This window comes from Chelatococcus sp. KU-N122 (genome assembly GCF_055391085.1).
Genome location: NZ_AP043981.1, coordinates 4,601,259 through 4,657,763, shown reverse-complemented (window position 1 = coordinate 4,657,763; position 56,505 = coordinate 4,601,259). Strand labels below are relative to the sequence as shown.

Genomic DNA, 56,505 nt, shown 5'->3' with positions numbered 1-56,505 from the left:
GAGCTGCTCGTATTGCATGAACACGAGGTTCCAGATCTCGATGAACCGGTCGCCATCCTCGTCGGGGCTGCCCGGCGGGCCGCCCGGGATGTGGTCACCGTGATCGTAGAAGATCTCCGAGCAGGGCCCGCACGGCCCGGTGTCGCCCATCATCCAGAAATTATCGGACGTCGGGATGCGGATGATCTTGCTTTCGGGCAGGCCGGCGATCTTGCGCCACAGATCATAGGCTTCGTCGTCTTCGGAAAAGACGGTGACGAGCAATCTGTCCTTCGGCAGCCCGAACTCGCCCGTCACCAGCTGCCAGGCCAGCTCGATGGCGCGGTCCTTGAAATAGTCGCCGAACGAAAAATTCCCCAGCATCTCGAAGAAGGTGTGATGCCGGGCGGTATAGCCCACGTTGTCGAGGTCGTTGTGCTTGCCACCGGCGCGCACGCACTTCTGGGACGAGGTGGCGCGCACGTAGGGACGCTTCTCCGCCCCCGTGAACACGTTCTTGAACTGGACCATGCCCGCGTTGGTGAACATCAGCGTCGGGTCGTTGCGCGGCACCAACGAGCTCGACGGCACGACCTCGTGGCCGTGCTTCCGGAAGTAGTCGAGAAAAGTCGATCGGATCTCGTTGACGCCGCTCATCGGGGACACGCACTCGCAACATCAGGGACGGCCCGCGGCCGTCCCACATCGAAGCGCGTTTCTAGAGATCCCATCGACACTTGTCGAGGATACTCGGATCGAGCCACATCAAGTCCCGGCCGCGCCTGCCTCCAGGCAGCGCAGAAGATCGACGCGTCCCGCGCCGTCTGCCGCAATCGTCGACCTGGAGCGGCATCGGATCGTCCCCAAACCGGCGTCCGCTTTCGGATCCGATGCTCCAGTGCCCAAAATTCAGGCCGATCCTTCGTCCAGGTCGTCCGCCGACGGCTCGACGTTGTCGAGGATCCGTTCGGCCAGAAGGCCGGCATTCTGGCGGATCGACGCCTCGATCCGGTTCGCCACGTCGGGATTCTCGCGCAGGAAGGTTTTGGCGTTCTCGCGGCCCTGCCCCAGCCTCTGGCTGTCGAACGAGAACCAGGCGCCCGACTTCTCGACGATGCCGCCTTTGACGCCGAGATCGATGAGCTCGCCCACCTTGGACACGCCCTCACCGTACATGATGTCGAACTCGACCTGCTTGAACGGCGGCGCAACCTTGTTCTTCACCACCTTGACCCGCGTCGTGTTGCCGGTGACCTCGTCCCGATCCTTGATCGAGCCGACACGGCGGATGTCGAGGCGCACCGAGGCGTAGAACTTCAGCGCGTTGCCGCCCGTGGTCGTCTCCGGCGAGCCGTACATGACGCCGATCTTCATCCGGATCTGGTTGATGAAGATGACCATCGTGTTGGAGCGCGAGATGGAGGCCGTCAGCTTGCGCAGCGCCTGGCTCATCAGCCGCGCCTGCAGGCCCGGCTGCACGTCGCCCATCTCGCCCTCGATCTCCGCCCGCGGCGTGAGCGCGGCCACGGAGTCGACGACGAGCACGTCGATCGCGCCCGAGCGGACCAGCGTGTCGGTGATCTCCAACGCCTGCTCGCCGGTGTCGGGCTGGGAGATCAGGAGATCGTCGAGCTTGACGCCGAGCTTGCGGGCGTAGACCGGATCGAGCGCGTGCTCGGCGTCGATGAAGCCGCAGACGCCACCCTTCTTCTGCGCCTCGGCGATCGTGTGCAGCGCGAGCGTGGTCTTGCCGGACGATTCGGGCCCGAAGATCTCGACGACGCGGCCCCTCGGCAAGCCGCCGACGCCCAAGGCGATGTCGAGCCCGATCGAGCCGGTGGAGATGGTTTCGATCTCGATCGCCTTCTCGCTCTTGCCGAGACGCATGATCGAGCCCTTGCCGAAGGCGCGCTCGATCTGGGAGAGCGCAGCGTCGAGCGCCTTGGTCTTGTCCATGGAGGAACCTTCAACGAGCCGCAGAGTCGATTGGGACATGTTTGGGTCCTTATGGCACGGGGCGCGGACGAGTCTCAACGCTCTGGTTGTACCCTTTTTGTTCTAGCCCGCAAGTTCTTTTTTTGTTCGCCTCGGTGGCAGGCGCACGCTCACCCGCGCCCGGCCTGCCGGCGCCCTTTCGGCGCCAACGCGTAGGCCAGCGCGATAGCCAGGGAGACCCCGATGAGGATGCCGGCGAGCCGCTCCACGACGGCGATGATGTCGGTCGGATAGCCGGCGCCGGTGACGAGCGCGATGATGTAGGCGATGCCGGCCTGGGTGCCGACGTAAGCGTGCGCGCCGCCGCCGAGATGGAGGCTCGAGAAGAAGAAGATGCCGGCGCCCAGCGCCCAGGCCCAGAACAGCAACGAAGCGGGGCCGAAGCCGACCACCACGAGGCCGCTCGCGGCGCCGAGCAGGCAGCCGCCGATGCGCTGCTGCGCCCGCACGCGGCTGGTGCCCAGGTCGCGATCGATGATGATGTAGCTGGTGATGGCGATCTGGGTGGCGGATTGCATGGCCAGGGCTTCCCAGACGACGGCGATGACCACGCCGATGAGGCCACCGATGGCCGCCACGCGATCGAGGTTGAAGTCGTAGTCACCGCCGCTCGCCGGCGGCGCGGCCGCGGGCGCCGGCCCTTCGCCGCTCACGCCCAGCACCAGCCCGGCGACCAGCGCGGCGATGACGCCGCAGACGATCTCCAGGGCGCGTGCCACGGCAAACTCGAAGAGGCCGTCGCGCTGATTGAGGCCCACCAGCAGCAGCATCATGGAGGTGATGGCGAACAGCACCCAGGCATAGGCGTAGGCGCTGGTGAAGCGGCCCCGCATGCCGAGAGAGCCGCAGACGAAGATCGCCGCCAGGATGAGGAGGGGCTGCCCGCCCAGCAGCATGCTCAGGCCGTAGCCGAAGGCGCAGCCGGCCAGGGTGCCGATGATTCGCAGGATGCTCTTGGGCAGGATGGCGCGCCGATCCGGGTTGGCGACCATCCAGGCGGTGATGGCCGCCCACCACGGATCCGGCAGTTCCGCGGCCAGCGCCATCAGCACCGCCAGAACCACGCCCGCAGCCGTCGTCAGGCCGTGGCGCGGCGCCCAGCCCATGGCTCAGAACCACACCAGGACGCGCGCGTCGGATCCCTGAAACAGCGGCTGTTGCCGCGGCAGCTCGCCCAGATCGATCTCGACGGGAAAACGGCGCGGCAGCCGGATCCAGTCCGTGGTGGTCTCCACGTAGGGAAGCACCTTGATCGCGCCCGGCGTGCGAGACACGCCATTGGCGACCGACCGGACCCGACCGGTATAGACCTGCCACGGCCGCGAGCCGATCGTCAGCCAAACAGCCTGTCCAGGGGCGAGGCGGCGCAAGTGCCGTTCGGTCAGGTTGGCGACGACGCGCCAATTGTTGTCCGTCACGATCGCCAGCACCGGCTCGGATACGGTGCGGTAGTCGCCGACGCGGGCGAGGAAGGGTGCCACACGCCCCGCCGCCGGCGCCGAGACTGTCGTCTGCCCGAGCTCGTAGCGGGCCCGGTCGAGTGCGCGCACCGCCACGGCCCGCTCCGCCCCGCGGATCACCACGCCCTGCCGCGCGGCCGTCAGGCGCGCCTTGGCCGCCAGGAACAGGGCGTTGGCGATGCGCGCATCGCGGGTCGCGTCATCGAGCTGCTGCTGCGACACCACGTCGTTGCCGCGCAGCGCCCGGTAGCGGCTCTCGGTGACCTGCGCGTCGGCCAGGGTGGCTTGACGCTGACTGACCTCGTCGGCGGCGGCGCTGACCTCGTCGTTGGCCTGGACCAGATTGGCGTCGGCCAGCTTGAGCTTGGCCTCATCCTCCGCAACGGTCAGCTCGTAGGGCCGGGAATCGATGCGGAACAGGACATCGCCGGCCTTCACCACGTCGTTGTCCTTGACCGCCAGCATGCTGATCGGCCCGGCGACCGTCGGTGCGACGGCGACGCTGTCGCCGGCGACGTAAGCATCGCCGGTGTAGGCGAAGAACACGGCGCTGAGCTCGTAGGCGGCATAGGCGAGCACGCCGAAGGCGAGGACGGCGGCGGCGGCGTGCCGCACCAGCCACGGCCCGATCTCCGCGACGAAGCGGCGTCGCGACGGCGCAGCCGGCTCGAGCTCGGCTTCATCGTTGCGCTCGGTCACGTCCGACAGCGGAGCCTCCCCAAATGCCGACACACCACGACGCCGCCGCCGGTTACGCCGCGGCATGGCGAAGCTCATGGCAAAGCTCCCCACGCGGCTGGCGTGGGCTGTCCGCCGCCGCCCCGAGGCCTCAGCCCATCTGCGATTTCACCGCCTCGATCAGCTGCTTGAGGCTGAACGGCTTGGGCAGGAAGACGAAGCTCTCGCCGTCGGGCAGGTTCTTCTTGAAGGCGTCCTCGGCATAGCCGGAGACGAAGACCACCTTGGCGTTGACGTTGCGCGCCCGCAGCTCCCGCAGCAGCGAGGGACCGTCCATCTCCGGCATGACCACGTCCGAGACGATCAGATCGACCGGCTCGCCGCGCTGCTCCAGCAGGGTCACCGCCTCGCGGCCGGAGGTCGCCTCCAGGACGGTGTAGCCGCGCGTGGCGAGCGCGCGGGCGGCGAAGGCGCGCACCGCCTCCTCGTCCTCGACCAGCAGGATCGTGCCGTGGCCGGTCAGGTCCATGGCCGGCTTCTTGGCCTTGGCCACGTCTTCCACCGCCGGCTCCTCGGGCTCGGCCTGGTGGCGCGGCAGGAAGATGCGGAAGGCCGTGCCGCGCCCCACCTCGCTCTCGCAGAGGATGAAGCCGCCGGTCTGCTTGACGATGCCGTAGACGGTGGAGAGGCCGAGCCCGGTGCCCTTGCCCACCTCCTTGGTGGTGAAGAACGGCTCGAAGATCTGGGCCAGCACCTCGGGCGGCATGCCAGTGCCGGTGTCCTGGGCCTCGATCATCACATAATCGGCCGCCGGCATCGCCTCGTCGTAGCGTTGCGCCTGACTTGCCGGCACGTTCTGGGTGCGGATGGACAGCCGGCCGCCGCCGGGCATGGCGTCGCGCGCGTTGACGGCCAGATTGACGATGACCTGCTCGAACTGGTTGATGTCCGCCTTCACCGGCCACAGGTCGCGGCCGTGGTGCACGTCGAGCTCCACCCGCTCGCCGAGCAGCCGCTTCAGCAGCAGCGACAGGTCGGACAGGATGTCGCCGATCTGCACGACCTGCGGGCGCAGGGTCTGCCGGCGCGAGAAGGCGAGCAGTTGCCGCACCAGGCTCGCGGCCCGGTTGGCATTCTGCTTGATCTGCATGATGTCCTGGAACGACGGATCGGTCGGCCGGTGCTTGCCGAGCAGCAGATCGCTGTAGCCGATGATCGCCTGCAGCACGTTGTTGAAATCGTGGGCGACGCCGCCCGCCAACTGGCCGACGGCGTTCATCTTCTGCGCCTGGGCGAATTGCGCCTCCAGCGTCCGCTGCTCGGTGGTGTCGAGCGCGTAGATGATGGCGGCCTCGCCGTCGCTGTCGACGTCGTCGACGCCGCTGACGTAGAAGCGCGCCGAGCGCCCGCCGTCGCCGGCGATCAGGGCATCGAAGGGCACGACGTCCTCGCCTGCCGCGGCCGCCTTGACTGCCGCGGTCAGTTGCTCGCTGTCGCGTTCGGCGATGATCGAGCCCACCCAGGGCGCCTCCCCGTCGCGGCGGGCGGGCGTGCCGAACAGGCGCGAGAAGGAGGCGTTCGAGCGCGCGATGGCGCCGTCGCGCGTCACCGTCGCGATGGCGACGGGCGTGTTGTTGAAGAACCGGGCAAAACGGACCTCTGCCTGGCGGAGCCCTTCAGCAACGTCCTCACCGGGAGACCGGTTGAGCACCAGCGTCCGCGACGGGCCGCGGCGGCCTTCCGCGTCGAAGCCGATCCGGTGGAACAGGCGCACCGGCAGCATCTGGCCGCCGCGCCGGCGAAAATCGAGATCCAGGATATCCGTCCTGATCTCGCCCGGCGCGCCGGATACGCCGTTCAGCAGGGCCGCGGCGTTCGTCGAGACGACATCGGTCAACGTCAGGCCGCCGGTGCCGACGCTGGCAAGATCGTGATCGAGCCAGCTCGCGAGGGTCGCGTTCATGTAGACGATGCTGCCGTCGCGCTCGAGCGACAAGAATCCCGCCGGCGCCTGGTCGAGGTAATCGATGGCGTGCTGAAGCTCCTGGAAGACGTTCTCCTGCCGGTCGCGATCGGCCGTGATGTCGGCGATGCTCCACAGCACCGGATCGGCATCGGCGCGGCCCAGCGGGCGCACCGCCACGCGGTACCAGCCGGCGTGCCCGCTGCCGGCCAACGGCGGGGACAGCCGCAATTCCTCCCCCCGCGCCAGCCCGGCCCGAGCCGACTGGACCAGACGGTACAGGGCCTCCGACACGGCCGGCGCGCCCTTGAGGAGCAGCTCCGGCGGCACCAGGTCGGCGCTCGCCGCCGCACCGGTCAGCTGCCGATAGGCCGCGTTGGCATAGACGACGGCGCCGTCGGCCGCGACGGCGATCAAGCCCTCGGCGGCGGTATCGGCGATGGATCGGGTCAGGTCGTCGCCCGCGGCGCGCGTGCCGAGGCGGACGAGGCCGAAGGCGAGCGCAAACAGCGCAAAGACGCCGGCGATGGCCAGAACGGCGAGGAGCGCAAGCACCAGCGGCCGGTCGCCTTCGCTCGCCTGCAGCGAGAAAACGACGGCGGCGCCGACGACGGCGAGAGCGAAGACGGCGAGCCACCCCGCCCGGGCGGGACGATCGGTCCGGTTGAGCGCAGTGTTGGCGGTCGTCTCGCTCATGAATGCTCTGGGAGCCCGTTCAAGTTGCTCAAGGCCCTCGTCTGCCTTTATGCGCCAGCTCGGGTGGGGGCAAGCGCAACAATGCCCGCCGGCGCGTTATTCACCCAAAGTTCGCAGGGCCTTCGTCCCCTTCGGCAGCGCCTCGGGCCCCACCGGAACGGCAAGGCCGGCCACACATTGCCGCGATCGGACCCGATGATCATCGGGTCCGGCGATCGATGCCGATGACATACCTGTGCGGAAGAACTATTGCCGCTGGATCAACGGTCGATTAACCATGAATATGAAAGAGTGCCGCCAGGTAGCCTAATTGTCGCGCGACTTGGCTTTCGTAGCCGCGGCAGTGAAAAAGCCGAGTGATCGATGTTCGGAATTGAGATGTCGCCCGCCGTCCAATATCTCGTCGCTTTCGTCATCATCTTCGCGTTGCTGACGGTCTTCGCGCTCGTGCTTCGCCGTATCACGGGGGGGCGCAAAAAATTCGGCGCGCAGGTATCCCGCGCGCGCCAGCCGCGTCTCGGCGTGGTCGATATTTTCGATCTCGACCAGCAGCGCCAGCTGGTCTTGCTTCGCCGCGACCACGTCGAGCATCTGGTGATGATCGGCGGGGCGTCGGATGTCGTCATCGAGGCCGGCATCTTGCGCGGGCACGCCAGCCGGCAGCCGTCGGCGACGCAGGGCGCGGCCGAGGCGAGCGAGGGCGCCGACCGCAAGGGCGAGCCGACGCTGGGCCGGCCGGGCCAGGACGGCGCCCCGGAGGGGCCCGAGCCTACCACCCTGCCGCCGGCGCCGCCCCGCCCGGACGTGCGCCCCCTGCCCGCCGCGCCACCGCCGGCACGTCCGGTGCCGGAGCCCCGGCCGGCAGCGGCCGAGGCGGCCCAGTCGGTCGACGCCCGTACCGCCGCCGATCGGCCGGAGCCCGCCCTGCGGCCCGAGCGCCGGTTCGAGCCTCGGCCGCCGACACGGCCGGAGGCGGTGCCGCCGACGCCTGCACCAACCCCACCGCAACGGCCGGCGCCCGTGGCCGTGCCGTCGGACCAGACCAGGCAGGCTCCCGCGCCCGCGCCGGCTGCCGCAGGAGAACGCGGCGAGCGGCGCCTGACCGACATGGCAAGGCAGTTGGAAGAGGCGCTCAAGAAGCCTTTCGCGGCCGTCCGCCCGTCTTCTCCTCCGGACGCCCCGCCGCCGCAGCCCCCCCTGCAACAATCGCAGCCGCCGTCGCCACAGCCGCAGCGGCCGGTGCCCCCCGCGCCCAACCGCCCCGTCCCCCTGGCCGACCCGCCGCGGACCGGCGATCGCCCGGGCGCGGGTCCGGCGCCAGCATCGCAGCCGCCCAGGCCGGAAGGGCCCGCGGCGCCCGCACTGCGCCCCCTGGACCTGCCGGGGCTCCGGCGCCCCACGGCGCCGCCCGCACCGCGCCCGCCGCAGCCCCCCGCCGAGGCGCCGGCGCCGGCGGCCAGCCGCCCGAGCAACCAGCGCGTCGATCTGCCCGACCTGAACTTCGACTTGCCGGCACCGACGGCTCAGCCGGGCCCGACAGCTCCAGCCCGTCCGCAGCCGCCCGCGCCGGCGGCGCCGCGCCCGCCGGAGCCGTCACAGCGGCCGGCTGCGGCGGCGCCTCCCGCAGCGCCCGAGCCGCCCCCGGCACCGCCGTCCGAGCCGGCGCCGGCTGCTCCGCCCGATCCGTTCTCGCCCGAGGCCATCGAGGCCGAGTTCGCCCGGCTGCTCAGATCCCCCAGCCCCAAGACCTGATCGCCGGGGCTGGCGACCGGCCGCGGGCGGGCGACTCGGGTCCCCCGCGGCGACTTCTCTCCTATCGCGGATACGCGTGGCCTCGGGGCCCTTGCTGCGGGCGCTGCGGCAAACGCAGCCGCTCCGCCCAGTGCTCGGATCAGCCTTCGCACAGGGCAACGCCAGGCGGCCGGGGGCCGAGACCTGCTAAGTAAAGCTCCACCGTCCCCCAACGTAGCGGGGACGACGATCGCCGGGGCAGCCCAGCCTTTTTACGCTATGGGAATCGGAGGTACGGCAGCCTGACGGGTCGTCGGGCCGTCGCGATCCACACGTCGCCCCACGCCGTCAGACGCATGCTCGACAGGGTACGACCGACAGGCGCGATACGCCGTTCAATCGTCGCGGTAGACGCGCTCGTTGCGCTCGTGCCGCTCCTGCGCCTCGAGCGACAAGGTCGCGATCGGCCGAGCCTCCAGGCGCTTGAGAGAGATCGGATCACCGGTCTCCTCGCAATAGCCGTAGGTGCCGTCCTCGATCCGCTGCAGCGCGTCGTCGATCTTCGAAATCAGCTTGCGCTGGCGATCGCGCGCCCGCAGCTCGATGGCGCGATCGGTCTCGGACGAGGCACGGTCGGCGAGATCGGGATGATTTTCGTTCTCGTTCTGCAGCGTGGCCAGCGTATCCCTGCTCTCCCTGAGGATCTCGTCCTTCCACTTCAGCAGCTTGCGCCGAAAATATTCGCGCTGCCGCTCACTCATGAACGGCTCGTCTTCCGAGGGTCGGTAGCCTTCGCCGATCGTGACATTCGACATCGCGGCTTCTTCTCTCGTCAACCCGGACGCTGGCATTTGCAGAGGGCGCTCCACGCAGTTAACCGCGCTAGGCGGTCGCTATATAGCCGCACGTATCGGCGCCGACAACGCACCATGTAAGCGCACATGTCACGTCCCTGCACGACGGGGCGCGGTCGTGGGCTGCCCGGCGCCGCGCAGCCTCCCGGAAACTCAGGGCTTGGCTGGCATCAGCGCCGCCAGCCGTTGGCCGATGGCGTCGGCGAACTGCTGTCCGAGCGCCCGGCGGTAATGCGTGCGGTCGAAGAAATTGGCCTCGTCGCGGCTCTCGGGCCGGTCGCCCGACCAGTCGAGCACCGCGCCTCGGGGATGCGAGAGGGCCAGGCGCTGCGCCGATTCGCGGCAGGCGCGCCAGGTCACGTCGGCCGGGCTGCCCGGCACCGGCCGATAGCTCTCGTGGACAGGGCTCCAGGTGAGCAGAATCGGCGTGGCCGGCGGCACCTGGCGCAGCACCTCGGCAAGCTGGGCGAGGCCCGGGAAGCTGTTGCCCGGATTGTCCGATTCGGTCGGCCGCGGCGCCGACAGGCGCTGATGATGCAGCACCGGCTCGGTCGCGCCGATGGCCAGGTAGTCCTGCTCGTAGTCCCAGAAGCCGTCGGGCCGCGCCCGAGCCGCCGATCCGGCGAGATAGGCGAGACGCCGCGATACCTGCTCCAGCGCCTCGTAGCGCAGCAGGCCCCTGATATAGCCGAGGGTCGTTTCGGCATAGAGCCAGAACGGAAACGGCTTGTCGGCCTTGATCGACGGCAGGCACCACCATTCGTCGAGGCCGATCACCAGCGCCTCGGGACGGGGATGGTTGCGCAGGAACCACCGCAATAGCACCAGTTGCTCCTCGGGCCGGATCGCCGGCACCATCAGCGTCACGAACTTCAGCCCCGTCGCAGCGTCGATTCGCGACGGCTCGACCATCTGCACGCGCGAATTGCCGATGAGCGCCGCGTTGAAGGCGGGATCGCGGCCCCGGCTCGCGTTGGCGATGCGCGGACCGGTCTCCGGGATGCCATGCTTCTGGATCAGCCCCAGGCGCCCGGTGTCGTAGGGATCGAGGGCCACGACCGTTGCCAGAAGGCCGACCAGGAGCGCGGCCGCGGTGACGACGAACGTCGTCGACACCGCGCGCCATCGGGCGCCGGGGTCAGAACTGGAAGTAGATGAACTCGTAGTTCGCATCGTCGCCGATCTTGAACAGGACCACTACGAACACGACCGCCGCGACGACCGCCAGCAGGCGGGAAGGCGGCGCCCGATGCACGGCCGCCCAGGCCGTCGGGCCGATCAGCGCCACCAGGGCGGCGAGCAGGATGGTCCGCCATTTGAAGCCGTGCCCGATCGACGTGAGGCCGAGCATGCCCTCGTAGATCCTGAGCGCCGCCTCGAACGTCTGCGCCCGGAACAGCACCCAGGTGAACAGGACGAACAGGAACGTCAGGGCCCAGCCCACGAGCGGCGGGATGGTGCGGCCCGTCCGGCGCCAGAGCAGGCCGGCGCACAGCCCGAGCCCGTGTGCCGCGCCCCACGCCACGAAGGTCAGGCCGGCGCCGTGCCACAGGCCGCCGAGCGCCATGGTGGCGAACAGCGCCAGCACCTGGCGCGACAGGCCGTGGCGATTGCCACCGAGCGGGATATAGAGGTAGTCGCGCAGGAAGCGCGACAGGGTCATGTGCCAGCGCCGCCAGAAATCCTGCAGCGACAGCGCCCGGTACGGCACCTCGAAATTCTGCGGCAGCACGATGCCGAACATGAGCGCGATGCCGAGCGCCATGTCGGTATAGCCGGAGAAGTCGAAATAGATCTGGAAGGCGAAGGCGAGCGTGCCCTGCCAGGCCTCGGCCATGGACACGGCGGTGCCCTTGGCCGCCGCCTCGTAGACCGGGTTCACATAGGCCGACAGCGGATCGCCGATGAAGACCTTCTTGATCAGGCCGGCCACCAGCAGCAGCAGGCCGCGCGCGAACCGCTCGGCCGCGTCGGCGCGGGCGTAGGGGCGCTGGTCGAACTGGTGCATGACCTCGCTCCAGCGCACCAGCGGACCGGCGAGGACCTGCGGAAAGAAGGCGATGTAGAGGCCGTACTTGACGAGGCCGAAGTTGGGCGCGCGTCCGGCCTTGAGGTCCACCAGGTACATCACGTGGTGGAAGGTGAAGAACGAGATGCCGAGCGGCAGCGCAGCGCCGCTGCCGAAGACGTCGACGCCGGTGAGCGCGAGGCCGGGCAGCAGGCCGGCGAAGAAGCCCGCGTACTTGAATACGCCGAGCACGGCCAGGTTGACGGCGATGGCGAGGGTGATCAGCCAGCCCAGCCGGGCGCGGACGAACGCTTGCGCCAGCAGCCAGTTGACGACGATGGACAGCGCCAGCAGCGGCACGAAGCGCCAGTCCCAATAGCCGTAGAAGACCACCGACAGCGCCAGCAGCAGAGGCAGACGCAGCTGCGGCCGCGCGCGCTCGACCAGCCAGTGCAAAAGCAGGGCCGCCGGTAGGAAGACGAGGAGGAAAGCGAACGAGTTGAAGAGCATTGCGGCCTAGAGGATGTCCCGATCGGACGGGGCGTCCGGTCGGAGAGACATGCTCCAACTCCTCCCTGAATCTGGAGCGCTGCCCTCGCGCAGGTGGAGGCCACCTGATCGCAAGGAAAGCGCTCTCTGGTTCAGGACCTCGCAGCCGTCAAGTCGACGCCTGCGATCGGGCCGCCTCAGCGGCTGTCGCGCTTGGCCGGCGGCTTCGCCTGCACGGCCGTCTCCAGGCGCGCAATCTTGTCCTCGATCTTGTCGAGCTTGGTCAGGATCTGCACCAGGAGGTCGGGCATGACGGCGATGTTCTCCGCCGTCGTGCGCGCCGACTTGGCCGTCGCTTTGGCCGCCTCGATCAGCTCACGGGTGTCGGCGTCGGACGACGGCTGCGACGGCGCCGGCTTCGCTGCCGGCGGATCGCCGGCCTGGGCCAGTGCGGGTGCCGCGGCGGCCAGCACGGCCGCCGTCACGAGCCAGGCGAGGAAAGCTGTGCCGCGCATCGAGGATGCCCCTGATTCGGACCGATCGTCGTCAGGCGCATCCCTGCACCCACAGCCCGCGCATCGCAACCCGCGAGCCGGCCGCCGGCTCAGGGTGTCAGCACGGCGCGGCCGACGATGCGGCCGCCGCGCAGATCCTCGAGGGTCTGGGCCACCTCGGCGAGCGGACGCCGGATCAGCGGCACCGCCGGTACGGCGCCGGCGCGCACGAGCCCCATGAGCTCGTGGAACTCCGCCAGGCTGCCGACGAACGATCCCTGCACCGTGGCCGCCTTGATCGGGAACATCGGCAGCGCAAAGGCGGCCGATCCGCCGAACAGGCCGACGATGACCAGCTTGCCGCCCTTGCCGAGAGCGTCGAACCCGACCGAGCTTGATTGGGTGTTGCCGACGAGGTCGACCACGCCGCGCAGCCCGCCGCCGGCCGCCGTCGTCGCCTGCTTCACGGCGTCGGGTGCCGCGCCGTCGACCGCCGCGATGGCGCCGGCCGCAAGCGCCGCCTCGCGCTTCTTGGCGTCGATGTCCACGACAACGGCGCCCTTGCCGCCCAGCGCCTTCAGCAGCGTGAGCGCCATCAGGCCGAGACCGCCGGCGCCGATGATCATGATCGGCTCGTCCTTGAAGACGTGCTCGAGCTTCTTGAGCGCGCTGAAGGTGGTGAGGCCCGAGCAGGCGTAGGGGGCGGCCACCGCCGGATCGACGCCGTCGATATCCAACAGGTAGCGCGGATGCGGCACCACGATATGATCCGCATAGCCGCCGTCGCAGACGACGCCGAGCGCGCGCGGGCGGTTGCACAGGTGCTCGTCGCCGGCCTGGCACAGGGCGCATTTGCCGCAACCGATCCACGGAAAGACGACGCGCACGTCGCCGGCCTTGACGCCGTCGGCCTCCGGCCCCACGGCGACGACCTCGCCCACCGTCTCGTGGCCCATGGTCAAGGGCAGCGGAATGCCTCGCATCGGCATCTTGCGGCCGCCACCGAGGTCGTAGCTGCCCTCCCAGATGTGGATATCACTATGGCAGACGCCCGCCGCCTTGACGCGCAGCAGCACTTGCGTTCCCTCGGGCGTCGGCGTGTCTTCGTCGACGGTCTCGAGGGGCTGCTCGAATTCCTTGAGGCGATAGCTGCGCATGTTCCGTCTCCTCCCCGGCGGCTCGTGCCATACTCGGCAGCCGGCATTCATGCTGTCGAACAAGCGATTGGGCAAGACCGCATTCGACGGGCGACGGACACGGACAACGGGACTTCGTTCGCCGATTGTGCGCGAACACCCCGCATTCGCTGCGGCCGTGACCATAAATGACGCGCGGCTGTGATATAGCTCGACTAAGGATCGTTCCATGCTTCGGCTCATGCTCCTGCGCCACGCAAAATCGGATTGGCCCGACGGCGTGGCTGATCACGAACGCCCGCTCGCCCGGCGTGGCCAGGAGGCTGCGCCGGCGGTGGGCTCCTACATGGCCGCCGAGCAGCTCGTGCCGGATCTCGCCGTCGTGTCCACCGCGCGCCGCACGCGCCAAACCTGGGATCTGGCAGCCGCGGCCTTCCGCGAGGATGTGCCGGTCCGTTTCGAGGGGCGGATCTACGAGGCGAGCCCCGAGGATATCCTGGCGGTCATTCACGCCACGCCCGACACGGTGCGCACGCTTGTCGTCGTCGGCCACAATCCGGGCTTCGAAGAGCTCGCCGGCCGCCTCGTCGGCCACGGCGACCGCTACGCCTTCGCACGCATGCTGCAGAAGTTCCCGACGGCGGCGCTCGCCGTGATCGATTTTGCCGTCGAGCGCTGGGATGCGGTGACCGACCGTGGCGGCCGCCTGGACCGTTTCATTACGCCGCGGATGATCGGCGGCGTCGAGGAGTAGGCGCAGGTGACGAACCTCACGCGACCAACTATGCAGACCCGGTGAGCCCGCCCGTCCTCTCCGACACGCTCGACGCCCTTAGAAACCTGGCCGATTTCGCCATGGGGACGGTGCAGCCCACCGTGCGGCTCGGCGTCACCGGGCTGTCCCGCTCGGGCAAGACGGTGTTTACCACGGCCATGGTGCACCACCTGCTCGAGGTCACCCCGATGCCGGTGTTCCGCGCCGCCGCGGAGGGGCGGATCAGGCGCGCCCGTCTGGCTCACCAGCCCGACGACGACGTGCCGCGGCTTCCGTTCGAAGACCATCTGGAAGCGTTGACCGGCCCCGAACGGCGCTGGCCCGGCTCGACGACACAGATCGCCGAGCTCAGGGTCGCCATCGACTTCGAACGGGCGGCCGGCTGGGTCAAGGGGCCGTCGACGCTCTTCGTCGACATCGTCGATTACCCGGGCGAATGGCTGACCGACCTTGCCCTGCTCGATGAAAGCTATGCCTCCTGGTCCCGCGATACGGTCAACGCGAGCCGCCGTCCCGACCGGGTCGGTCTCGCAGGCCCTTGGCATGCGGTGCTCGCCGAGATGGACCCGGCCGGGCCGGCCAACGAGGCCAAGGCAGCGACGGCCAGCGACGCCTTCAAGGCCTACCTGCTCGCCCTGCGTGCCGGGCCCGAAGCCGTGGCGACGACCCCGCCCGGTCGCTTTCTCATGCCCGGCGATCTCGCCGGCTCGCCTGCCCTCACCTTCGCGCCGCTCGACCTGCGCGGCGCGACCCCCGAGCGGGGCACCCTGGGCGGCCTCATGGAACGCCGCTTCGAGGCCTACAAGTCGCGGGTGGTGCAGCCGTTCTTTCGCGAGCATTTCGCCCGGCTCGACCGCCAGATCGTGCTGGTCGATGTGCTCGCCGCGCTGGATCACGGGCCAGGCGCGCTGGCCGAGCTCGAAGCGGCGCTCGATCGCGTCCTGGGCGCCTTTCGGGCCGGTCGCAATTCGCTGACGTCGATGCTGTTTGCGCCCCGCATCGAGAAGGTGCTGTTCGCCGCGACCAAGGCCGACCATCTGCACCAGTCGGGCCATGCCCGCCTCGAGGCGATCCTGCGCGTGCTGGTCGAGCGCGCCATCCGCCGGAGCGAGGGAGCCGGCGCCAAGGTGGGGACGGTCGCGCTCGCCTCGGTCCGAGCCACCAAGGAGGCGATGGTGCGCGAGGGCGCGCTACGCCTGCCGGCAATCACCGGGACGCCCGAGGCCGGCGAGATCGTCGGCGGCGAGACGTTCGACGGCCAGACGGAGGCGGCGATCTTCCCCGGCGAGCTGCCGGACCGGCCGCAGGCCGTGTTCGAAGGGGCGGTGGCACCCGGCTCGCTTCGGTTTCCGCGCTTCCGGCCGCCGAAGTCGTCGAGCGATGCGGCCGGTCGCAATCATAGCCTGCCGTACATACGTCTCGACCGGGCGCTTGAATTCCTCCTCGCCGACAAGCTGGCCTGACCCATGACGACGCCTCCGCGCGCCTTCCGGCTCGATGACCCCGACGTCCTCGCCGTCCCCGCCGGCAAGGCTCCGACCGGCTCGGCGCCCGTCGTGGTGGCGGCGGAGGACGGGGAGATCGTCGATCCGGCCGCCGAGCCGGAAGCGCCGCGCCGCCGCTCCTCGTGGGGCGGCCTGTTCCTGTCCGCCATCGGCGGGCTTGCCCTGCTGGGCCTCGGGCTCTGGGTCGAGAGCCTCATCACGCAATTGCTGACGCTGGCCCCGGTGCTCGGCTACATCGCCATGGCGCTGGCCGCGCTCGCCGTCCTGGCCTTCCTCGTGCTGCTGGTGCGAGAGGCGGCCGGCGTGCTGCGCGAGCGCCGCATCGAACGGCTGCGCCGCGCCGCCATAGACGCCTATGCCGAGGCGAGCGACGACAAGGCCCGCGCCGTGGTGCGCGACCTGGCGACGCTCTACGCGGCCCGTGCGGACACGGCGCGGGCGCGGGCCGCCCTCGACGGGCTCGGCGACGCCATCATCGACCCGCGCGACCGCCTCATGGTCGCCGAGCGCGAGCTGATGACGGCCCTCGACCTGTCGGCCCGGCGCGCGGTGGCGCGGGCAGCGCGCCAGGTCTCGCTGGTGACGACGATCAGCCCGCGCGCCATCGTCGACGTCGGCTTCGTGCTCTACTCGTCGTTCCGGCTGATCCGGCAACTGGCCACGATCTACGGCGGCCGGCCCGGGTTCCTCGGCTTCCTGCGGCTGGCGCGCAACGTCCTCACCCATCTGGCGGTCACCGGCGGCATGGCGGCGGGCGACAGCCTGATCCAGCAGGTCATGGGCCTCGGCGTGGCCGCCCGCGTCTCGGCGAAGCTCGGCGAGGGCGTGCTGAACGGCATGCTGACGGCACGCGTGGGCCTGGCCGCGATCGACGTCTGCCGCCCCATGCCCTTCGAGGCGTTGCCGGCGCCGACCTTCACCGAGGTCGCAGGCCACCTGCTCGAGAGCAAGGCGGAGTAGCTCAAGGCGGCGCCCCAGGCTCGTCCGGGCGAAACTCCAGCAGATCGCCCGGCTGGCAGCCGAGCACCTCGCAAATCCGCGCCAGGGTGTCGAAGCGGATGCCTTTCACCTTCCCCGACTTCAACAGGGAGAGGTTCTGCTCGGTGATGCCGATGCGCTGGGCGAGCTCCTTCGAGCGCATCTTGCGGCGCGCCAGCATGACGTCGAGATTGACGACGATAGCCATCACGCGCCTCAGATGAACTCGCCGTTCTCGCGGGCCAGCCGCACCGCCTCACCGAACACCCGGGCGAAGGCGACGAGCGCCAGGCCGACGATGAGAGCGAACAGATCGGCGCTGCCGAAATTGAGCGCCAGCGCCTTCTGCCCCGGCGGGTTGTCCAGCGTCAGCACCACGCTGGTCGCCGCGCGCGTCAGCGGGCCGACGAGCACGGCAGCAAGCGCCGCCAGGCCGATCCGCCGCAACCGGCCGGCATTCTGCTCCTCGAACACGTCGCCGTCGGCGAAGGCACCGAAGAGCCGCGCCACCTCGAGCATGGCGTAGGCGAACAGCCCAAAGGGCAGCAGGGCCACCAGGAAGCCCCGGAAGCGAGCGGCGTCGCTCACCGTAACCGGTTGGCCGACGAGGCCCGCTTCCGGCACGACGAAGCGCCGGATCAAGTCCGCGTCCGACCAGACGATGAGCGTGCCGAGCCCTCCGAGCAGGATGCCGCCGACGGCGAGCGCTGCGACGGCACGGCCCAGGCGGCGGATGGAAAGAGACGGCTGAGCGTCGGACCGGGCGGCGGGACGGATCATATCAAAATCTCCCTTGACGACCATAAATTATCGTAGAACATGAATTTATCAACCCATCTCGTGAAGGAACCTCCCTTGCTTTTTGCTCTGGGGCGCCCTGCGGCGCCGCTCATGATCCTCTGCGCTCTGCTCCTCGGCGGCTGCGGACACATGCCACTGGGCAGCATGGTGGCCCTCAACAAGATCGATTTCGCCACCACCGACCCTGCCGCGATGCGAGCGGCGATCAAGCTGCCGCGCGGTCTTCGGCCGGTCGAGCCCATGCTCACGATCGTCGTGGCGGGCAAGGACGGCAGCCGCCATGAGCGCTCGGTGCCGCTGCTGCCGATCGACGACGAAGCGGCCGAAGACGTCGCCGACGTCACCGCGGCGCAGCGCCTCTTCACGTTCCGCTTCTCGGCCCAGGACGCAGCCAAGATCGCCGCGTTCCGCACCGAAATGCTCGGCAACAAGCAGGGTGGCGGCTCGCTGACGCTGAACATCGGTGCCAAGGCCTGCAACGAGGCGCCGACGCCATGGTCCGGCCCGGTCGTCACCTCGAGCTACCTCAGGACCAGCGAGACCGGCCGCTACGTGGTGCTGGCGAAGGATGTCGATCTGCGCAAGGCAGCCCGGGAGGCAGGCGTCGCGCCCGAGACGGCCGATGCCCCACTTGCGCCCTGCGCATGATGTTTGAAACGGTCTGTTAACCCCGAGCCGCTCTGGTCGCGCCCGTGTCGCAGGAATCGGCCAGGAATGCTTGGCGAGCGACTGGGTGCGCGCCCACCCTCCCGGCCGGGGGCGGCCCCGCACAGAAGGAGACTCCGACCATGAAGAAGTACATCCTGATCGCGACGCTTGCCCTGGGCGGCATGGGCGGCATGTTTGCGCCGGCAACGGCCGAGGCGGCGGTCGCCTGCGGCCCGCGCGGATGCGTTGCTGGCCGGCCCTATTATCGTCCGGCGCCGCGCGTCTATGTCCGCCCCGCCCCGCGGGTCTACGTCGCTCCGCGGCGGGTCGCCCACTGCTATTGGCGCGCGGGCGTCCGCGTCTGCCGCTGAACGCATCGGCACGATAAAACGACGCCGGCCCGGATCGTCCGGGCCGGCGCGATACTTGACCGGTAGGCGCGTAGCGCTCGGCCCCGCGATGCGCTCAGCGCTGCTCGCGGCGGGCCATGAACGCCAGCTTCTCGAACAGGGTCACGTCCTGCTCGTTCTTGAGCAGCGCGCCGTGCAGCGGCGGGATGACCTTGCGCGTGTCGCGCTCGCGCAGGATCTCGGGCCCGATGTCCTCCGCCATGAGCAGCTTGAGCCAGTCGAGCAGCTCCGACGTCGACGGCTTCTTCTTGAGGCCGGGCACGTCGCGCACTTCGAAGAACAGCTTCAGGGCCTCCTCGACCAACCGCCGCTGGATTCCGGGATAGTGCACCTCGATGATGGCCTTCATGGTCTCTTCATCGGGGAAGCGGATGTAGTGGAAGAAACAGCGGCGCAGAAACGCGTCCGGCAGTTCTTTCTCGTTGTTGGAGGTGATCACGACGATCGGGCGCAGGTTGGCGCGGATCGTCTCGCCGGTCTCGTACACATGGAACTCCATGCGGTCGAGCTCCAGCAGCAGGTCGTTCGGGAACTCGATGTCGGCCTTGTCGATCTCGTCGATCAGCAGCACCGGGCGCTTGTCGCTCTGGAAGGCTTCCCAGAGCTTGCCCTGCTTGATGTAGTTCTTGATGTCCGTGACGCGGCTGTCGCCGAGTTGGCTGTCGCGCAGACGGCTGACGGCGTCATACTCATAGAGGCCCTGCTGCGCCTTGGTGGTCGACTTGACGTGCCAGGTCAGCATCGGCGCGCCGAGCGCCTTGGAAATCTCCTCCGCCAGCACGGTCTTGCCCGTTCCGGGCTCGCCCTTCACGAGCAGCGGACGCTCCAGAACGATCGCCGCGTTGACGGCGACCTTCAAGTCCTCGGTCGCGACGTAGGACTCGGTTCCATGAAACTTCATACCGGCTTCCATTTCGTATCACAGTTGCGGCGACACTAGGCGCAACGCCCATTGTCAAGCAAGTGCTTGATTGGCAATGGCCTGGGCGAGCCGCGGGCGCTCAATCGAGGATGGCGGAGTCGACCTCCCGGCCACGGCCGTAGGAGCGGATCGCCTCGGCGAGCTCGGGACGCACCTTGACCTGGTGCCCGTAGAGGCGGCGCAGCGCCGCGTTGAGCCGCCCGCCCCGGCCGAGGAGCTCGTCGGCAAAGGCGATCATGCGGGAATTGGGCCACATCTGCGGCCGAACACGCAGGATCCGGGCCAGAATGGTGCCTTCGTCCGCCTGCGGATGGTCCTGCAGCAGCAGCGTCGTCATCGCCGCCGTGGAGCGCGAGACGCCCATATGGCAGTGCACCAGGAGATGGTCGGACTTCTCCGGCACGAGATCGATGCTCTCGCCGAAGGTGAGCAGCGCTTCCACATCCTTGCGCTGCGGCAACACCATGTCCGGGGTAGGGTCGATGATGTCGTGGAAACGCAGGGTCAGCCGCCGATGCTGCCCGTAGTCGGCAAAGGCATCGGGATCGTCACGCTCGGGATCGAGGATCGAAAGCACGTGCGTCACCGACCTGCCACGGAAATCGGGCAACTCGTCGATGCCGCAGACGACGAACTTGTCCTTGATGCTTTCCCGCATACCTCACCTCCGATCCGTGGCGCCGGGGTTAAGCGATCGAAGCCGGTGTGTCGACCGCCAAAAATACGGCGCCCGCCGATGAACCCGCCGCGCGCCGGCGCAGCGGATCGTCACCGGCCGTTAACCATGGCGCATCATTACGCATCCTTAATTTGAAACCCCGGGCGCCCGGCCACATGCTTTTCTCACCTCGACAGGAGGACTTAAGGATCATGAAACGCACCCTTGCAGCTTTGACTATGACCGCCGCTCTCGCCGTCGCGGGCGCAGCATCGGCTCAGCAGCAACAGAACGCTCAGGGGCCGGACGCCGGTTCCGCAGGCCGGGCGCGGCCGCAGATGACCGAAGCCGACCGCAGCGCGTTCGTCGATGCTCGCATCGCCGGCATCAAGGCAGGCCTCAAGCTGACGCCGGAGCAGGAGAAGCTCTGGCCGCAGACCGAGCAGGCGATCCGCGACGCGGCCAAGGCCCGCGCCGAGCGCTTCGCGCAGTGGCGTGAGCAGCGCCGCGAGGCCCGCGCCAACCCCGAGGAGCGCCCGAACCTGATCGAACGCATGCGTGGCGGCGCCGAGCGCATGACCGACAGCGCGGCGACGGTGCGCAAGCTCGCCGATGGCATCGAGCCGCTCTACAAGACCTTGGACGACGCCCAGAAGCGCCGGCTCTCCGTGCTGATCCGCGCCGGCATGCAGCATCGCAAGTTCGCCGCCTACGGTGGGCACTGGCGTCAGGCGGCCGAGTAGGCGCCCCGGCCGACCCGCGCTCTCCAGCTTTCGAAACCCCTCCGGCCGAGCCTCGTGCTCGGCCGTTTTTCGTTGTCCCGGCCCCGCCGGGCCGCCGGCTGCTTCCGGTCGGCGCCTGGAGTTGTTATCCTCACCGTCGAAACGGTGCGAACCGCCCGACCTACAGGCAAGAGAACGCCATGTTCCTGAACTTCTTCACCGAGCTCCGCAGCGCCAAGGTGCCGGTCAGCCTGCGCGAATACCTGACCCTGCTCGAAGGGCTGGAGCAGGACCTGGCGGAGAAGAAGGTCGAGGATTTCTACTACCTCTCGCGCGCCTGCCTGGTGAAGGACGAGCGCAACCTCGACAAGTTCGACAAGGTCTTCGGCCACGTCTTCAAGGGCCTGGAGACCATGGGCGAGGCCGTCGAGGCCGCGGAAATTCCGGAGGAATGGCTGCGCAAGCTGGCCGAGCGCTACCTCAGCGAGGACGAGAAGAAGGAGATCGAGGCGCTCGGCTGGGACAAGCTCTGGGAAACGCTCAAGGAGCGCATGAAGGAGCAGAAGGGCCGGCACCAGGGCGGCAACAAGTGGATCGGCACGGCCGGCACCTCGCCCTACGGCGCCTACGGCTACAATCCCGAGGGCATCCGCATCGGCCAGGACAAGAACCGCAACTTCTCGGCCGTCAAGGTGTGGGACAAGCGCGAGTTCAAGGATCTCGACGACAACGTCGAGCTCGGCACCCGCAACATCAAGGTCGCGCTGCGCCGCCTGCGCAAGTTCGCTCGCACGGGCGCCGCCGACGAGCTCGACCTCGACGGCACCATCCACGAGACCGCCCACAAGGGCTATCTCGACGTGCAACTGCGGCCCGAGCGGCGCAATGCCATCAAGGTGCTGCTGTTCCTCGACGTCGGCGGCTCGATGGATTGGCACGTGGAGAAGGCGGAGGAGCTGTTTTCCGCCGCCAGGACCGAGTTCAAGCACTTCGAGCACTATTATTTCCACAATTGCCTCTACGAGCGCGTGTGGAAGGAAAACCGGCGCCGTTTCCAGGAGGTGACGCCGACGCTCGACGTGATCCGCACCTTCCCGTCGGACTACCGGGTGGTGTTCGTCGGCGACGCCTCGATGAGCCCCTACGAGGTCGCCATGCCGGGCGGCTCGGTGGAGCACTGGAACGAGGAGCCGGGGCAGGCGTGGCTGAAGCGCATGCTTGACCACTTCCCGAAGGCCATCTGGCTCAACCCGGTGGCGGAGCAGCACTGGAGCTATACCCAGTCGATCTCCCTGATCCGGGACATCTTCGGCCAGCGCATGTTCCCGCTGACCCTCGAAGGCCTCGACAAGGCGATGCGGGAGCTGTCACGCTGACAGCCTGGCTCACCCCTGGCGAACGGGGGTGTGAATGATAAGACCGTCGAGCTCGGGCTTGACGGTGATCTGGCAGGACAGGCGCGAGTGCTCGCGGACGTCGAAGGCGAAGTCGAGCATGTCCTTCTCCATGTCCGACGGCTCGCCCACGGCCTCGACCCAGGCGTCGTCGACGTAGACATGGCAGGTGGCGCACGCGCACGCCCCACCGCATTCACCGACGATGCCGGGCACGTCGTGCTTGACCGCGGTCTCCATCACGGTGCTGCCGGCCGGCGAGTCCACCGTCCGGGTGGCGCCCTGAGCATCGATGAAGTTGACTGTCGGCATGGCGGCTCCTCGTTGATCACGACCGTTCGTCCGGTGCAGGCAAAAATGGGTTCGCGCCGGCTCTCATAAAGCACAAGCGGCGGTGAGCGATACGCCCGCATGTGCCGATCGGCCGGAAATGCCTCCCGCGGCGCTTCGCAAGGGTTGCCGGCGAAAGACATGGCAACCGGCAGCGCGACGCCGACAGCGTAAAAAACTCGTTAACGACGTTCTGAGGTGGGCGAAGAGCTTGGGTTTCCAACGCATTGCCGCGGCACTAAACTCCGCATGTCGGATAGTGGGCGGCGACCGTATGGCCGCGCCCGGCTCCGCGATCCGGGCGGTGAACCGAGCGTAGCGTAAACGAGGCGGCAGTATGTCCAAGGACAAGAGGCTTACCGATACCGCAGAGGCCGCGCTGTCTGCACTCGAGCGGGAACTGATGGGTCCCGATGCCGCTGCGTTTGCCGCTGTCACCCCCGCGGCCGACCCCAAGGTGAACGTGGATCCCGCGCCCGCCGCGGAGGCGGAAGCCATCGCCGCGGCGGAACGCGTCGCCGACGACGAGGCCGACGCCGTCGCAGCCGAAGTGCGGCCGAGCCTGTTCGACGAGCAGTCGTTGGCGGCCTTCGCCGCGGCGCTGGAGCCGAACGCCGCAAGCGCTCCGGCAGCCGACGAGGAGAGCCGCCAGGAGACGGAGGGGTCCGCAGCGCCTGCACACCAGGGAGCGCCGGAGGGCGACGCTCCGGAGGTCCGTCCGGAGCCGCGTCTGCCGCGCGCGACGAACGGACCGGCGCTGGGCGGCGTGTACGACAGACCCGCGCGCCGCGATCGATCCTCCGACCGGGCCGCCGGCTTCGTGGCTCCGGTCGCGCCGCAGCGGGGCGGCCGCCGCGCGGCGGCGGCAGCGGCCGCCGCCGTCGCCGACCCCGTTCCGGAGCAGACCCAAACCGCTTTACCCGCTGATCAAATCCAAGCGAGCGAGACCGTGGCAGACGCCGAGCCAGCCGAACTCTTTCACAGGACGCCCGAGCGCGCACGTCCGGAGCTGCATCGCCCCGTCGTCGCCCCCGACACGACCCGCGTCGCCAACGACGACCTGGCCGCCGCAAGCGCCTTGGTGCAGCAGACCGAACGGCAGCGCCAGTCGCGCCTGCCCTATGCCCTCGCCGCGCTGCTCTCGCTGGTGTGGATCGTCGGCGGGGCGGCGGTGATGGCCGAGCACTACGGCGTCACCGACCAGGGTCTGAGCGCCTTCGGCCAGCTCGGCCTGGTGCGGCTGCTGCTCATCGCCATCGCGCTGCTGGGCCCGACCGCGTTCCTGTTCGTGATCGCCGGATTCTATCTCCGGTCCAAGGAAATGCACCTGGTGTCGCGGACCCTCCTTGGCGCCGCCGGTCGCATGGCGCAGCCGGAGACGCTGGCGGCCGACTCCATCGTCAGCCTGTCCCAGGCGGTGCGCCGGGAGATGGCGGCGATGGGCGACGGCGTCGAACGGGCACTCGCCCGGGCCGGCGAGCTGGAGACGCTGGTCCGCAGCGAGATCGCCACGCTGGAGCGCTCCTACGCCGACAACGAGGTCCGCATCCGCTCGTTGGTCGAGGAGCTGGCAGCCCAGCGCGAGGCCATCATCACCAACGCCGACCGCGTGCGCACGTCGATCGAGGGGGCGCATCAGAACATCACGACCGACCTGTTGACGGCGAGCCGCAGCATCGCCGAGGCGGTGGCCGCGGCCGGCGGCCAGGTCACCGACTCGCTCGCGACCCGCGGCGAACAGATCACCGCCGCGCTGGGCCGCGCCGGCGAGCGCATGGTGGACGAGCTGACCTCGCGCGGCGTGGAGCTGGTCGACCGCATGAGCGCGACCAGCGACGACATCTCCGCGTCATTGTCGGAAAAATCCACCAGCATCTCCGCGTCGCTGAACCAGGCCGGCGAGACCCTCACCGCCGGTCTCACGCAGGCGGCCGGACAGGTGGCCGAGCAGCTCGCGGAAACCGGCGGCAGCGTCGCCCAGTCGCTGGCGGACCGGGCCCTAGAGGTCAACGAGCGCTTCCAGGCCACGGGCACCAACCTGACCCAATCGCTGGGCGAGCGCAGCGAGGAGTTGCGGCAGAAAATCGAAGACGCCGGCCGCGTCGTGGTCGACATGATCGGCAACCGGGGCGGGGCGCTGGCCGACAATCTCGTCGGCACGATCGAGCGGCTCAACAGCACCATGGCGGACAACAGCCGGCGCCTCGAGGACACCCTCGAGACCTCGGGCAATCGCTTCACCGCCCAGCTCGACGAGCACAGCAGCACCGCCCGCAAGGCCTTCGAGGACAGCGTGACCAACCTTTCGGGCACCTTCGTCCAGCAGAGCGGCGCGCTGCAGAGCGCGCTGTCCGCCTCCAGCGACCAGTTCCTCAATCTGATCGATACGCGCGCGGCCTCCCTCAAGACGACGCTCGAGGAATCGATCGACAAGATGTCCGGCCAGGTCACCGCGCACACGCAAAACCTGGACACCCTCTTCGCCACGTCGACCGAGCGCTTCGCGACGGTGGTGGAAGGCCGCACCGAGGGCGTTCGCACCCTGTTCGAAGACGGCGTCGAACGCCTGAGCGGCGATGTCGCCAAGTACACCAGCGCCATCGAGCATACATTCGCGTCGTCGAGCGATCGCCTGACCGGCCTCGTCGACAAGCACGGAGAACAATTCCGCAGCACCTTCGACCAGGCTTTCGGACGCCTGTCGACGGACGTCGGCACCTATACCCAGGCGCTCGAGGACAAGTTCACGGCGACCAGCGCGCGCTTTGCCGAGGCGTTGGCGGAGCACGGCAACCGCGCCGCCACGACGCTGGACCAGAGCGTCGAGCGCTTCGCGGATGCGGCCAAGAGCCACAACGACGAGATGCAGACCCTGCTCTCCACGCAGACGAGCGAGGCTCGCGATCAGCTCGCCAGCCGCGGCCGCGAGGTGGTGCTGGCCATCGCCACCCAGGCCTCACGCGTGAACGAGGCGCTGACGCAGAACGCCAATGCGCTGGCAGAGGCGATGCAAGGCAAGGCCCGCGACGCCGAGCAGGCGCTGGCGACGCAGTTCGGCAGTCTCGAGACGCGCGTCATCCAGCCGACCAATCAGATGGTGGAGGCCTTCACCGCCTCGGCCGACAAGCTCGGCGGGCGCATCGGCGAGAGCCTGACGGCGATCGAGAGCATCATCGTCGGGCGCGGCGAGCCGTTGGCCGACCGTCTGGCCGGCCAGGCCCAGGAGACCGCGAGCATCATCGACGGCCGCGTGGGCGCCTTCGAGGAGCGCGCCGCCAAGAGGGGCGAGGAGCTCGCCGGCAACCTCGACCGGCTGATCGGCAGCATCGAGCATAACCTCAACGCGCGGGCCAACGCCCTCAACGAAACGCTGGTGGTGCGCTCGGCCGAGATCGCGCGCGTGCTGTCCCAGGGGGGCAGCGAGGTCACCGGCGCGCTCACGGCCAAGGCCGAGGAGATCAGCGCGACGCTGGGCAACCGGGCGCTGGAGATCGCCGACAGCCTGGGCACGCACGTCACCTCCTTCGAGGAGCGGGTGGTCAACCGCCTCGACAGCCTTGGCGCCACGCTCAACGAACGCGGCTCGAGCATCGTCGGATCGATCGGCGGCCGCATCGACGACATGGCGAGCCTGCTCGACGACAAGGGCGGTCATCTGCTCGGCGCCCTCGCGGAGCAGCAGCAGGGCATCGTCGGCGCGCTGGAGCAGCATGCGGGCAAGCTGGAGCAGGCGGTCAGCGCCCATGTCGAGCGCATCGCCACCGCCTTCGACACCCACGGCGGCTCGGCGACGGCGAGCCTCGGCGCGCGCATCGACGACATGGTCACCCGGCTCGACGATCGCGGCGGCCATCTGCTCGGCGCCCTGGAGAATCAGCGGCTCGGCATCGTCGGCGCGCTCGACCAGTACACCAGCAGCCTGGAGAAATCGGTCGGCGCCCACGTCGAGCGGATCGCGGCCGCCTTCATCACCCACGGCGGCTCGGCGACGGCGAGCCTCGGTGCGCGCATCGACGACATGCTCGGCCAGATCGACGATCGCGGCGGCCATCTGCTCGGCGCCCTGGAAAGCCGGCAGGACGGCATCGTCAGCGCGCTCGACCAGCACACCGGCAACCTCGAGCAGAGCGTTGCCACCCACGTCCAGCGCATCGCCGCCGCCTTCGACAACCACGGCGGCTCGGCAACGGCGGCCTTGGGGGCGCGCATCGACGACATGCTCGACCGGCTCGACGACAAGGGCAACCATCTGCTCGGCGCCCTCGAGAGCCAGCGCGCCGGTCTGCTCGGCGCGCTCGACCAGCACACGACCAGCCTGGAGCGGAGCGTCGGCACCCACGTGCAGCGCATCGCCGCCGCATTCGACACGCTCAGCGGCTCGGCGGCGGCGAGCCTGGGCTCGCGTATCGACGACATGCTCACCCAGCTCGACGACAAGGGCAACCATCTGCTCGGCGCTCTGGAGAGCCAGCGCAGCGGCATCGTCGGCGCGCTCGATCAGCACACCGGCAGCCTGGAGCGGAGCGTCGGCACCCACGTGCAGCGCATCGCCGCGGCGTTCGACACCCACGGCGGCTCGGCAGCGGCGAGCCTGGGCGCGCGCATCGACGACATGCTCGGCCAGCTCGACGACAAGGGCAACCATCTGCTCGGCGCCCTGGAGGGCCAGCGCAGCGGCATCGTCAGCGTGCTCGACCAGCACACCGGCAGCCTGGAACGGAGCATCGGCACCCACGTGCAGCGCATCGCCGCGGCGTTCGACACCCACGGCGGCTCGGCGGCGGCGAGCCTGGGCGCACGCATCGACGACATGCTCGGCCAGCTCGACGACAAGGGCAACCATCTGCTCGGTGCCCTGGAGAGCCAGCGCATCGGCATCGTCGGTGCGCTCGATCAGCACACGAGCAGCCTGGAGCGGGCGGTCGGCACGCAGGTTCAGCGCATCGCGACCACCTTCGAAGCGCACGGCAGCTCGGCCGTGGCGACGCTCGGCACCCGCATCGACGAGATCATCGGTGTGCTCGACAGCAAGGGCGGCCATCTCATGGGCGTCCTCGGCGACCGTGGCGACGAACTCGTCCGTGCCATGGACCAGCACGCCGTGCGGGTCGACGACAACTTCACCAACCAGCTCCAGCGCATCGAGGCGACCTTCGACCAGCACCGCGGCGCAGCGGCCGCGAGCCTGGGAGGCCGCATCGACGACATCTCGAACCTGCTGCAGGACAAGGGCGCCGAGCTGCTCGCCGCCCTCGCCGAACGCGAGACGGCGCTCACCCAGGATCTGTCATCTGTCGGCAGCACCGTGATCCAGGCCCTCGACGAGCGTAGCGCCTCGATCTTCGGCACCATGAAGGTGCGCAGCAGCGAGCTGACCGCCTCCTTCGCCCAATCGGCGCACGAGATCCGGCAGGTCGTGGACACGGCGGCCAGCGAAGCGATAGTCGCCCTGTCGGCGGCGACGGACAAGCTCAAGAGCGACGTGCCGAACGTCATCGATCGGCTCACGCAGGCCAACCGCACGCTGCGCGAGATCAGCACCGATGCCGCCGAGAACCTGGCCAGCATCGAGAGCGGCCTCTCCGACCGCGTCCGCGGCCTCGACCTGACCGTGCACGACATGAGCGAGAAGGCGGCTGCCGCCTCCGACCAGCTCGACCGCCACATTACGACCTTGCGCGACGTCGCCGAGACCACCATGCGGGAAGCGGCGCTTGTGGCGGCCAAGTTCGCGGAGGAAGGCCGCACGATGTCCGACGCCGCCCGTCGGCGCATCGAGGAGATCGACGAGACGGTCGATCGCCTCGAGCAGGTCGAAGGCCGCTTCCAGACCTCCCTCGGCGACAAGCGGGAGGGGCTCGACGGCATGATCGACATGATCGAGCAGCGCACGGCGGACATCGAGCGGCTGTCGCGCGCCTTCGCCACCCTGATGGAAAACTCCATCAAGAACGCGGAGGAGCGGGCTCAGCAGATCGGCCACCTGCTGCGCAACAGCGCCCAGGCGACCTCGAACGCCATCGCCGAGCAGTTCGACTCGGTGCGCGCGACGACCGCCAAGGAACGGGAGGCCACTGCGGCAAGCCTGCGCGACATCTACGAGCAGGTGCTGACGGAGGCGTCCGACGCGCTCTCGAAGACGACGGATCGCTTCCGCGCCGTCGCCGACGAGGTGCGCTCGATGACGTCCAACGTCTCCCGCGAGCTCGAGGCGACGCGGTCGGAAATCTCCCGCGGCATGCTGGAGCTGCCGCGGGATACGCAGGAATCGACGGCTGCGATGCGGCGCGTGGTCGGCGAACAGATCCGGGCGTTGAACGAGCTCAACGAGATCGTCAACCGGGCTGGGCGCACCCAAGCGGTGCCGGCCGAGCGTCGCGACGAAGGGGTGTGGGAGCCTGAGCGGGCGGTAGCCGAACCGCAACGCGCGGTGGCCGACCGCTCGGCGGCGCGGCTGCAGGCCCCGGCCCCACGCGCCCCGGAGCCGCGGGTGGCCATTGACCAACGGACCGCGGCCGCGGTCGCGCGTCCGCCGGAGACCCGTGTCGCCGCGGAGGCCCCCCAGCCGCCGATCGCGCCCCCCTCACCTCCCGCGCCGCAGCCGCGTGCGCCGGAGGCGGAGCGAGCTCGTATCCGTCTCCCCGATCCGGAACCGGCACGGCCGCGCCCGCAGCAGCCCGCAGCGGCCCGGCCGAGCGAACCGGCGCCGCCGCCGCCGCCCGCACCGCGCACCGGCAGCGGCTGGCTCTCGGACCTGCTGACCCGCGCGTCCCGGCAGGAGGAAGAGGAGATCGCCACGGCTCGCCAGGAGCCGGCGCGTCCCGTCAATTCCATCGAGCTGCTCGACTCCCTGTCGGTCGACATCGCGCGCATGATCGATCACGACGCGGCCGTGGAGCTGTGGGACCGGTACAAGCGTGGCGAACGCAAGGTGTTCACGCGCCGACTCTACACGCTGCACGGCCAGCAGACGTTCGACGAGGTGCGCCGCAAGTACCGCTCCGACCAGGAGTTCCGGGCCACGGCGGACCGCTACATCGACGAGTTCGAACGGCTGCTGAACGAGGTCGCGAAGAACGACCGTGATTCCATGGTCGCGCGCACCTACCTCACCTCGGAGACCGGCAAGGTCTACACGCTGCTCGCCCACGCCGCCGGACGTCTGGACTGACGGCGGCGGGCGGCGGCGCCCGGATCGGGACAAGGTGCAAAGCGGCAGCTCCGAGGCGTCGGAGCTGCCGCTTTCTGCTTTTGTCTCGTCGAAGACCGTTGCCCGCGTTTCGCTCCAGGCGTGAAGCGCTCTCAAAGCGCCGCGACGACCATCTCCGTGTCGATCGACCAGTCGCTGCGCATGGACGAGGTGCCGCCCGCCACCATCCTGCCGGTCAGATAGCTCATGCGGGACCTGGTCTGGGCATTGATCAGCGCATCATTCGGCGACACGAACTTGGCCGAGGCCAGGAAGCGGCGGACGCCCGTCATCCTGCAATAGACGCAGTTGTAGAGCCCGGAGCCGGTGGGCCCGACGATCGTTTCCGCCCCGCGGAACAGGCTGACCTGGGCGGGAATGCTCAGCTCTTCGGGATACACGATGTGGTAGCCGAGCTTGCGCGCGGCCGCCTCGATCACCGGCTCGTCCACGAGGCTGCGCTGTACGTTCCAGCGCGCCCGCGACACGTAGAGCCGTGACGGCGACCCGTGCGCGGCGCCGTAATAGTCGCCGATGCGGTTCCAGACCTCGAACGCGGCGGGTGAAGCCGATTGCTCCAGCACGTAGGCTTGGCTGGCGACGGTGAGATGCCTGATCAGGACCGGTTGCCGGAGGAAGAGGATTCGGTCCGCCGCTATGCCGAACGGCTCGAGCAGCTCGAAGATGCGCCGTGCCGGCGCCGCGAAGGTGACGAAGTGGTAGTCCGAGAAGTCGATCGCCTTGAACGGCCACAGGCGGCTGAGCACCTCCAGGGTGAAATGGCCGAAGTGATCGGCGTGCTCACCGTCGATGTAGAAGCAGGGAACGTCGATGGTCGCCTGCGCCGTGACGGCCACCGTCGGCCGAAAGACGCCCTCCCCCGCCGGCTCGAGCTGGACGTGAGGGTGCCGCGAGCTTCGCCGGCGGAAGCTGTCCGGCAGCAGGGCGTGCTTCTGGATGAGCAGTTGCCGCGGAGCGCACGTCACGTCGCGAAGCTCGGCCACGTAGTGTTCGGGAATATCGATTGTCCGGATCGAGGCCGGCCTGGTCAGCTCGCCGCGGCATTCCGGGCTCTCGATGTCCAGCGTCGTGCGCTCGTGGATGATCCTCAGGTCGGCGTGTTCATAGCTGCCGACCTGGAGCAGCGGCCGATCGGGCATGGCCGCCAAGCGTTCAGGGCCTGGCATCGCGGTACGCGGCGATGGACGGAGCGGCCGGCAATAGCAGGATAAGGTCCCTCCCGCTGCGGCCGGATCAGGTCGATGCCCAGCGCACGATATCGACGAGCACCTGCTGCAAGGCTTCGTTCAACGCCCGCGTGGCGTTCGCCCCGTCGATGGCCCCAGCGACGGGCACCTCGGCCTTGAACAGCCGGGCCGACAGCACCTGGCCGCTGGCCGTCAACAGCCGCGCAGTGATCTCGACCAGCGCCGTGCGGCTCTCGGCCTCGATCTGGAACGCACGCAGCTCGCTGCTGAGCAGATACTGGGCGTTGAGTGACGAGTTCGGCCGTCCGACGCTCGCCAGCCGGCTGCCGTTCTCGAAGGTCTCGATGAGCCGCGTCTGGATCAGCGCCGGGAGCCGGTCGGCCCATTGGGCACCGCCGACGAAGCTCAAGGCGCCACCATCCTTGACGATGACGCGGTCGCTGTTGAGCACCTGCACGGCCACGGGCTCGCCCACGGCGAGCGGCCCGCGACCGGAGCCGAGCTTGCCGAAGTCCCGGGCGGCGCTCAGATCGAAGGTGGGCGGCGGCGCGTTTGCGCAACCAGCGGGGCCGAGGCTCAAGCCGACGGCGACGAGGGCCGCGCCCCATCCCCGATGGCCGAGGCACGCCTTCAGACCGGCCGACGACCCGTGGAGGAGCGGCAATCTCATCGCGTCAGCGCCGGCCGTTGTACTCGGGGATCGGCGGCTTGCCGCCGAAGATGAACTGCTGAGGGTTGCGGTCGACGCTGCGGAGCACGCGGTTGATTTCGCCCAGCGTGCGTTGGCCGTCAACCGCAACAGCCGTGAACTCCTTCAGGCCGGCGCCGGTGAAGCGGTTGATGCCGACGGTGATCTCGGCGGTGCGCTTGTCGAGGTTGTCGGCCAGGATCTTGATGGAGCGCGCAGCCTCGGCGACCTGCTGGAAGGCGCCCTTGCCGTCCGGCGACGAGAGAAAGCCCTGCGCCGCCTTGAGCACGCCCTCGATCTGGTCGGAGGCGCGGTCGAGCTTGGCAGTGATGGACGTCACGTTCTTCACACTCTTCTCGACATCGGGGCTCGACGATCCGAGCGCTCCCATGAACCGATCTGCATTATCGACGATTCGCGTTACTTTCTTCCTATCGACGTCCTTCACGATCGAATCGAGGTTGCCCGCAAGCGACTGTATCTGGTCGGCGGCGCTGCCGACGCTACCGAGAAACTTGTCCACGCCCGGTGAGTTGTCGCCGAGGGCCTTGGTGAAGCGGCCGAGGTTCTGGACCGAATCTGTGATGGATTGCTGGTTCTGATCGATCAGCGCATTGATCTTTTCAAGCGTGTCGTTGGCGTTGCGGGCCAGGACGCGGGTGCTGTCCAGGAGGTCCTGGAAGTCGGAGCGTTCGGCGAAGATCGTGCAGGAGGGTGCGGGGCAGGGTTCGCGTGGCGTCGCATTGGCGGCCCCGCCGATCAGCGAGATGGAGCCGATGCCGGAAAGCAGCTGCACGTCGAGCCGCGCCTTGGTGTCGATGCGCAGCTTGTTGCTGGAATCGACGCGGATGGTCGCCACGACACGGCGTGGGTCGTCGGCATCGATCGCGACGTTAGCGACATCGCCGATGCGGATGCCGTTGAAATAGACCGGCGAGCCGATGCCGAGGCCGCTGACCGAGCCGGTGAAGATGACGTTGTAGGTGACGCGGCGGCCGGCGCCCTGCTGCCCGCTGAACCAATAGACGAACAGGAAACCAGCGGCGATGACGGCTAAAGTAAAGATGCCGATGAGCGCGTAGTTCGCCCGCGTTTCCATAACGTTTCTCGTTTCAAGCCAAGGCTGCGCGCGCGCGCTTGCCGTGAAAATATGCTCTCAACCATGGATGGTTCGAGGCAAGCATGGTGTCGATCGGTCCCTCGGCGATAATTCTTCCTTCGGCAAGGGCAGCGATGCGGTCGCAGACCGAGTGCAGGCTGTCCAGGTCGTGCGTTACCATGAAAACCGTGAGCCCCAAAGTTTGCTGCAGCGTCGAGATCAGGTCGTCGAACTCCCCGGCACCGATCGGGTCGAGACCAGACGTGGGCTCGTCGAGGAAAACGATCTCCGGGTCGAGCGCAAGCGCCCGCGCCAGCGACGCGCGCTTGATCATGCCGCCGGACAGGTCGGAGGGAAATTTGTCGGCGGCGTCCGGTTTCAGCCCCACCATCTCGATCTTGAGCATGGCGATCTCGTCCAGCAGGCGGTCCGAGATCGACAGGTACTCCCGCATCGGCACCTGCACGTTCTGCTTGACGGTCAGCGACGAGAACAGTGCGCCCTGCTGGAAGAGAACGCCCCAGCGCTGTTCGACGGCCTTGCGCGATTGGGGCGACAGCGCGTCGAGATCCTCGCCGAACACCTCGATGGTCCCGGCGCGCTTGGGCACCAGGCCCAGGATGGCGCGCGTCAGCACGGACTTGCCGGTGCCGGACGCGCCGACGAAGCCGAGGATCTCGCCGCGGTACACGTCGATATCCAGGTTCTTCATGATCGTCTTGGTGCCGAAGCCGACCTCGAGGCCGCGCACGCGGATGACGACCTCGCGATCGTTCGGATCCTGCTGCGGCCCCCTGCGGCCCGGCGCGAGAGTGGGTGCGGAGGTGTCGGCCATCGCAACGTCAGTAGTCGATCGCCGCAAAGAACATCGCGAAAAGCCCATCCACCACGATCACCATGAAGATCGCCTTTACCACCGATGCCGTCACCTGCCGACCGAGCGATTCGGCCGAGCCTTGCACGGCGAGCCCCTCGAGCGAAGCGATGATCCCGATCACCAAGGCCATGAACGGGGCCTTGATAAGGCCGACCATGAACGTGCTCGGGCTTTGACTGATGGTCTGCTGCAGGCGTGACAGAAACACCTCAGGCGTGATGCCGCCATAGGCCCAGGCGACGAGTCCACCGCCGAACAGCGCCGCCATGGCGGCGATGAAGGTCAGCAGCGGCAACGCCACGACGATCGCGATCATCCGCGGCAGCACCAGCACCTCGACCGGGTCCATACCCATGACGCGCAGCGCGTCGACCTCCTCGCGCATCTTCATGGAGCCGATCTCGGCAGTGAACGCCGACCCGGAGCGTCCGGCGACCATGATGGAGGTGAGCAGCACGGCGAGCTCGCGCAGCGTCAGAATGCCGACGAGATTGACCACGAAGGTCGAGGCGCCGAACCGCTGCAGCTGGAAGATGCCCTGCTGGGCGACGATGCAGCCCACCAGGAACGAGATCAGCGCGATGATCGGCACGCCGCGGAAGCCCACCATCTCCAGATGATGGACGACCGAGGGGCCCCGGAACCGACGCGGATTGACGATGACGCGCATGAGCGCCACCACGACCTCACCGAGGAAGCTGGTGCCGCGCACGACATCCTTGCCCGCATCGACGACGCTCTCGCCCACCTGGGCCAGGAAATCGACGATGCCGGAACGGGGCGACGGCGGGATCTGCTGGAAACCGCGATAGGCGATCTCGTCGAGCAGGATGCGGTGCTCGGGCTTGGCACCGACGAAATCCGCACGCTGGCTCCTGCCGCCGAGCTCGTGGCGGGTCCGGTCGAGAACCCAGGCCCCGAGCGTGTCCAGGCGCTCGATCTGGGCGAGATCGATCAGCACACGGTGGGCGCCGCTCGCCGCCGCCTCCAAGGCCGCAGCCTCGTGCTCGACGGCCTCGGAGCGGGACGCCGTCCACTGCCCCGACAGGGTCGCTCTGAGTTCGTCGCCTTGGCGGACCAGCTCCGCCGTGGGATCGTAAGCACTGGACACGGGCGATGAAGCCTGCTCGTAGAAGGAGTTGGATCGCGCGTTACCGCACCCTCGATGCTGATACCGTGTCGCATGAGGGTGAGTCGAGCGACCGAAATTTAGGTGGTGGCCGATCCGGGCCACGCCCATCCCCCGAGCTCTGCCCATGACCCGCCGCCTGTCGCTCGCCGTGGAACGCTTCCCGATCGCCGGCCGCTTCACCATCGCCCGCGGATCCCGCACGGAAGCGGTGGTCGTGACCGTCACCATCGACGACGGCGCCCACCGCGGCCGGGGCGAATGCGTCCCCTACGCGCGCTACGGCGAGAGCATCGAGAGCGTCATGGCGGCCATCGAAGGCCGCCGCGTGGACATCGAGCGAGGCGTCGGCCGCCTGGACCTCATCGAGCTGCTGCCGGCAGGCGCCGCCCGCAACGCGCTCGACTGTGCGCTGTGGGACCTGGAGGCGAAGCAGGCCGGCGTCGCCGCCCATGTGCTGGCCGGCATCGACCGGCTGCGTCCGGTCACCACCGCCTTCACCATCAGCCTGGGTGAGCCGCAGGACATGGCTGCCGCCGCGGCGGCAGCCGCCCACCGGCCCATCCTCAAGATCAAGCTCGGCGCCCCGGACGGCGATCCGCAGCGCATCGCGGCCGTACGGGCAGCCGCCCCCGACAGCATCCTGCTCGTCGACGCAAACGAGGGCTGGCGGCCGGACACACTCGCAGGGAATCTCAGCGCCTGCGCCGACGCGGGCGTCGCGCTCGTCGAGCAGCCGCTGCCGGCGGACAGCGATCGGGTGCTCGCCGCCATGGCCCGTCCGCTCGCGATCTGCGCCGACGAGAGCGTGCACACGCGGGACGGGCTGGCGTCGCTCCGCGACCGCTACGACGCCGTGAACATCAAGCTCGATAAGGCCGGCGGGCTGACCGAGGCGCTGCTGCTGGCCACGGAGGCCGAGCGGCTCGGCCTCGCCATCATGGTCGGCTGTATGGTGGGCTCCTCGCTCGCCATGGCCCCGGCCATGCTGCTGACGCCCAAGGCGCGCTTCGTCGACCTCGACGGCCCGCTGCTGCTGGCCGCGGATCGGCCGGACGGGCTCACCTACGACGGCAGCCTCGTCTTCCCTCCCGCCCCCCAGCTCTGGGGCTGACCGCCCGCGGCCGGCATCGCGGTCGTCGTTAAAGGTTTGTTTGGGCTCGGCCGCTAACCATCGCGGTGATGACCACACGCGGGTTCTCGTGCCGATGCGCATGACCGACATGGCGAGCGCCGCTCAGCTGAGCGACGACGAATATCTCTCGATCTGGTCGGCGATGATGGAAACGCCGCGTGGACGGCGGTTCCTCAGCGAGTTCGCGCGCCGCACGCGCACCGCCGAAACCCGCACCCTGCTCGATTCGGTGCAGACGCTGGAGCGCGCGCTGATCGCCGCGCGCGCGCGCGCCGACGGCAAGGCCACGCCCGAGCCCGGCCCGTCCGAGCCCAGCCCGTCCGCACCGCCGGTGGCCGGCCCGCACCTCCGCGCCATCATCGGCGAAGCCGTCGAGGTTCTCGACAGCGTCGTCCGCATCAGCGGCAATGCGGCCGTCGACGTGCGCAAGGCGGCCGACGAGATACAGGAGACCATCGAGCTCCTGCGCGACGGCGGCGTGCGCGCCACCATCTGCGCCGAGCTGCGGCAGCAGACTGAGGAGATCCACGAGATCGTCACGGTCCAGCAGATCGCCGCGGAGCGCACCGCGCGGATCGCCGAGGCGATGGCGGCGCTGGACGACCGCCTGGGCCGCGCGTCGTCGGACGATCGCGCGTCCACGCCGAAGCCGCCCCTGGGGGCTGCCGCGCGCACGCGGGAGACCCTGCCGCACATCGGCCGCCATGGCATCGACGATGATAGCGAGATTCAGCGGCTACAGCAGGCGCTGCGCTCTTGAGAGCGTCCCCTTTGCGCTCGGGCGGGCCATCCGATCGCAAAAGAAACGATCCAGATCAATAGCTTAGAGCAGGGCTGCCTCTGGCTTCGGTCGGGCGGCTTCCGCCGACGGGCGGACGTGGTCGTGGGCGACACGGATATTGTCGAAGAACTGCCGGGCGCTCTCTTCCCAGGTGAAGGTCTCGCCGTAGGCGCGGCAAAGGTCACGCGGAATGTCGAGGGCGCGCAGGGCCGCCTCGCGCAGATCGTCGCTCAGCGCGCCCGCCCCGGACTCGCCGATGACATCGCGGGGCCCCATCACCGGAAAGGCCGCGACCGGCAGGCCGGAGGCCAGGGCCTCGAGCAGCACGATGCCGAAGGTATCGGTGAGGCTCGGGAAGACGAAGACGTCGGCGGACGCATAGATCCGCGCCAGGGTCTCGCCGGACTGGGCGCCCAGGAAGACCGCCTCGGGAAACTCGAGCTGCAGCGCGACGCGCTGGGGTCCATCGCCGACCACCACCTTGGTGCCCGGCAGATCGAGCGCCAGGAAGGCGGCGATGTTCTTCTCCACGGCCAGGCGGCCGACGTAGAGGAAGATCGGGCCGGGTAGGTCGAGCATGCGCTCGGCCCGCGGGCGGAAGAGCTCGCCGTCGACGCCACGGGACCAGCGCATGATGTTGCGGAAGCCGCGCGCCGACAGGTCGTGCTCCAGCGAGGGCGAGCTCACCATGACGCCGGCGCCGGCGTTGTGAAAGCGGCGCAGCAGCGCATAGGTCAGTCCGAGCGGCACGGGCGCCCGCGCCGACAGATATTCCGGGAAGCGCGTGTGATAGCTCGTGGTGAAGGGCCGATGCTGGGCCAGGCAGACGGCTCGCGCCATGATGCCGATCGGCCCCTCGGTGGCGATGTGGATGTAGTCGGGTGCCGCCGCGTCGATATGCTTGGCGATCGTGCTCCGGCGGGCGAGCGCCAGCCTGATTTCGCCGTAGCTCGGCAACGCCACCGTCCGGAAGGGCTCAGGCGTCAGCATCTCCACGTGCGCGTCGCAGCCGTGCGCCCGCTCGGCCACGTTTTCGAGCGACCGGACGACGCCGTTGATCTGCGGATGCCAAGCGTCCGTCGCGATCAGGACACGCATCAAGCGGCAGCAGCCTTGGGCTTCACTGTCTTGCGCTGACGGAGCAGGTCCGCCTCCGCAGCAGCCCGCTGGCGCACGATGTCGGCCCAGCGCAGCAGCTCGAACCGGCCGTCGTAGTGCTCCACCAGTCCCGTGCAGCTCTCGACCCAGTCACCGGTGTTGATGTAGGTCACGCCGAAGCGGTCGTGCATGATCGCGTGGTGGATGTGGCCGCAGATCACGCCATCGGCCTCGTGCCGGCGCGCCTCGGTGGACAGCAGCTCTTCGAACCGGCCGATGAAGTTGACCGCATTCTTCACCTTGAGCTTGGCCCAGGCCGACAATGACCAGTAGGTCAGGCCCAGCCGGCGCCGCACGATGTTGAGATACGTGTTGAGCAGGAGGGCGGTGCTGTAGGCCCAATCGCCGAAGAAGGCGAGCCACTTGGCATGGCGTACCACGATGTCGAGCTGGTCGCCGTGGATCACCAGGAAGCGCTTGCCGTCGGCCGTCTCGTGAATGGCGCTGTCGATGACGTCGATGCCGCCGAAATTGGAGCCCACGTAGTCGCGCAGGAACTCGTCGTGATTGCCGGGGATGTAGATCAGCTTGCTGCCCTTGCGCACCTTGCGCAGCAGCTTCTGCACAACGTCGTTGTGGGTCTGCGGCCAATACCAGCCCGCCTTCAGGCGCCAGCCGTCGACGATGTCACCAACCAGGTAGATCGTATCGGCGTCGTAGCTCTTGAGGAAATCAAGCAGAAGCTCGGCCTGACAACCCTTGGTCCCGAGATGAACGTCCGACAGAAACATCGTACGGACCCGGATGACGTCGGTATCCTTGCTCAAGGGTCGCAGCCTTCATCGACAATGGTCAGTTCATAGGCCGGTTTGCAGGATTCGCGTTTCATTATGATGACGCGCAGCTCCAACCCGTCTCGGAAACGCAGGCCAAGCAATGGCTTCGATCGAGCTGACGGCGCTCGCCATGCCACCAACTATAGAGAGCCGCCGACAGCGGTCAATTTGCTGTCGACAAGCCACTGCCATGCTTGCGCTTTCCCGGGCCCGGATGCGGCGGCGAAGTAGACAGGCGCCGTCGAACGGAGTTTGCTTTTCCTGCCTCACGGTCAGCTGTAAGCAGGAGCTGCCGGCCCGTCATGGCGCGGCTCGGCCGGGGGCTTGCGGACGCGGGCGGATCGGCGCAGAGCGGCGTCGGGCAGGAACGGCATCGGGACAGGAGCGCCGGAGGCATCGATGGATCTGGGACTTGCGGGACGTAAGGCGATCATCTGCGCATCGAGCAAGGGCCTCGGCCGCGCGTGCGCCCAAGCCCTGGCCGAGGCCGGCTGCTCCGTCGTCGTCAACGGCCGCGACGCGGGCGTGCTGGACGCCACGGCCGCGGAGCTGCGCCGGCTGACCGGCACCACCGTGATCGCGGTGGCGGCCGACGTCGGCACCCCCGAAGGGCAGTCGGCGCTGCTGGCCGCCTGCCCGGATGCCGACATCCTGGTCAACAACAATGCCGGCCCACCGCCGAAGGACTACACGGCAATCGATCGCGATGCGCTGCTGCGCGGCGTCGTTCAGAACATGGCGACCCCGATCGAGCTCATTCAGAAGCTCGTGCCCGGTATGGGCGAGAGGGGCTTCGGGCGCGTCGTCAACATCACCTCCGCCTCCGTTCTGACGCCGCTCACCGGGCTCGACCTGTCCTCGGGAGCCCGTGCCGGCCTGACCGCCTTCCTCGCCGGGGTCGCCCGCCAGGTCGCGCCCACGGGCGTCACCATCAACAACATCCTTCCGGGCGCCTTTGCCACCGACCGGCTGACCGGCATCATCGCGGGCGCCGCCAAGGCCTCCGGCAAGAGCGAGAAGGAGATCAGCGCGGAACGGGCGGCCAGCATTCCGGTCGGTCGGTTCGGCGACCCGGACGAGTTCGGCAAGCTGTGCGCCTTCCTCTGCAGCGCGCATGCGGGCTACATCACCGGCCAGAATTTCCTGATCGACGGCGGCGCCTTCCGGGCCGCCTTCTGACGATCCGTTGGGACGACGCGCGTGACCGCCATTGCCGTGACCATTGCCGGATCGGATTCGGGCGGCGGCGCCGGCATTCAGGCCGATCTGAAGACGTTCTCGGCGCTCGGCGCCTACGGCGCGAGCGTCATCACGGCGCTGACGGCGCAGAATACGCTCGGCGTGCAGGCCGTCTTCGACGTGCCGGCCGCCTTCGTCGCCGCGCAGATCGATTCGGTGTTCGGCGACCTCGCGGTGGATGCGGTGAAGATCGGCATGCTGTCGCGCCACGAGACGATCGCGGCCGTCGCCGATGGTCTTCGCCGCCACGCCCCGCGCGTCGTGGTCCTCGATCCCGTCATGGTCGCGACCAGCGGTGACCGGCTGCTCGCGCCGGAGGCCGTGGCCAGCCTGAAAGCCCAGCTGCTGCCGCTGGCGCACGTCCTGACCCCCAACTTGCCCGAGGCGGCCGATCTCTTGGGCGAGCCCATGGCGATGGACGAGGCGGCGATGATCCGGCAGGGCGAGCGGCTGCTGGCGCTCGGCCCGGCCGCGGTGCTGATGAAGGGCGGGCACGCCAGCGGCCCCGAGAGCGTCGATCTGCTGATCGAGCGGACGGGCATGCTGCGCCTCGCCGCGCCGCGGATCGCCACCCGCAACACGCATGGCACCGGCTGCACCCTGTCGTCGGCTATCGCCGCCCTGATGGCGAAGGGCGCCGGGCTGGAAGAGGCCGTGCGCGGCGCCAAGACCTACCTCGACGGCGCAATCGCCGCCGCCGACACGTTGACGATCGGCCATGGCCGCGGCCCGGTGCATCACTTTCGTCACTGGTGGTGAGCCACGCAAGCTGGTACCCCTCGCCATCCGTCGCACCAGAGCATGTCGATCCGATCAGGCGAGATCATCTGATCGGATAGGGATGCTGCGATTGACGGCATGCGGGGAATGACGATGGCCATCGAAGGCAAGGAGCGGCCGCGACCCGCCGATCTGGGCGCCCACCAGGTGTCCGGCCAGCTCGGCAAGACCATCCAGCGTCTGCGCAAGGCCTACAACCTCTCCCTGTCAGAGCTCGCGGAGCAGGCCGGCGTGGCCAAGTCCATCATCAGCCAGATCGAACGCAACGAGACGAACCCGACGCTCGCCACCATCTGGCGGCTGTCGCAGGCGCTCGACGTGTCGATCGAGCGCGTGCTCGCCTCCGACGAGGAGCCGGTGATCGAGAAGGTGTCGCGCGCCGACACGCCGATGCTGCTGTCCGAGGACGGCAAGATCCGCCTCGCCATCATCGGCTGGCTGCGCACGGTCGAGTGGCTGCAATGGTACGACATGACGGCCGAGCCGGGCGGCACGCTGGAGTCGGAAGGCCATCAGCGCGGCGCCGTCGAATGTCTTTCGGTGCTCGACGGCCAGTTCGAGGTCATCGTGGCCGGCGTCAGCCAGATGCTCGGATCGGGAGACAGCCTGCGCTACCGGTCCGACCGGCATCACGTCATCCGCTGCGTCGGCACCGCCACCGGACGCGCCACGATGGTGTGCATCATGAAGGCCGCCGCGATGGAGTAGGCGCGCCGCTTGGTCAGAAGCTGCCGCCGAACGCCTTGATGCCGCCGAAGACGATCACCGCCGCCGCGACCAGGCAGCCGGCGGCACGCGGCAGCGTGCCGCCCACCACCACCTGCTGATCGGCATAGGCGCGCGCGGGCTTGTAGCCGCTGGTCATCGCGCTGATCTGCGCATCACGCCTCACGTACTGGTAGAACAGATTGACCAGGACATGGACGGCAACGAGCACGAGGAGGATATCGGCGCCCAGCCGGTGGTAGCGCGACAGGGCGCTCTTCCAGCCCGGCGGCTCGTCCATCGGATCCAGGTGGGCAAACGGGCCGCCGAAGATCGCGTTCGAATCGGCGGTGAAGAGGCCGCTCAGCGCTTGCGCCGCGACCACCGCGAGCAACGCCAGGACCATCAGCGTGCCGAGCGGATTATGACCGAGGTAAGCCGGCGCCCGGCCGCGGGCCAGGGCCGAGGCGTAGCGCGCGATCGCGGCCGGCGAGCGGACGAACGACGCGAAGCGCGCCGTCGAGCTGCCGACGACGCCCCAGAGCAACCGGAACACGAGCAAGGTGAGGATGGAATAGCCGAGCCAGCGGTGGAAACGCATCGTCGGATCGACCGCCGGATCCATCCACCACTGGGTGTAGTAGGAGCCGACGATCAGGGCGAGCTGGAGCCAATGGTAGAGGCGCGTGGGTAGATCCCACGCGCGCACGCGCTCGCCGAGGCCGTCGGCGGCGGCTCCCGCGCGGGCAGAGCCGACCGCCTCGCTCACGAGGGCTTCTTGTATTCTTTGTGGCAGGCGCCGCAATTGCCGAGGACCTTGGGCATCGCGGCCTTGAAGGTCGCCTCGTCGGTGATCGATGCGATGCCCGCCGCCGCGTCCTTGCCGAGCTTGTCGAAGCGGCCCTCGAAGTCGGCCTTGCTCTCCCAGACCTTGGGCAGAGCATCCGTGTTGCCGCTCTTGGAGGTGTCCGGGAACAGCGTCGGCAGCTTGCCGGAGTTGGTCACCACGATCGCCAGGGCTTCCTTGACCTTGGCTGCGTTGAACGGCTCCGCCCCCTTCAGCATCTGCGCCGGATCCTTCACCGCGCCGGCCATCTGTTTCAGCAGCGTCTTGCGCTCGGCAATGGGATCGGATTGGGCGGTCACCACGGTCGCGCCAACCGCCATCGCGGCGGACACCAGGACGGTCGCTACCAGGCCGGCATACTTCATCTTACTCGAGCTCCTGTCGGGCGAGCCGTTCGGCCGCCGGGCTTCATGATCATAGAATCTCGACTTAGACCAATCCCAAGTTGCTGAGCGCGCTTCGCCCGTCTCTTGCCCCATCGGGCGGCGCAGCCGTGCCCGATCAGGCCGCCTTGCGGGCCGCCGCCGTCCGCAGCAGCGCGAACAGCCGGTCGGGTGTGACGGGCATGTCGACGTGGGCGATGCCATAGGCTCGCCACAGCGCGTCGCAAACCGCATTCATCACCGCCGGGGTGCCGCCGATGGATCCGGCTTCGCCGGCGCCCTTCATGCCGAGCACGTTGGTCTTGCACGGCACGTTGCGGGTTTCGAACGTGATCTCCGGAAAATCGGCGGCTCGCGGCATCCGGTAGTCCATGAACGACGCCGTCACCAGCTGGCCCTCCGTATCGAAGAGGGTCCGCTCGTGCAGCGCCTGGCCGACGCCTTGCACCACGCCGCCATGCACCTGCCCGGCGAGCAGCAGCGGGTTGAGGGTGACACCGAAGTCGTCGACGATGGTGTAGCGCTCGATCGCGATCTCGGCGGTATCGGGATCGATCTCGATCTCGCACACGTGCGTGCCGTTGGGGTAGGTGAACTCGGGCGGCGTCCAGGCCTCCTCCACGGCCAGCTGCTCGCGCGTGGCGGCCGGAAGCTGGGCGATGTCGGTGAAGCTGATCGACCTGTCGGTGCCCACCACACGCACCTGGCCGCCCTCGGCGATCTCCAGGTCGGCGGGCGCCGCCTCCAGAGCCTCGGCGGCGAACGCCTTCAGCCGCTCGGCGAGCGTCCGCGACGCCTGGTCCACCGACGCGCCGCCGACGGGGATCGAGCGCGAGCCGCCGGTGCCGCCGCCGCTGGCGATGACGTCCGTGTCGCCCTGGAGCACGGAGATCTTGTCCAGCGGCAATTGCAGATGCTGCGAGACGAGCTGCGCGTAGGCGGTCTGGTGGCCCTGCCCGGTCGACTGCGTGCCGATCAGCACGACGGCCGAGCCGTCGGGCTGCAGGCGCACCTCGGCCTTTTCGGCGCCGCCGCCCGAGCATGCTTCGATGTAGGAGGCAAGGCCGATACCGCGCAGGCGGCCGTTCTGCGCCGCGGCGGCGCAGCGGGCCTCGAAGCCGGACCAGTCGCCGAGCTCCATGGCGCGCCGCATATGACCTTCGAACTCGCCCGAATCGTAGACACGCCCGGTCTGGGTCGTGTGCGGCATGCTCTCCGGCTTGACGAAGTTGAGCGCGCGCAGCTCGGTGCGGTCCTGGCCGATCTGGCGCGCGACATAGTCGACGAAGCGCTCGATGGCGTAGGCGGCCTCCGGCCGGCCGGCGCCGCGATAGGCGTCGACGGGCACCGAATTGGTGTAATAGCCGCGCACCCTGATCAGGAGGGCCGGGATGTCGTAGCAGCCGGGCGTCATGCGCGCGCCGACGGCGGGAATGAACGGCGCGAACTGGGACAGATAGGCGCCGAGGTCGGCCCTGAGATCGACGCGCAGGCCGAGGAAGCGGCCGTTCCCGTCGAGCGCCATCTCGGCGCGGGTGGCGTTGTCGCGGCCGTGGGTGTCGGCGACGAAATGCTCGTTGCGATCGCTCACCCAGCGCACCGCACGACCGAGCCGCTGCGCCGCGACAGCGCACAGCGGATACTCGCGGTACATGAAGATCTTGGTGCCGAACCCGCCGCCCACGTCCGGCGTGACGACGCGGATGCGCTTGCGATCGACTTTCAGGATCTGGCGCGCGAGCGTGTCGCGGATGCCGTGGCTGCCCTGGCTGCCGAGGGTAATGGTCCAGCGCTCCTCGGCCGGATCATAATCGGCGAGGCAGGCGCGCGGCTCCATGTAGTTGGCGACGACGCGGTTGTTGACGATGGCGAGCTCGACGGTCCGCGCAGCCTGGGCGAACGCGGCGTCGACCTTGTCCTTGTCGCCGACGAACATGTCGAAGGCGACGTTGCTCTTGAGCTCGGGCCAGACCAGGGCCTCGTTCCTGTCGGCCTGCTCGATGCCGACGACCGCGTCCAGCGGCTCCCATTCGACGGGAAAGACTTCGGCTGCCTGCCGTCCCTCGTACTCGTTCTCGGCGACGACGAGGGCGATCGCTTCGCCGATGTGGCGCACCTGATCGCGCGGCAACACCGGATAGTCCGGCAGCACGACCTCGGAACCGTCGGAATTGTGCACGGCGGCGGCGCCCGGACACGGCAGGCCGCCCAAATCCGCCACGTCATCGGCCGTGAGGACCAGCAGGACGCCGGGCATGGCGCGCAGCTCGGCCAGATCGCCGATGGCGAAACGGGCACTGGCGTGGGGGCTACGCACAACGACGACGGCGGCGGCCGACGACGGCTTGATATCGGCCGTGTAGCGGCCGACGCCCGTCACCAGCCGCTCATCCTCGACCCGCTTCAGCGGCTGCCCAATGCCGAACTTCGCTGTCATCAACGTTCTCCCGCCAGGGGTCGAGGGTATTTGGGTCTGCGCCACCTCACGCGGACGCGGCCGGCGCGGCGGCACGACGCCGCTTGCCGCTCAGCAGATCCGAGATGAAGCGGATGGTGACGTAGAACACCGGGGTGAGGAACAGACCGAAGAAGGTCACGCCGATCATGCCGTAGAACACGGCGGTCCCCAGCGATTGGCGCATCTCGGCGCCAGGTCCCGTCGCCGTCACCAGCGGGACCACGCCCAGGATGAAGGCGAACGCCGTCATCAGGATCGGCCGCAGCCGCAGCCGCGCCGCCTCGATCACGGCCGGCACCGCCCCCTTGCCCTCGGCCTCGGCCTGCCGCGCGAACTCCACGATGAGAATGGCGTTCTTGGCCGCGAGGCCGATGAGCACGACGAGGCCGATCTGCGTGAGGATGTTGTTGTCCATGCCGCGCAGCGAGACGCCGATCATGGCCGAGAGCACGCTCATCGGCACGATCAGGATAATGGCGAGCGGCAGGCCCCAGCTCTCGTATTGGGCGGCCAGCACCAGGAAGACGAACAACACCGACAGCGCGAAGATGTAGACGGTGGTGTTGCCGACCGCCCGCTGCTGGAAGGCGAGCTCGGTCCACTCGTAGCCCATGCCCTGCGGTAGAACACGGGCGGCGAGCGCCTCCATGGTGTCGAGGCCCGTGCCCGAAGAGACCGCGGGCGGCGTCTCGCCCTGCACCGGCACCGACGTGTACATATTGAAGCGCTGCACCAGATCAGGCCCGGCGACGTCCCTGATCTCCACCAGCGAGCCGAGCGGCACCAGCGCGCCGTCGGACGAGCGCACCTTGAGCCGCAGGATCTTGTTGCGATCGGCGCGGAAGGACTCGTCAGCCTGTATGCGCACCTGGTAGACGCGTTCGAAGACGTTGAAGTCGTTGACGTAGGCGCCGCCCAGATTGACCTGCAAGGTGGCGAATACGTTCGACAGCGGCACGTTGAGCATGCGTGCCTTGACCCGATCGATGTCCAGGTAGATCTGCGGCGTGTTGGCGCCGAAGGTGGTGAAGACCCGCGTCAGGTTGGGGTTCTGGTTGGCCTCGGCGATCAGGCTGCGGCTCGCCGCCAGCAGTTCGCCCAGGCCGGCGCCGGCGCGGTCCTGGATCTGCATCTTGAAGCCGCCGGCGTTCCCGAGGCCGCGCACCGGCGGCGGCGGCACCGCGATGACGAAGGCCTCCTGGATGGAGGACAGACGCTTGACCAGATTGCCGGCGATGGCGTTCGCCTTCAGGTCGGGCGTGGTGCGCTCCTCGAACGGCTTGAGCGGGGTGAAGATCACCGTCTGATTGGTGGCATTGGTGAAGGTAGCGCCGGAAAAGCCGACGATGGCGATGGTGTCGGCGATGCCGGGCGTCTCGCTCACGATGCCCATGGCCCGTCTCGCCACCTCGTCGCTGCGCGCCAGCGAGGCGCCATCCGGCAACTGAATCACCACGATCAGATAGCCCTGATCCTGGGCGGGAATGAAGCCCTGGGGCACGCGCTGGGAGATCCACATCGTGCCGTAGAGCAAGCCGCCGTAGACCGCGAGCGCCGCGACGAGCGGCAGCTTGTGGGCGACGAGCCCCCGCACCGTCGTCGCGTACCCGTTCGACGTCTTGTCGAAACCCCAGTTGAAGCCGTTGGCCAGCCCGCGCCCCCAGCGGGCCAGGAAGAAGCGCGGCCGGTGGTCGGCGTCGTGGTGCCCCTTGAGCAGAAGGGCGCAGAGCGCCGGTGACAGGGTGAGCGAATTGAAGGCGGAGATCACCGTCGAGGCCGCGATGGTCAGCGCGAACTGCCGGTAGAACTGGCCGGTGATGCCGCTGATGAAGGCGGTCGGAATGAACACCGCGGATAGCACCAGCGCGATGGCGATGACGGCGGCGCCGACCTCGTCCATGGTCCGGTGCGCCGCCTCGCGCGGCGACAGTCCTTCGGCGATATTGCGCTCGACATTCTCCACCACGACGATGGCGTCGTCGACGACGATGCCGATCGCCAGCACAAGCCCGAACAGGGTCAGATTGTTGAGCGAGAATCCGAATGCAGCCATCACCGCGAAGGTGCCGATCAGGGACACCGGGATGGCGATGATGGGGATGATTGCGGTCCGCCACGACTGCAGGAAGACCAGCACCACGATCACCACCAGGATGATCGCTTCGAACAACGTCTTGTAGACCTCGTCGACGGACTGCGAGATGAAGACGGTCGGATTGTACGCGATCCGGTAGTTCAATCCGGCCGGGAAGTCGCGCTTCAGCTCCTCCATCTTGGCGATGACGGCGGCAGACGCCTCGAGCGCGTTGGTGCCGGGACGCTGAAACACGCCGATGCCGACGGCGGGCTTGCCGTTCAAGTAGGAGTTGGTCGTATAGTCCCGGGCGCCAAGCTCCACCCGCGCCACGTCCTGCAGCCGCACGAGGCGTCCGGCCTCGCCGCTCTTCACGATGATGTCGCGGAACTGCCGGACGTCCTTGAAGCGCCCCTGCGTCTGCACGATCAGCTGGAAATCGGCGCCGGCCGGTGTCGGCGGGCCGCCGATCGCGCCGCCCGCGACCTGCACGTTCTGCTCCTGCAGCGCGTTTACGATGTCGGTCGTGGTGAGCGAATAGGAGGCGAGCTTGTTGGGGTCGAGCCAGATGCGCAGCGAATACTCGCGCGCGCCGAACACCGTGATGTCGCCGACGCCGTCGAGCCGCAACAGCTGATCGCGCACCCGGATCAGCGCGTAGTTGGAGATGTAGAGGTCGTCGAAGCCCGCGCTCTCGGAGAACATGTGCACGACCAGCATCAGGTCGGGCGAGCTCTTGCGCGTGGTCACGCCGAGCGCCCGCACCTCCGCCGGCAGGCGCGGCTGGGCGACCGCGACGCGGTTCTGCACCAGCACGTTGGCGGTATCGAGATCGGTGCCGAGCTTGAACGTGATGGTCAGCGACATGTTGCCGTCGCTGGTGGAGTTCGAGGTCATGTAGAGCATGTCCTCGACGCCGTTGATCTCCTGTTCGATCGGGGTCGCCACGGTCTGGGAGACCGTCTCGGCGTTGGCGCCGGGATAGCTCGCCCGGACCACGATCGTCGGCGGCACGATCTCGGGATATTGCGCGACGGGCAGTGAAACGTAGGAAATATATCCCACGAGCACCATGACGATCGACAGCACCGAGGCGAAGATCGGCCGGTCGACGAAGAAATGCGCGAATTTCATGTCGGATCAGCTCTTCGAGCCGTTCGCGACGGCCGGATCGGGGGCCGTGGGCGGCAGCGCTTTCATCTCCGGCTTCACCTTGATCCCCGGACGCAGGCGCTGAAGGCCGTTGATGACGATGGTCTCGCTGCCGTCGAGGCCGGACCGGATCAGACGATAACCGTCGATGCGCGGCCCCGGCCGGACCACCCGGGGGGAGGCCTTGTCGTCCTCGCCCACCACCCAGACCAGCCGACGATCCTGGTCGGTGGCGATCGCCACGTCGGGCACCAGAACCCCCCGGTACGGATCGGAGCCGGGGAGGCGCACGGTGCCGAACATGCCGGGCGAGAGGAACAGGTCGGGATTGGGCACCAATGCGCGCGCCCTGAGGGTGCCGGTCGCCTGGTCGATGCGGTTGTCGAGAAAGTCCAGCCTGCCTTTGCGCGTCGGCTGGCGTTCGTCGGTGACGCCGACGAGCACGTCGCTGGCGATCGAGCCGCCGGTGCCGCGGTTGCGGTTGAGGCGCTGATAGGCGAGGTACGACCGCTCGTCGATGTCGAAATAGAAGTAGATCGGATCGAGCGACACGATGGTGGTCAGCAAGGTGGTGTCGGCGGTGACCAGATTGCCTTCCGAGATCAGCTTGCGGCCGATGCGCCCGGACACCGGCGCCCGGATCTCGGTGAACTCGAGGTTGAGCTTGGCGCTCACCAGCGCGGCATTGGCACCGGCGAGATCGCTCAGCGCCACCTGCGCGGTCTGGCGACGGGTCTCGAGAATCTGCTCGGTGATGTTGCCCGTCCGCTGCAGGCTCTGGGCGCGATCCAGGTCGCTCTTGGCGAACTGCACCCGCGCCTGCGCCGAGTTCACCGACGCGACCGCCTGGTCCGTCGCCGCCTGGTAGGGACGCTTGTCGATGACGAAGAGCAGGTCGCCCTTCTTGACGACGGCGCCGTCCTTGAACTCCACCGAGCTCAGGTAGCCGGAGACGCGCGAACGCACCTCGACCGCGTCCACCGCCTCGAACCGTCCGGTGAAGTCGTCGAGCTCCGTGACCTGCTTGACCACCGGCTTCGCCACGGTGACCACCGGCGCGGGCGGCGCCCCGCCCGGACCGCCGGCAGCGGGCGGCTTGTTCGCCGATTCGTTGCAGGCGGCGAGCGCTGCAACAACCGCGACGGAAGGCAAAATGCGAGCGAGCAGCGACCGGAGCATGCAATCGGACCAGGGGTGGGGTTCGCCACAGATAGAACGCGCAGCTACGAACCACCAAGTGCGCTAGCGCACGCCAGCCCGTTCGATAGCATGCCAGGGCCGGCCCGGGAAACGCGCCTTCGCGATCTCCCGCGCCGCAGTCCGCAGCGGCGCGACGCCTGTGAGCAGAGCCCGCCCCGTCCGGGGAGCGGCGTCAGTCCATGGCGACCGCGACGAAGCGCACTTCGCCGGCCGGATTGGACACCAGCAGCAGCGCCGATTTCTTGCCGTCCTTCTTGAGGGCGTCGAGCCGCTTGGACACGTCGGCCGGCTGCTGCACCGCCTCCTGCGCCACCTCGACGATGACGTCGCCGGGCTGCAGGCGCTTGTCGGCGGCGTTCGAGTTGGGATCGACCCGGGTGATCACCACCCCCTTGACCGACGGCTTGATGGAGAAGCGCTGGCGCAGATCATCGCTGATCGACGAGAGGTCGAGGCCGAGCGCCTTCTTGGCCGCCGGCTTGTCCACATCCGTGTCGCTGCCGCCGCGGGCCGCCATCTGCTTCTCGCCGTCCTCCAGGCGTCCCAGCTTGACGGTCCTGGTTTCCTCCTTGCCGCCGCGGAAGATGACCACCTCGGTCTCCTTGCCGACGGGCGTCGTCGCCACCAGGCGCGGCAGGTCGCGGCTGTCCTTCACCTCCTTGCCGTCGAAGCGCACGATGACGTCGCCCTGCTTGATGCCGGCAGGCTTGGCGGGCCCCTTGTCGTCGACGCCGGCCACCAGCGCGCCACGAGCGCGGCCCAGGTTGAGCGCCTCGGCGGTCGAATCGTCGACCGACTGGATGCGGACCCCGAGCCAGCCGCGCCGGGTCTCGCCGAACTTCTGCAATTGTTCGATGGCCGGCGCCGCCAGCGACGACGGCACCGAGAAGCCGATGCCGACCGAGCCCCCGGTCGGCGACAGGATGGCGGTGTTGATGCCGATCACCTCGCCGGCCATGTTGAACAAGGGACCGCCGGAGTTGCCCTTGTTGATGGCCGCGTCGGTCTGGATGTAGCTGTCGTAGGGCCCCTGATCGATATTGCGGTTGATCGCCGAAACGATGCCGGCGGAGACCGAGCCGCCGAGGCCGAACGGATTGCCGATGGCGATCACCCACTCGCCGATCCGCATCTTTTCGGAATCACCGAACTTGACGGCGGTCAGCGTCTTGCCGGCCTCCGGCTTCACCTTCAGCACGGCCAGATCGAGCTTGGAATCCTTGCCCAGGATCTCCGCCTTGAGCTTGGTGCCGTCGTTGAGGATCACGGTGATCTCGTTGGCCTCGCCGATGACGTGGTTGTTGGTGACCACGATGCCGGACGCATCGATGATGAACCCGGAGCCGAGCGAATTCGACTTGCGCTGGCGCGGCGCGTCGCCACCACCGCCGCCGCCGCCACGGCGATTGAAGAACTCCTCGAACAGATCCTCGAAGGGCGTGCCCGGCGGCAGCTGCGGCAGGGCCCGTCCCTTCGTCTCCACCGTGGTGGAGGCGGAAATATTGACCACGGCGTTGGTCACCTGGTCGGCGAGGTCGGTGAAGCCTTCGGGCCCACGCGCATGGGCCGCATTGGCGACACCGAGCACCAGGCTCCCCGCCAGCGCCAGCACGCCGGCGAGGCGTCGTGGCGCCGCCACGCGCCGCTGGAGCGCAGCCATGGATCTGGTTGCCTCGAACGCCATGCTGAGAGAGACCATTGTCCGTCCTCGTCGTTCGTGAACAGGGGCGCCGGGGCGCCCCGCATTGATGCATTATATAGGATTACGACCGTCCAGTGGCTGCCGATCCTGTCACGACACGTGGCTGCGCATCAGCCAAACGAGCCCGACGCCCACCGCCGCGCCGGCGATGCCGACCAGCCGCATGATATCGGGGGGCGCGTCGGCGATGTCCGCCGCGACCTTCTTCACCGCCGAGGGAAACGCCGCAAAGCAGATGCCCTCGATCGCCAGCAGCAAGCCGAAAGCCGCCACAAGGTCATGCATCGGGCGGCCACCGGCCCGTGACTACGGGCGCGCCGGCGCGCCCGCAGGCGCTTGCGGTCCGGAGCCTTGCAGGCCACGGCCCGACGCGTGCCCGAAATAGCGGAAGAAGTCCGAATCGGGTGACAGCACCAGCCGCGTGTCGCCGGCCTTGAGCGCAGCTTCGTAGGCCTGCATCGAGCGGTAGAACGAGAAGAAGGCGGGATCCTTGCTGTACGCATCCGCGTAGATGCGGTTGCGCTCGGCGTCACCCTGGCCGCGGAGCTCCTCCGACTTGCGCGTCGCCTCGGCCAGCAGCACGGTCACCTCGCGATCCGAACGGGCCCGGATGCCCTGGGCGATCTGCGAGCCCTGGGCGCGGATATCCGCCGCTTCGCGCTCACGCTCGGTCTTCATGCGCCGGTAGACCGCTTCGCTGTTCTGGTCCGGCAGGTCGACGCGGCGCAGGCGCACGTCCACCACCTCCACGCCGAGCCCCCGCGCCTGCTGGTTCACGTCCTCGCGGATGCGCTTCATCAGCCTGTCGCGCTCATCCTTGACGATCGCGGCGAAGGTCGCCTCGGCCAGCACCGACCGCGTCGTCGAATTGACGATCGAGGTGAGCCGCAGATTGGCGCCGGCGATGCTGTTGACGGCTTGGTAGAACCGCAGCGGGTTGATGACGCGGTAGCGCGTGAAGGTGTCGACCACCAGGCGCTTCTGGTCCGACGCGATCACCTCCTGCACCGGCAGGTCGAGGTCGAGGATGCGCTTGTCGATATAAACGACGTTCTCGATGAACGGGATCTTGAAGTGGAGGCCGGCCTGCTTGGGCTCGCCCCTGACCCGGCCGAACTGGAGGACGAGGGCCTCCTGGGTCTGACCGACGATGAAGGTCGAGGCGTAGAGCAGCAGCGCCAGCACCGCGACGAGGATGGCGCCGACGACCTTGAAGACGTTGCCGTTCATCGCGTTGCTCCCTGGGGTGCGGGTGCCCCGGGGGCGGGCCGTTGCAGCGAGTCGAGCGGCAGATAGGGCAGCACGCCTGGGCCGCCTTTCTGGTCGACGATGATCTTATCGGCCGGGCCGAGGATGTGCTCCATCGTTTCCAGGTACATGCGCTCCCGCGTCACGTCCGGTGCCAGGCGATACTGCTCGTAGACCGAGGTGAAGCGCGACGCGTTGCCCTGCGCCTCGTTGGTGGCGCGCTCCTTGTAGCCTTCCGCCTCCTGCACGATGCCAATCGCCTTGCCGCGCGCTTCCGGCACGATGCGGCTCGCATAGGTCTCGGCCTCGTTGCGCAGACGGTCCTGGTCCTGCCTGGCCGCCTGCACGTCGCGGAACGCGTCGATGACCTGCGCCGGCGGATCGACCTTCTGCAAGTTCACCTGCTTGATCTCCACGCCCGCTCCATAGAAGTTCAAGGTGTCCTGCATCAGCTGCCGCACCTCGGCTTCGATGGCGCCGCGATCGGTGGTCAGGATGTTCTGGATGTTGCGGCGGCCGACCACCTCGCGCATGGCGCTTTCGGCCACGACGCGAATGGTGCCGTCCGGGTTCTGCAGGTTGAAGACGTAGTCGGTCGCCTTGGCCGGATTGACCTGCCATTGCACGGCGAAATCGATGTCGACGATGTTCTCGTCGCCGGTCAGCATCAGGCTCTCGTCGGTGACGCTGCTCTGCTGCACGCGCGAGCGCGACTGCGTATTGGAGCGCACGCCGATCTCGATGATGCGGGTCGAGGTGACGTCGGGCTTGATGACCGAGCCGATCGGGTACGGGAAGTTGTAGCCGAGGCCCTCGCCAGTGGAGCCCGCATAGCGGCCGAAGACGAGGTTGATGCCGACCTCGTTGGGCTTGACCGTGTAGAAGCCGGTGGCGAGCCACAGCAGCACGGCGCCGAGCAGGATGAGAAGAATGCCGCGGAAGCCGAAGGAGCCGTTACCGCCCGGCAGGATGCCCTTCAGCCGATCCTGGCCACGCCGCAGCAGGTCCTCCAGGTCGGGCGGGCCGCCGCCGTTGCGCTGTGGTCCGGATCCCCACGGCCCCTGGTTCTTGGGCCCCCACGGTCCGCCGCCACCGCTCTGATTACTCCAAGGCATCGATCTGACATTCCCCTTTGGGCCCGATGGACGCTGATCCCCGAGCCTTGTCGTTTGGCAGGGCAAGCCCTGTCAAGCCGAGCACTTAATGGCGCCCCCGCCGCTGTTCAATGAATTGCTGCGGCCAGCATAGGCCGAACAACGCTCTTTTGCGACGAACTGTTCGATTCGCTTCATGCCGAACCGGAGCTCGGGTGGTCCGGGCCGCGCTCCAGATCGACAAATGTAAACGGATATTCGTCGCCTGGTCCGGTCGAGTGGTCCTGCCGGAACGTCTCGCGATAACTCCGTCGAAAGGCCCCTCCGGCCCAGCCTGGAAAGAACACGGTCGCCGGCGGCGACGCGTGAACCTCCGTCAGGTGGATGCGCTGGGCCAGCGGCAGCGTCTCGGCAAACACGCGCGCGCCGCCGAGCACCATGATCTCGCGCGCGCCGAGCCGCTCGGCCGCCGCCTCGCAGCGGGCAATCCCCTCCGCAAGCGAGCTGGCCGTGGCGGCGCCGGGCGCCTCGCCCATGGGGTGCCCGGTCAGCACGATCGTCTCCCGGCCGGGCAGCGGCCTGCCGATCGACTCGTAGGTCAGCCGCCCCATCAGCACCGGCTTGCCCATGGTCAACGCCTTGAAGCGCCGCAAGTCGGTGCGCAGATGCCAGATCAGCCTGTTGTCGCGGCCGATGGCGCCGTTGTCGGCGACGGCGACGACCAACACCAGCGGCAAAGCCATGGGCGCGTCCTTTCGGGCTGGCCGACACGGCGGCGCGACGGATCGGCTCGTCGTATCACATCGCCGCCGCCCGGTCGCGCCGATCAGTGCTCGTGATGGCCGCCGTCCGTCTGCCCCGCGCCGCCCGGTCCCTGCTGGGCGCCGACGCCGCCCACCGCCAGTGTGACGGGCACGGCGCCCGCCTTCTCGAAGGTGAGCGTGCCCTTGACCGTGTCGCCGGGCTTGAGCTGCTGCTTCAGGCCCATCAGCATCAGGTGAAAGCCGCCCGGCTTGAGCTCGACGGTCTGGCCCGGGGCCAGTTCCACGCCCCGCTCGAGCGGGCGCATGCGCATGACCCCGTCCTCCACCTTCATCTCGTGGATCTGGACCTCGGTCGCGACGTCGAACGAGCCGCCGATGAGCCGGTCCGCCTGCTTGCCGTCGTTGGTGACGCTCAGATAGCCGCCGGCCACCTTGGCGCCCGCCGGGGTGGCGCGCGTCCACGGCGACCGGATGGTGAGATCGCCCGCTTTGACGGGCGGGCTGGCGGCCGTGCCCGCGGTGGACGTCATGGCCGCCTGGACGATGCGAACGCCCGGCGCCGGTGATTTGAGCGAGGCGGCCGATTGCCCCGGCGCAGGGATCTCGGCCCAGTTCTGGGTGCCGCTCTCGCACTGCTGCAGCACCGGGAAGCTCGCCGTCGCTCCCGGCTGGAAGGCGTCGGTGATCCGCGCCGAGAAGATGAACTCGTCGTAGAAGTCGTCCGGCAGGCTGCCGCCCTTCCAGGTGATCGACTTCACGCCGCTGGCGACATCGGCGCCATGCAGGGCATAGGCCCGCGCGTAGGGGCCTTTCTCCAGCTCTATGGTCCAGCCGGCCTTGGGCATGGGACGCACGGCAATGACCCCCTCGGGGATGGTGACGCGCAGCAGCGTCGTGGCGGACGTGCCGCAGCCGTGGTTCACCTTGGCAACGCCCCGGTAGTAGGAATTCGGCGTCGCCTCGGTGGTCTCGAGGGTCACGTGGGCGAAGGCACCGGTGGCCAACAGCGCTGCGGCCGCGCCCAGCGCGCCGCTCAGTCCATATCGTGTCATGGGAACAGGCTCCTGAAAGATCGTCGTGGAGAGAGCGCGCTCGCTCTCGATCCGGGATGGCTCAGGCAGCCGTGGGTGGGCCTCGCGCGCTGGCCGCCGTCCACGTGGACGACACCAGGCCCATGCGCCGATGGGCTGGAAAGATGAAGGGCGCGGCCGTCGGCGTCGCGACCGAGGTGGGCGTGCCGCCGCCGTGCGGCAGCGCGGCCAACGACGGGCCGGCGCAAGCCGCCACGCAGCAGAGGTCGTGATGGTCGGTCGACCGCCGCTGCGGGTCCCTCTGCCCCTCCGGCGCGGCGGGGCGGCAGAGCGCCCCGGCATGGCCGTCCGCCGCCGACACCGGCAAGGCGGACAGCATCAGCACCTGCAGCACGAACGCGTAGGCGGCGATCACGGCCATGATCGCCCGCCGGCCGGTCCTCCATTCGATGGCTTGCTGCTGGCCCGTCATGCCTCACCCTGCCGGCGTACGCATAGCCCCAAAGGCACCCTGCCTCAAACGGCGCGACGACGCATGGCGAATCGTAAGCCGGCTGACGACATCGAGCCTAGACGGCGACCGGTGCGCGGATGAGCGGATGCGGGTCGTAGCTCTCGACGGCCACGTCGTCGTAGGTGAAGTCGTCGAGCGAGCGGATCGCCGGATTGAGCTTCAGCCTCGGCAGCGGCCGCGGCGCGCGGGACAATTGCTCGCGCGCCTGCTCCACATGGTTGATGTAGAGGTGCACGTCGCCGAAGGTGTGGACGAAGTTCCCCGCCTCCAGCCCGGTCACCTGCGCGACCATATGGGTCAGCAAGGCGTAGCTGGCGATGTTGAACGGCACGCCGAGGAAGACATCGGCCGAGCGCTGGTAGAGCTGGCAGGAGAGCCGCCCGCGCGCGACGTAGAACTGGAACAGCGTGTGGCACGGCGGCAACGCCACCCGGTCCTGCTGGCGCGCATCCCAACCGGTCACGATGAGCCTGCGGCTGTCAGGATTGCGCCGGATCTCGTCGACGACCCACGCGATCTGATCGACGCCGTCGCGCGCGAAGGTACCGTCGGGCAGTTCGGTCGCCCCGAAGTTGCGCCAGGCGTGGCCGTAGATCGGACCCAGATCACCTTCGCGCCGACCGAAACGCGCGCATTGCTCCGGCGTCG

Annotated in this window: 50 protein-coding genes (2 of these 50 running past the window's edge); 14 read left to right on the top strand and 36 right to left on the bottom strand. The window is 68.6% G+C overall.

Features of this window, described 5'->3' with window-relative positions; genetic code table 11:
* From alaS to ACZ5PO_RS20965, 6 genes are all read right to left on the bottom strand, one after another.
* A protein-coding gene (gene alaS / locus ACZ5PO_RS20990) for an alanine--tRNA ligase (protein WP_464183657.1) crosses the window boundary here: on the bottom strand, window positions 1-636 show its start. The gene continues 2,013 nt to the left of window position 1, outside the view; only the first 636 of its 2,649 coding nucleotides appear in the window; its start codon is at window positions 634-636; its stop codon lies beyond the left edge, outside the window.
* A 252-nt stretch (window positions 637-888) separates the two neighbouring features.
* Window positions 889-1,974, bottom strand: a complete 1,086-nt coding sequence (gene recA / locus ACZ5PO_RS20985) for a recombinase RecA (protein WP_464183655.1) — start codon at window positions 1,972-1,974, stop codon at window positions 889-891.
* Window positions 1,975-2,084: 110 nt separating this feature from the next.
* Window positions 2,085-3,080 carry an FUSC family protein gene (locus ACZ5PO_RS20980; protein ID WP_464183653.1) on the bottom strand — a complete coding sequence of 332 codons (996 nt, stop codon included), beginning with the start codon at window positions 3,078-3,080 and terminating at the stop codon, window positions 2,085-2,087.
* A 3-nt stretch (window positions 3,081-3,083) separates the two neighbouring features.
* A complete protein-coding gene (locus ACZ5PO_RS20975; protein ID WP_464183652.1) occupies window positions 3,084-4,211 on the bottom strand; it encodes an HlyD family secretion protein in 1,128 nt (375 codons plus the stop codon).
* Between the two features lie 52 nt (window positions 4,212-4,263).
* Window positions 4,264-6,771 carry a cell cycle histidine kinase CckA gene (gene cckA / locus ACZ5PO_RS20970; protein WP_464183650.1) on the bottom strand — a complete coding sequence of 836 codons (2,508 nt, stop codon included), beginning with the start codon at window positions 6,769-6,771 and terminating at the stop codon, window positions 4,264-4,266.
* 306 nt (window positions 6,772-7,077) lie between these two features.
* Entirely contained in the window at window positions 7,078-7,362 is a 285-nt protein-coding gene (locus ACZ5PO_RS20965; protein WP_464183649.1) for a hypothetical protein, read from the bottom strand.
* Between the two features lie 3 nt (window positions 7,363-7,365).
* Between ACZ5PO_RS20965 and ACZ5PO_RS20960 the strand changes: the two genes are divergently transcribed.
* Complete coding sequence (locus ACZ5PO_RS20960) at window positions 7,366-8,523, top strand: hypothetical protein (RefSeq protein ID WP_464183647.1); 1,158 nt, start codon at window positions 7,366-7,368, stop codon at window positions 8,521-8,523.
* Window positions 8,524-8,897: 374 nt separating this feature from the next.
* Here ACZ5PO_RS20960 and dksA read toward each other — a convergent pair whose 3' ends face one another.
* The 5 genes from dksA to ACZ5PO_RS20935 form a co-directional block, all read right to left on the bottom strand.
* Window positions 8,898-9,317 carry an RNA polymerase-binding protein DksA gene (gene dksA, locus ACZ5PO_RS20955; RefSeq protein WP_464183646.1) on the bottom strand — a complete coding sequence of 140 codons (420 nt, stop codon included), beginning with the start codon at window positions 9,315-9,317 and terminating at the stop codon, window positions 8,898-8,900.
* A 192-nt stretch (window positions 9,318-9,509) separates the two neighbouring features.
* On the bottom strand, window positions 9,510-10,472 hold the full coding sequence (locus ACZ5PO_RS20950; RefSeq protein WP_464183645.1) for a hypothetical protein: 963 nt from the start codon (window positions 10,470-10,472) through the stop codon (window positions 9,510-9,512).
* Window positions 10,473-10,494: 22 nt separating this feature from the next.
* A complete protein-coding gene (locus ACZ5PO_RS20945) occupies window positions 10,495-11,874 on the bottom strand; it encodes an MBOAT family O-acyltransferase (protein ID WP_464183644.1) in 1,380 nt (459 codons plus the stop codon).
* A 176-nt stretch (window positions 11,875-12,050) separates the two neighbouring features.
* A complete protein-coding gene (locus tag ACZ5PO_RS20940; RefSeq protein WP_464183643.1) occupies window positions 12,051-12,368 on the bottom strand; it encodes a hypothetical protein in 318 nt (105 codons plus the stop codon).
* Window positions 12,369-12,457: 89 nt separating this feature from the next.
* On the bottom strand, window positions 12,458-13,504 hold the full coding sequence (locus tag ACZ5PO_RS20935) for an alcohol dehydrogenase (protein ID WP_464183641.1): 1,047 nt from the start codon (window positions 13,502-13,504) through the stop codon (window positions 12,458-12,460).
* Between the two features lie 208 nt (window positions 13,505-13,712).
* On the opposite strand from ACZ5PO_RS20935, the gene ACZ5PO_RS20930 reads away from it, so the two are divergent.
* The 3 genes from ACZ5PO_RS20930 to ACZ5PO_RS20920 all read left to right on the top strand — a co-directional run bounded on the left by ACZ5PO_RS20930 (window position 13,713) and on the right by ACZ5PO_RS20920 (window position 16,723).
* Entirely contained in the window at window positions 13,713-14,237 is a 525-nt protein-coding gene (locus ACZ5PO_RS20930; protein ID WP_464183639.1) for a SixA phosphatase family protein, read from the top strand.
* Window positions 14,238-14,338: 101 nt separating this feature from the next.
* Window positions 14,339-15,721, top strand: a complete 1,383-nt coding sequence (locus ACZ5PO_RS20925) for a YcjX family GTP-binding protein (RefSeq protein ID WP_464196960.1) — start codon at window positions 14,339-14,341, stop codon at window positions 15,719-15,721.
* Between the two features lie 3 nt (window positions 15,722-15,724).
* Window positions 15,725-16,723, top strand: coding sequence for a YcjF family protein (locus ACZ5PO_RS20920; protein WP_464183637.1), 999 nt, complete (start codon window positions 15,725-15,727; stop codon window positions 16,721-16,723).
* 1 nt (window position 16,724) lies between these two features.
* Here the strand turns inward: ACZ5PO_RS20920 and ACZ5PO_RS20915 are convergent, their stop codons facing one another.
* Together ACZ5PO_RS20915 and ACZ5PO_RS20910 are read right to left on the bottom strand one after the other, a co-directional pair.
* Window positions 16,725-16,949 (bottom strand): helix-turn-helix domain-containing protein, encoded by a 225-nt coding sequence (locus ACZ5PO_RS20915; RefSeq protein ID WP_464183634.1) that lies wholly within the window; start codon window positions 16,947-16,949, stop codon window positions 16,725-16,727.
* An 8-nt stretch (window positions 16,950-16,957) separates the two neighbouring features.
* Entirely contained in the window at window positions 16,958-17,521 is a 564-nt protein-coding gene (locus ACZ5PO_RS20910; protein WP_464183632.1) for a DUF2975 domain-containing protein, read from the bottom strand.
* A gap of 111 nt (window positions 17,522-17,632) precedes the next feature.
* On the opposite strand from ACZ5PO_RS20910, the gene ACZ5PO_RS20905 reads away from it, so the two are divergent.
* Both ACZ5PO_RS20905 and ACZ5PO_RS20900 read left to right on the top strand, forming a co-directional pair.
* A complete protein-coding gene (locus ACZ5PO_RS20905) occupies window positions 17,633-18,190 on the top strand; it encodes a hypothetical protein (protein WP_464183630.1) in 558 nt (185 codons plus the stop codon).
* Window positions 18,191-18,330: 140 nt separating this feature from the next.
* On the top strand, window positions 18,331-18,561 hold the full coding sequence (locus ACZ5PO_RS20900; protein ID WP_464183628.1) for a hypothetical protein: 231 nt from the start codon (window positions 18,331-18,333) through the stop codon (window positions 18,559-18,561).
* A gap of 94 nt (window positions 18,562-18,655) precedes the next feature.
* On the opposite strand, the gene ACZ5PO_RS20895 is transcribed toward ACZ5PO_RS20900, so the two are convergent.
* Both ACZ5PO_RS20895 and ACZ5PO_RS20890 read right to left on the bottom strand, forming a co-directional pair.
* A complete protein-coding gene (locus ACZ5PO_RS20895) occupies window positions 18,656-19,501 on the bottom strand; it encodes an AAA family ATPase (RefSeq protein WP_464183627.1) in 846 nt (281 codons plus the stop codon).
* Between the two features lie 100 nt (window positions 19,502-19,601).
* Entirely contained in the window at window positions 19,602-20,180 is a 579-nt protein-coding gene (locus ACZ5PO_RS20890) for a tyrosine phosphatase family protein (RefSeq protein ID WP_464183626.1), read from the bottom strand.
* A gap of 47 nt (window positions 20,181-20,227) precedes the next feature.
* Between ACZ5PO_RS20890 and ACZ5PO_RS20885 the strand changes: the two genes are divergently transcribed.
* A complete protein-coding gene (locus tag ACZ5PO_RS20885; protein ID WP_464183624.1) occupies window positions 20,228-20,923 on the top strand; it encodes a Spy/CpxP family protein refolding chaperone in 696 nt (231 codons plus the stop codon).
* Window positions 20,924-21,102: 179 nt separating this feature from the next.
* A complete protein-coding gene (locus ACZ5PO_RS20880; RefSeq protein WP_464183623.1) occupies window positions 21,103-22,278 on the top strand; it encodes a vWA domain-containing protein in 1,176 nt (391 codons plus the stop codon).
* Window positions 22,279-22,287: 9 nt separating this feature from the next.
* Here the strand turns inward: ACZ5PO_RS20880 and ACZ5PO_RS20875 are convergent, their stop codons facing one another.
* Window positions 22,288-22,608, bottom strand: a complete 321-nt coding sequence (locus ACZ5PO_RS20875) for a 2Fe-2S iron-sulfur cluster-binding protein (RefSeq protein WP_464183621.1) — start codon at window positions 22,606-22,608, stop codon at window positions 22,288-22,290.
* 355 nt (window positions 22,609-22,963) lie between these two features.
* Here ACZ5PO_RS20875 and ACZ5PO_RS20870 point away from each other — a divergent pair, with 355 nt between their 5' ends.
* The gene (locus ACZ5PO_RS20870; protein ID WP_464183620.1) at window positions 22,964-29,797 is read left to right on the top strand and encodes an apolipoprotein A-IV repeat region-like domain-containing protein; all 6,834 of its coding nucleotides are present in this window, start codon (window positions 22,964-22,966) and stop codon (window positions 29,795-29,797) included.
* Window positions 29,798-29,928: 131 nt separating this feature from the next.
* Here ACZ5PO_RS20870 and ACZ5PO_RS20865 read toward each other — a convergent pair whose 3' ends face one another.
* The 5 genes from ACZ5PO_RS20865 to ACZ5PO_RS20845 form a co-directional block, all read right to left on the bottom strand.
* Window positions 29,929-30,975 (bottom strand): glycosyltransferase family 61 protein, encoded by a 1,047-nt coding sequence (locus ACZ5PO_RS20865; protein WP_464183619.1) that lies wholly within the window; start codon window positions 30,973-30,975, stop codon window positions 29,929-29,931.
* Between the two features lie 94 nt (window positions 30,976-31,069).
* Window positions 31,070-31,693 (bottom strand): ABC-type transport auxiliary lipoprotein family protein, encoded by a 624-nt coding sequence (locus ACZ5PO_RS20860; protein ID WP_464183618.1) that lies wholly within the window; start codon window positions 31,691-31,693, stop codon window positions 31,070-31,072.
* Between the two features lie 4 nt (window positions 31,694-31,697).
* Window positions 31,698-32,810: an MlaD family protein gene (locus ACZ5PO_RS20855; RefSeq protein WP_464183616.1), complete on the bottom strand. Its 1,113-nt coding sequence runs from the start codon at window positions 32,808-32,810 to the stop codon at window positions 31,698-31,700.
* 13 nt (window positions 32,811-32,823) lie between these two features.
* Window positions 32,824-33,522 (bottom strand): ABC transporter ATP-binding protein, encoded by a 699-nt coding sequence (locus ACZ5PO_RS20850; RefSeq protein WP_464196958.1) that lies wholly within the window; start codon window positions 33,520-33,522, stop codon window positions 32,824-32,826.
* A 130-nt stretch (window positions 33,523-33,652) separates the two neighbouring features.
* Window positions 33,653-34,798 (bottom strand): MlaE family ABC transporter permease, encoded by a 1,146-nt coding sequence (locus tag ACZ5PO_RS20845; RefSeq protein WP_464183615.1) that lies wholly within the window; start codon window positions 34,796-34,798, stop codon window positions 33,653-33,655.
* Between the two features lie 145 nt (window positions 34,799-34,943).
* Here ACZ5PO_RS20845 and dgcA point away from each other — a divergent pair, with 145 nt between their 5' ends.
* Together dgcA and ACZ5PO_RS20835 are read left to right on the top strand one after the other, a co-directional pair.
* Window positions 34,944-35,930 carry an N-acetyl-D-Glu racemase DgcA gene (dgcA, locus tag ACZ5PO_RS20840; RefSeq protein WP_464183614.1) on the top strand — a complete coding sequence of 329 codons (987 nt, stop codon included), beginning with the start codon at window positions 34,944-34,946 and terminating at the stop codon, window positions 35,928-35,930.
* A gap of 94 nt (window positions 35,931-36,024) precedes the next feature.
* Complete coding sequence (locus ACZ5PO_RS20835) at window positions 36,025-36,711, top strand: hypothetical protein (protein ID WP_464183612.1); 687 nt, start codon at window positions 36,025-36,027, stop codon at window positions 36,709-36,711.
* A gap of 63 nt (window positions 36,712-36,774) precedes the next feature.
* Here the strand turns inward: ACZ5PO_RS20835 and ACZ5PO_RS20830 are convergent, their stop codons facing one another.
* Entirely contained in the window at window positions 36,775-37,830 is a 1,056-nt protein-coding gene (locus ACZ5PO_RS20830) for a glycosyltransferase family 4 protein (RefSeq protein WP_464183611.1), read from the bottom strand.
* Complete coding sequence (locus tag ACZ5PO_RS20825; RefSeq protein WP_464196956.1) at window positions 37,830-38,621, bottom strand: UDP-2,3-diacylglucosamine diphosphatase; 792 nt, start codon at window positions 38,619-38,621, stop codon at window positions 37,830-37,832. Before ACZ5PO_RS20825 ends, ACZ5PO_RS20830 begins: the two co-directional genes overlap by 1 nt.
* Window positions 38,622-39,065: 444 nt before the next feature.
* On the opposite strand from ACZ5PO_RS20825, the gene ACZ5PO_RS20820 reads away from it, so the two are divergent.
* The 3 genes from ACZ5PO_RS20820 to ACZ5PO_RS20810 all read left to right on the top strand — a co-directional run bounded on the left by ACZ5PO_RS20820 (window position 39,066) and on the right by ACZ5PO_RS20810 (window position 41,393).
* The gene (locus ACZ5PO_RS20820) at window positions 39,066-39,845 is read left to right on the top strand and encodes an SDR family oxidoreductase (protein ID WP_464183610.1); all 780 of its coding nucleotides are present in this window, start codon (window positions 39,066-39,068) and stop codon (window positions 39,843-39,845) included.
* A gap of 21 nt (window positions 39,846-39,866) precedes the next feature.
* Window positions 39,867-40,664: a bifunctional hydroxymethylpyrimidine kinase/phosphomethylpyrimidine kinase gene (gene thiD / locus ACZ5PO_RS20815; protein WP_464183609.1), complete on the top strand. Its 798-nt coding sequence runs from the start codon at window positions 39,867-39,869 to the stop codon at window positions 40,662-40,664.
* A gap of 114 nt (window positions 40,665-40,778) precedes the next feature.
* Complete coding sequence (locus ACZ5PO_RS20810; protein ID WP_464196954.1) at window positions 40,779-41,393, top strand: helix-turn-helix domain-containing protein; 615 nt, start codon at window positions 40,779-40,781, stop codon at window positions 41,391-41,393.
* A 13-nt stretch (window positions 41,394-41,406) separates the two neighbouring features.
* On the opposite strand, the gene ACZ5PO_RS20805 is transcribed toward ACZ5PO_RS20810, so the two are convergent.
* The 13 genes from ACZ5PO_RS20805 to ACZ5PO_RS20745 all read right to left on the bottom strand — a co-directional run.
* Complete coding sequence (locus ACZ5PO_RS20805) at window positions 41,407-42,159, bottom strand: cytochrome b/b6 domain-containing protein (protein WP_464183607.1); 753 nt, start codon at window positions 42,157-42,159, stop codon at window positions 41,407-41,409.
* A complete protein-coding gene (locus ACZ5PO_RS20800) occupies window positions 42,156-42,602 on the bottom strand; it encodes a c-type cytochrome (protein ID WP_464183605.1) in 447 nt (148 codons plus the stop codon). Before ACZ5PO_RS20800 ends, ACZ5PO_RS20805 begins: the two co-directional genes overlap by 4 nt.
* A 136-nt stretch (window positions 42,603-42,738) precedes the next feature.
* Window positions 42,739-45,057 carry a xanthine dehydrogenase family protein molybdopterin-binding subunit gene (locus ACZ5PO_RS20795; protein ID WP_464183603.1) on the bottom strand — a complete coding sequence of 773 codons (2,319 nt, stop codon included), beginning with the start codon at window positions 45,055-45,057 and terminating at the stop codon, window positions 42,739-42,741.
* Window positions 45,058-45,103: 46 nt separating this feature from the next.
* Window positions 45,104-48,286, bottom strand: coding sequence for an efflux RND transporter permease subunit (locus ACZ5PO_RS20790; protein WP_464183601.1), 3,183 nt, complete (start codon window positions 48,284-48,286; stop codon window positions 45,104-45,106).
* A 6-nt stretch (window positions 48,287-48,292) separates the two neighbouring features.
* Window positions 48,293-49,483: an efflux RND transporter periplasmic adaptor subunit gene (locus tag ACZ5PO_RS20785; RefSeq protein ID WP_464183598.1), complete on the bottom strand. Its 1,191-nt coding sequence runs from the start codon at window positions 49,481-49,483 to the stop codon at window positions 48,293-48,295.
* 193 nt (window positions 49,484-49,676) lie between these two features.
* Window positions 49,677-51,203 (bottom strand): Do family serine endopeptidase, encoded by a 1,527-nt coding sequence (locus tag ACZ5PO_RS20780; RefSeq protein WP_464183596.1) that lies wholly within the window; start codon window positions 51,201-51,203, stop codon window positions 49,677-49,679.
* 93 nt (window positions 51,204-51,296) lie between these two features.
* Window positions 51,297-51,491, bottom strand: coding sequence for a DUF2065 domain-containing protein (locus ACZ5PO_RS20775; protein ID WP_464183594.1), 195 nt, complete (start codon window positions 51,489-51,491; stop codon window positions 51,297-51,299).
* A 21-nt stretch (window positions 51,492-51,512) separates the two neighbouring features.
* Window positions 51,513-52,436 carry a protease modulator HflC gene (gene hflC / locus ACZ5PO_RS20770; RefSeq protein ID WP_464183592.1) on the bottom strand — a complete coding sequence of 308 codons (924 nt, stop codon included), beginning with the start codon at window positions 52,434-52,436 and terminating at the stop codon, window positions 51,513-51,515.
* Window positions 52,433-53,569, bottom strand: coding sequence for an FtsH protease activity modulator HflK (hflK, locus tag ACZ5PO_RS20765; protein ID WP_464183591.1), 1,137 nt, complete (start codon window positions 53,567-53,569; stop codon window positions 52,433-52,435). The genes hflC and hflK overlap by 4 nt, the downstream gene beginning before the upstream one ends.
* Before the next feature lie 173 nt (window positions 53,570-53,742).
* Window positions 53,743-54,291 (bottom strand): dihydrofolate reductase, encoded by a 549-nt coding sequence (locus ACZ5PO_RS20760; protein WP_464183589.1) that lies wholly within the window; start codon window positions 54,289-54,291, stop codon window positions 53,743-53,745.
* 83 nt (window positions 54,292-54,374) lie between these two features.
* On the bottom strand, window positions 54,375-55,364 hold the full coding sequence (locus tag ACZ5PO_RS20755) for a copper chaperone PCu(A)C domain-containing protein (protein ID WP_464183587.1): 990 nt from the start codon (window positions 55,362-55,364) through the stop codon (window positions 54,375-54,377).
* 61 nt (window positions 55,365-55,425) lie between these two features.
* Window positions 55,426-55,815: a hypothetical protein gene (locus ACZ5PO_RS20750; protein WP_464183585.1), complete on the bottom strand. Its 390-nt coding sequence runs from the start codon at window positions 55,813-55,815 to the stop codon at window positions 55,426-55,428.
* A gap of 97 nt (window positions 55,816-55,912) precedes the next feature.
* On the bottom strand, window positions 55,913-56,505 hold the 3' portion of the coding sequence (locus tag ACZ5PO_RS20745) for a thymidylate synthase (protein ID WP_464183582.1). 250 nt of this gene lie beyond the right edge of the window; 593 of the gene's 843 nt are visible here — the last part of the coding sequence; its start codon lies beyond the right edge, outside the window; its stop codon occupies window positions 55,913-55,915.

Excerpts from the sequence above, each read along its gene's own strand:
- recA (WP_464183655.1), bottom strand. The coding sequence starts at position 1,974 with ATGTCCCAATCGACTCTGCGGCTCGTTGAAGGTTCCTCCATGGACAAG.
- ACZ5PO_RS20980 (WP_464183653.1), bottom strand. The coding sequence starts at position 3,080 with ATGGGCTGGGCGCCGCGCCACGGCCTGACGACGGCTGCGGGCGTGGTT.
- ACZ5PO_RS20975 (WP_464183652.1), bottom strand. The coding sequence starts at position 4,211 with ATGAGCTTCGCCATGCCGCGGCGTAACCGGCGGCGGCGTCGTGGTGTG.
- cckA (WP_464183650.1), bottom strand. The coding sequence starts at position 6,771 with ATGAGCGAGACGACCGCCAACACTGCGCTCAACCGGACCGATCGTCCC.
- ACZ5PO_RS20965 (WP_464183649.1), bottom strand. The coding sequence starts at position 7,362 with ATGCTCGACGTGGTCGCGGCGAAGCAAGACCAGCTGGCGCTGCTGGTC.
- dksA (WP_464183646.1), bottom strand. The coding sequence starts at position 9,317 with ATGTCGAATGTCACGATCGGCGAAGGCTACCGACCCTCGGAAGACGAG.
- ACZ5PO_RS20945 (WP_464183644.1), bottom strand. The coding sequence starts at position 11,874 with ATGCTCTTCAACTCGTTCGCTTTCCTCCTCGTCTTCCTACCGGCGGCC.
- ACZ5PO_RS20940 (WP_464183643.1), bottom strand. The coding sequence starts at position 12,368 with ATGCGCGGCACAGCTTTCCTCGCCTGGCTCGTGACGGCGGCCGTGCTG.
- ACZ5PO_RS20935 (WP_464183641.1), bottom strand. The coding sequence starts at position 13,504 with ATGCGCAGCTATCGCCTCAAGGAATTCGAGCAGCCCCTCGAGACCGTC.
- ACZ5PO_RS20930 (WP_464183639.1), top strand. The coding sequence starts at position 13,713 with ATGCTTCGGCTCATGCTCCTGCGCCACGCAAAATCGGATTGGCCCGAC.
- ACZ5PO_RS20925 (WP_464196960.1), top strand. The coding sequence starts at position 14,339 with ATGGGGACGGTGCAGCCCACCGTGCGGCTCGGCGTCACCGGGCTGTCC.
- ACZ5PO_RS20920 (WP_464183637.1), top strand. The coding sequence starts at position 15,725 with ATGACGACGCCTCCGCGCGCCTTCCGGCTCGATGACCCCGACGTCCTC.
- ACZ5PO_RS20915 (WP_464183634.1), bottom strand. The coding sequence starts at position 16,949 with ATGGCTATCGTCGTCAATCTCGACGTCATGCTGGCGCGCCGCAAGATG.
- ACZ5PO_RS20910 (WP_464183632.1), bottom strand. The coding sequence starts at position 17,521 with ATGATCCGTCCCGCCGCCCGGTCCGACGCTCAGCCGTCTCTTTCCATC.
- ACZ5PO_RS20905 (WP_464183630.1), top strand. The coding sequence starts at position 17,633 with ATGATCCTCTGCGCTCTGCTCCTCGGCGGCTGCGGACACATGCCACTG.
- ACZ5PO_RS20900 (WP_464183628.1), top strand. The coding sequence starts at position 18,331 with ATGAAGAAGTACATCCTGATCGCGACGCTTGCCCTGGGCGGCATGGGC.
- ACZ5PO_RS20895 (WP_464183627.1), bottom strand. The coding sequence starts at position 19,501 with ATGAAGTTTCATGGAACCGAGTCCTACGTCGCGACCGAGGACTTGAAG.
- ACZ5PO_RS20890 (WP_464183626.1), bottom strand. The coding sequence starts at position 20,180 with ATGCGGGAAAGCATCAAGGACAAGTTCGTCGTCTGCGGCATCGACGAG.
- ACZ5PO_RS20880 (WP_464183623.1), top strand. The coding sequence starts at position 21,103 with ATGTTCCTGAACTTCTTCACCGAGCTCCGCAGCGCCAAGGTGCCGGTC.
- ACZ5PO_RS20875 (WP_464183621.1), bottom strand. The coding sequence starts at position 22,608 with ATGCCGACAGTCAACTTCATCGATGCTCAGGGCGCCACCCGGACGGTG.
- ACZ5PO_RS20870 (WP_464183620.1), top strand. The coding sequence starts at position 22,964 with ATGTCCAAGGACAAGAGGCTTACCGATACCGCAGAGGCCGCGCTGTCT.
- ACZ5PO_RS20865 (WP_464183619.1), bottom strand. The coding sequence starts at position 30,975 with ATGCCCGATCGGCCGCTGCTCCAGGTCGGCAGCTATGAACACGCCGAC.
- ACZ5PO_RS20860 (WP_464183618.1), bottom strand. The coding sequence starts at position 31,693 with ATGAGATTGCCGCTCCTCCACGGGTCGTCGGCCGGTCTGAAGGCGTGC.
- ACZ5PO_RS20855 (WP_464183616.1), bottom strand. The coding sequence starts at position 32,810 with ATGGAAACGCGGGCGAACTACGCGCTCATCGGCATCTTTACTTTAGCC.
- ACZ5PO_RS20850 (WP_464196958.1), bottom strand. The coding sequence starts at position 33,522 with ATGAAGAACCTGGATATCGACGTGTACCGCGGCGAGATCCTCGGCTTC.
- dgcA (WP_464183614.1), top strand. The coding sequence starts at position 34,944 with ATGACCCGCCGCCTGTCGCTCGCCGTGGAACGCTTCCCGATCGCCGGC.
- ACZ5PO_RS20835 (WP_464183612.1), top strand. The coding sequence starts at position 36,025 with ATGCGCATGACCGACATGGCGAGCGCCGCTCAGCTGAGCGACGACGAA.
- ACZ5PO_RS20830 (WP_464183611.1), bottom strand. The coding sequence starts at position 37,830 with ATGCGTGTCCTGATCGCGACGGACGCTTGGCATCCGCAGATCAACGGC.
- ACZ5PO_RS20825 (WP_464196956.1), bottom strand. The coding sequence starts at position 38,621 with ATGTTTCTGTCGGACGTTCATCTCGGGACCAAGGGTTGTCAGGCCGAG.
- ACZ5PO_RS20820 (WP_464183610.1), top strand. The coding sequence starts at position 39,066 with ATGGATCTGGGACTTGCGGGACGTAAGGCGATCATCTGCGCATCGAGC.
- ACZ5PO_RS20810 (WP_464196954.1), top strand. The coding sequence starts at position 40,779 with ATGGCCATCGAAGGCAAGGAGCGGCCGCGACCCGCCGATCTGGGCGCC.
- ACZ5PO_RS20800 (WP_464183605.1), bottom strand. The coding sequence starts at position 42,602 with ATGAAGTATGCCGGCCTGGTAGCGACCGTCCTGGTGTCCGCCGCGATG.
- ACZ5PO_RS20795 (WP_464183603.1), bottom strand. The coding sequence starts at position 45,057 with ATGACAGCGAAGTTCGGCATTGGGCAGCCGCTGAAGCGGGTCGAGGAT.
- ACZ5PO_RS20790 (WP_464183601.1), bottom strand. The coding sequence starts at position 48,286 with ATGAAATTCGCGCATTTCTTCGTCGACCGGCCGATCTTCGCCTCGGTG.
- ACZ5PO_RS20785 (WP_464183598.1), bottom strand. The coding sequence starts at position 49,483 with ATGCTCCGGTCGCTGCTCGCTCGCATTTTGCCTTCCGTCGCGGTTGTT.
- ACZ5PO_RS20780 (WP_464183596.1), bottom strand. The coding sequence starts at position 51,203 with ATGGTCTCTCTCAGCATGGCGTTCGAGGCAACCAGATCCATGGCTGCG.
- ACZ5PO_RS20775 (WP_464183594.1), bottom strand. The coding sequence starts at position 51,491 with ATGCATGACCTTGTGGCGGCTTTCGGCTTGCTGCTGGCGATCGAGGGC.
- hflC (WP_464183592.1), bottom strand. The coding sequence starts at position 52,436 with ATGAACGGCAACGTCTTCAAGGTCGTCGGCGCCATCCTCGTCGCGGTG.
- hflK (WP_464183591.1), bottom strand. The coding sequence starts at position 53,569 with ATGCCTTGGAGTAATCAGAGCGGTGGCGGCGGACCGTGGGGGCCCAAG.
- ACZ5PO_RS20760 (WP_464183589.1), bottom strand. The coding sequence starts at position 54,291 with ATGGCTTTGCCGCTGGTGTTGGTCGTCGCCGTCGCCGACAACGGCGCC.
- ACZ5PO_RS20755 (WP_464183587.1), bottom strand. The coding sequence starts at position 55,364 with ATGACACGATATGGACTGAGCGGCGCGCTGGGCGCGGCCGCAGCGCTG.
- ACZ5PO_RS20750 (WP_464183585.1), bottom strand. The coding sequence starts at position 55,815 with ATGACGGGCCAGCAGCAAGCCATCGAATGGAGGACCGGCCGGCGGGCG.